This is a genomic window from Blautia sp. 210820-DFI.6.14, from assembly GCF_020558815.1.
Lineage (GTDB): Bacteria > Bacillota > Clostridia > Lachnospirales > Lachnospiraceae > Blautia_A > Blautia_A obeum.
In genome coordinates, this window is record NZ_JAJCKS010000004.1 from 115,344 (window position 1) to 173,014 (window position 57,671).

A 57,671-nucleotide genomic window follows, 5' to 3' on the forward strand; every position below is an offset into this window, starting at 1 on the left:
AGAATTTTCCAGTTAATGAGCTGCTCTTTCTTCACTGAACGTTCTGTCATTCCAGCTTTTTCCCGGAAGTTTTCAATGTTACTACAAAGCTTTTCTGTTGCCTCTTTTGAAACAGGATAGCCTACACAAGTAAGTTCATCCCAAGAAATTCTGGCCCCCTCCATTTCAAGTTCTCTAATCTTTTCTGGAAATGCCTGTCTGGATGTACCTGCCACACGAATATAGGTACCATTCTCTTTTCCTTTTGATTTCAGATAATATGGGCGATTCTTTCCAGCTTCTACGGACACAATAATAACCGTTTTTCCATCTATTGTCTGTGGTTCAATATCCGGAATAATCTGCGGCATACAAGAATCTGAAATAGCATTGGCAATTCCATCCATTAACTGAAATAATATTTCGTTTGTCACACCCACAATCTCGTGTGTTTTATCATCTATACCTACAATCAGCTTTCCGCCCTGAGTATTGGCAAAAGCTATGATTGTTTTCATGTACTTTTCACTTTTATCTGGTAAAGTGATTTTGTATTCAATATTTTTTGATTCTCCAGAAAATATTGTGCCTCTTGCCATTTTTCATACCCCATTTTTCATTATTTCTCGCACCACCGGTGCGATATTTTATTTTGCTAATTATATTGTACCCTATTATGAGTGTTAATCAAACATTTTTATTGACAACATTTATAATATTAAATTTCAGCAAATGAAATAATTAAAATAATAGCAGGCAATCTTATCGACTACCTGCTACGTAAAATGCCTTATACAAATTAGAAATTATTCGAATTCGACAATCACTAATCAATTTTGTTTAGAGATTATTTGTTGCCGTGTTCGCTTTTCTTTTAATTATTTGATTTATCCATATTATCCTGCCTATACAGGCTAATGTTATCATTTTGTTATCGGCATTGATAACACACGCCCTGTAACTGTGGATAATAGCAATATGTTCCGACTCAAATTATAAGCGGTTTTGCTTAGAAAATCAATAATCTTATTGTTAAAAAAACATCTGCCATACTCTCATAGATAACAATGACAAAATATAAAACGGAAGTAGATATAGTAACCTTTGCAGTCGGTTCTTTGCTGTATATATTATAATACTCTGAATCGGTATCCATATCCAAAGGATAATACTAAATAATTCAATTTTATACGCTATCCAATAACAGAGCATTGGGAGTAACAACAAGAACATTCCAATAACTGACTTGCATTGTAATTTTTCTTTTAAAGAATATCTGAGCGGAAATCCTTTTTTAACTAAACGTAATTCATTTTGCACATTATAGCTGACAACATTCTGTCCTAATATCAATATAGAAAACAATAATACATACTCAATATATTTTCCGTCTATCTGCGATAATAACATTGTGATTAAAACAATCGCAAAATACTGATACATAATCTGTTTCTTTCTTCTGACAATACTAACCACCTCATAAACCATCAAAAAACGATAGCGGCTGCCATAATATTTCTTCATCAGTCCTTTCATTTCTTTCTGATTATTTTGGAAGAACACTTCATCCTGCGTTTGCAAAACTGTATCATATTCTCTATTCAAAAAACCATATAACATCTGATTATATTGTTGAAAGAACGGGATAATTGCTTGATAGCTAAAATAAGGATATAAAATAAAATATAATCCGTAAATGATCAATAATATACTGGTAACAAATACACTTCCATAAAAAAAACAAATCATTACTACTGCCAACATACATATATTCATAATATCCCGATATTTATATTGTGTTGATAAAACCGTATGCATATTGACGATTGGGTTACAAAGCATAGCCACAATAAACTGTCTTAAGACCATTCCCTCCATTGGAAAAGCCCAAAATAAAATCAACGCAACACACAACGTCAGTACCATGCTTTTTCCTATCTTCTTCACTCTCCCAATATATGTTTTTTCTATTTTCCAAATATAAGTTTCAGGAGAAATACGCATTCTTGGTATTGTTCCAAACAAATTCATAAACAAGAAACAGAGAATACCATATGGTATAAAAACAGCAATATCCATTCCATAGTTTTTCTGAATCATAGATTGCAATATAAGAATACATGGCACAATAGCAATCAGTATAAGATAAGCACCTATATTTCGTTTGACCATTCTAACTGCAAATTTGAATCTCTGTTTCAAAAGCAACTGATACATACTTACTCCCCTTCAGATAAAATTTTTGCTATTTCCTCTCTGTCAACTTCCTCCATATTGATTTCTCTAATTTGTCCGTTATGTAACAAAAGACACTTGTCACAAACATTTTGTAAACACTCTATATCATGGCTTGAAATAATGTAAATTCCTTTTTCTTTCTTGTGAAACTCCACTATTACATTTTCTAAAAGTTTCATTTGGACAGGATCAAGTCCTGAAAATGGTTCATCAAAAATAGTGATTTTTTCTTCTTGTATCATTGCACAAGCATTATTTAACCGTTGCATTGTACCTTTTGAAAGTTCTAACGGAGAATAGTTCTCATACTTTTTTAATCCCAACCCATCTAAAATCCTCTCGATTTTATCAAATGCCTCTTGTTTTTTTATCTTTCTGCTTGAAGCAATCAAAAGAAGATTTTCATATATCGTCAACTCATTAAAAAAACTTGGTTGATCCATTGCATAGGCAACCGGCATATCAAGATAATCAACCTTATTCATCTTTTTTCTGTCGATAGAGATTACTCCTGTATAATTTTTTTCATAATTCGAAAGTATATTTAAAAGAGTAGTCTTTCCAGCTCCATTTCTTCCAACAAGTCCATAAATACAAGCATTTTCAAATGTATAGTTTAAGTCCGAAAAAACAACCGTTTCACCATATTTTTTACTTAAATTTGAAATCTGAATCATAAAATTTCTTTTCCTCTCAAATCCATTTTCGTCAACCCAACGACTAACAATCCAATAAAAACTACTGTGTCCACAAATAACAGTACAACAATATTTTTTACCACTCCGAAAGTAAAAAGTATGGAGAAAATTTCTACCGACAACACAATAAAACACATATAATTTGTCAAATACTCTGTTATAATATCACCATAATAATTGTTCATCTGTAATTTGGCATAAATAAAAGGTTTTAATAAATAACGGATTATGATACAGCTAACGGGACAAATAAAAATCCAGTTTTTATTCACCAAAGATGTTGCCACACCTTTACTCCATTGTACCGGAATCTCTACCGGCAACTTAGAATAAGACAACGCCCCAATAATCAAGCATAATACGGTAATCGTTATCCAAGTAAGCATACTTCCCCATATATACAAAAAGCTGACTGAATCCAATTTGAAAACAGTTTGATTATCTTTCCAATAATCCTGCAACTCTGTTACATATTGTTCTACCTGTAATTTTTCATAACTAATACTTTCTTCATCCAGCATTTTTTCGCACATGAGTTTTGCCTTATTCAAATCAGTAATCTGACTTTTTAATACTTCATTCTGCTTCTCAAGCGTTTCCTGCAAAGTTACTTTCCCAGATATAATACTTCGTATATCCTCAATAGAAATTCCCAATGTACGCAGATATGCTATCTTCTTTATATTTTCCACATCATTTTCAGAATAATCTCTATAACCATTACTTTCATTTCTTGAAGGCTCAACGAGTTTTTCCTTTTCATAAAAACGGACATTAGAACGGGATAAACCTGTTCGTTCTTCTACATCTTTTATTGTCATGTTATGCACTCCTTTCAAGCAACTCTATTTTATCTTAAGAATAAGCTATAAACAAGGTTTACAGTCAAGCATTTATCCAAAATCTCTTTTCTTTTAGTTATAAATCAATTCGGCGTTCACAACCTCTCTTGCACACGCCTGTATATTGTTCATTCTCGATACCCATTCCATCTGATTTTCTGCCTTTAACTGTTCTGTAATGCCCTGCTCCTGTTTCATCTGCTCTATAATCCTTTCCTTATTTATATTCGCCATCTTACTAACGCCGATATACATTTTTATGAATTTCCAATAACTGCTTTAACACATCCTCTATCATCTCATTATTTTCGGTATAAAAAATGTTCTCTTTCTCGTTCAAAGTATTTTCCATGATCTCGATATTGCTATCTTTATCAAAGCAACCTTTTATACTTCTAAAATGATTAAATTCAATAGCAAAATCCTCTCCATCATAAATAGAAATACTAATCTCTATATCTTCAATCATAAAATCGGCATAACTGTTTTTTACATGAAAGTCCTTCTTTAAGAACGGGAGTTTTTGGTTTGGCAGTCGATACCGAACATTGTCTTTTTCTAATTCGTAAAGTTCTCCTTTTACGAATCCTAATTTCTCTGCATTCATTTCAAATGCTTGATTCATATTTCTTTCTGTAATTTTCCAGTTAATAAATACAATTGCAAATATAAGCAAACCAGCCAACAGACACATGCCCACTAATCGAATTGCCTTTTTATATTTATTGTAAAAATCTATTTTCTCAACAAACTCTTTATCCTCGTTTAATAGCTTATCCAAAGAAACATGATAGGTGTTACAGATATCAATCAACATTTGAAGATCTGGCAGACTTCTTCCATTTTCCCAACTGGAAACTGTCTGTCTTGAAACACCAAATTTTGCTCCATATTCTCCTTGAGTCATGTTTGCTTCAGTCCGAGTTTTTTTTATCATCTCTGCAACTGTCATTTCAGCTCACCTTTCCATTGTATAATAATGCGCTGTCTCAAGTATGCCATAATCGTGTATTTTACACAAGATATTATCGTTTTACATGCATGTAAAGTAACCTTATCCTTCTAAAATCCAACTGTAAAAGGCTATTTGCTTTATTTTTTTCTTCCAACAACCTATACTTTCATTAACAACAGCAATTGCCGTACAGATTTAGAAAGGATGAATTTTATGAATGATATTATTAGAACCCAAAACCTTTGTAAACATTACAAAGAAACAATCGCTTTAGATAATGTTTCCCTTCATATTCCTCGAGGTGCTATCTATGGATTGATTGGAAATAATGGTGCAGGCAAGACAACTTTAATGAGAATACTTTCTAATTTGCAAAGTCCATCCTCAGGAACAGTTGTTAAATCTGAAAATATTAAAATCGGTGCCATTATTGAAACACCTGCATTATATCCTACCTTAAGTGCAAAAGGAAATTTGAAGTATCAGCTTAAAATTTGTGGATGTCCATCAAAGGAAGTAAAGTCGAAGATTGCTGAACTATTAGAACTGGTACATCTGAAAGATACTCGAAAACTGGTAATGAATTATTCATTAGGTATGCGTCAGCGTCTGGCTTTAGCAATGGCACTTGTAGGAAATCCGCAATTCCTCATTTTAGACGAGCCTCTTAACGGACTTGATCCTGAAGGCATAAAAGATGTCAGAGCTATCATCGCAAAGTTAAATGAAGAGTATGGTGTTACCATTATGATTTCAAGTCATATCTTAAGCGAACTTCAAAAAGTGGCAAACCACTATGGTTTCCTCAAAAATGGTGTTTTAATTCAAGAATTCTCTTCATCAGAAATAGCCGATACCGATTTAGAAACTTTTTACTTCAAAAATTTTTTATAGAAAAGCAGAAAGGAGACTTAAACTATGAATAAACTTTTATCTATGGAACTAAAGCGTGCTGCAAAATCTCCAATTCTATGGCTTGGAGTAATCGCAGTAATTGCCATCAATGTTTATGGAATCTTATTAAATGGATATGGTTTCAAAATCTTTACAACAACATTTTTATTGGAAAATTCTGACCTGATATGTATCATTTTGGCAGTGTTGATTCCGTTATACTTAGGGAGTGACTTTGAAAACAGAACAATCAACAACAAGATATCCGCAGGATATACACGAAAAGAGATTTATATTGTCGAACTAATCGTCAGTAGCATATGTGCTACAGTTCTCTTTGTTGCTGATATATTATCTGTTTTCACAAGCTCAAATATTGCTGGATTAGAATTTAGTGATAAAGTCAATGTAACTGAATTTGCATTTCATGCTGCGATTGCTTTTGTGTGCATCATCACAGTATCTGCTTTGTACACTATGATTGTAATGATTTCACATAAGCAACTTATCAGTCTTGGAATTGCAGTTATTCTAACCTTAGCATTGTTGACATTAGGTGGAAAGTCAGTTTCCAGCTTAAATCAATCAAGCACTTGGACTGATCCTATCACTCATGAAATTGTGGAAAACCCTCTACGAATAGATAGTTTTGCCCGTACAGCAAATAACATTCATGTTTTAGTATCACCGTTTGCGCAGGCTGAATTTCACAGTTATCTGCTATTTGAATCAGAATTCGGCACAAAGGAAGAAACTTCTCTTATTTTCAAAGACTTTCCTTACCACATAGAATTTTGCCTGTTCAATATTCTGGAAATTCTTCTGTTTTACAAGATTGGGATTCGTATTTTTAGAAAGCAGGACTTGAAATAGTAACTTTAATAGTCTTTGTCCCCTGCATTATAAATATGCTTAATACAGATTTTATTAAGAAGGTAAAAACAGTCGCAATATACGCCTGCTTTTACCTTCTGATATTAAATTCATGAATTTATGATTTATAATTATATACATCAGCCGCCTACATTGTAAAGCAAAAAGCAAGCCATTTTAGACTTGCTTTCCGCCACTCTTATTCCTTATTGATAAATGATTTCTTTATCTACAATCTCCCTCGCACACGCCTGTATATTATTCATCCTGCCTACCCACTCCCACGCATTGTCTGCCTTTAACCGTTCTGTAATTCCTTGTGCCTGTTTCATCTGCTCTACAATTCTTTCAAAGCGTTCCTGTGCCTGTTCCTCTATATCTGCCAGATAACTGTTCAGTCTGCCGCTCATCATCAGATCCAGATATACATTCCTGCGGTATTCTTTCAAATACTGCAAATGTCTTTGTCCCCATACTCCAACAAATCTCGGTTCTTCTTCCTCCGGCAAAGTAAGGTTGGGGATAAAGTAATCCCCACATCTTACATAAGTGCCGCCCATTTCTTCAAAAATTGTTTTCTTCATTTTCTGTTCCACCTTTCTCATCGTCCTCTGTCCATTGATTTCTTCTTTGCTGTCTGTTTTGGCTGTTGCCTGCTTTCCTGCTGATAGCGGTGCAATTTTTCCCGTATGCTTGCCTTTTTCGACGGTTCTGATAGCTTCTCTTTTTTCGGTTCTGTCTGATTTTTCCATGCTCGCAGCTCCTCATTATATTCCCTGACCAGTTTTTCCGATTTCTGATATGTCTTTGCAAAGGACTGAACATCTGGATATCCTGCCTGTTTTACAGTCTGCTCCATATCCGTGTGGATACGTTTTTCCTGTTTCTCTGACTGTTCAATTTTGCCCTCTAAAGATTTCCGTGCTTTCCCTTTAAAAAATCCAGTTGTCTCGGAAAGCTGTTTCTTCAATGAGGAAATCTCCTGCTGTGTGGATTTCATTGCCTGTGACTGCTTCTGAAGTTTCTCCATCAGCTTCCGCATATCATTCCATTCCTGTAAATCAATCTTCGGTACTGGCTTCGGAGGCAGCTTAAACTTGAAAATCATTTCCTGTAAGAAGTCTTTTGCACCACGGATAATCTGCTGAAACATATCTGGCAACCAACCATGTGTCCGTATAGATTGCAATGTTTTGTCTGTGATTTTCTCACGCTTAATTGTCAAAATATCTTCTTCGGGAACACCCTCAACCAATGCTACATCTACCGTCCGATTCCATTCCTGCCTTGCCACATTGTCCGCCCGTATCTCTGCTTCTTTCGGGTTGTTCTTCCCAATTTTCTTTGTTGCCAGATACACGCCGCCCTGCTGAAATACAGACAGTTTTTCGGATTCTTCTTTCACATGGCTGTTAATGATTTCCGTAAACATCTCCTTAACTTCTCTGGTAAACGCATCGCTCTTAAACCACTCATCTTTCTTTGTAAAAATATGGCTTTCATAAACCTCCCCTTTGGGAATAATGCTGCATCCTGCCCGAAGATTTCCCTGCTCATCTAAAATCTCTTTCTTCGTGCGTCTGTGCTTGCCCTGCTCATCATAAAACATATTTCTGGTAGCAATTTTCACTTCGGGATGTTCTAACATTTTCCGTTCGCTGAATACGAGATGAATATGGTAATTGGTCATTTTTTTGTTATGATGAAGTGCTGCACTGCATTCCACACCATACCCTTTATGAAAGCTGTCTGTAAAAAGCCTTACCACATCATCTGCCTTGTACTCAACAAAACTTTCAGGAAGTGCAATAATAAACTCCCGCCCTTCAATACATTTCCCTGTTGTTCCGCTTGCTTTAAAATCCAACTGATTCTCTCTGGCAAGATTCTTCCAGAACTCTGGTGTTGCTCCCTCTGTCTGATAGGTCGCATAAAGATGTTCCTGTCTTTTCGGATTGGAAATATAATCAATTCTTCCTGCCACATCAGACAGCTTGTTTTGTCTGATAAATGAATGTCTGCCTATAAGCATTCTCCTTTCCGGCTCTCGCCTGCTTTGCTGTGAGTAGGTGCATAGGCACCTGTTTACGAACTAACTGCCGTTTCCGGCACAAATAGCTCCCGGCAGGGCGAAATACCCTGAGTACAAATCTCTGATTTGTGCGATGGGTGTATTTCGCTCTCAAACGCCGAGGGCTTTATAAGGTGCTATCTTCCTCTGTCATGTTCCGGCTTGGACTTTTTATTTTGGGCGTATCCGCCCTTTTTATTTGCCCGTATCCGGGCTTATTTTTTATCTCTGACACCAAACCGATTCTTTACTTTTCTGTCTGATTTATTCCGGTATCCTTGCCCGTACATACTCCAGATCACCGCAATAGGGCGTTCCCACCAGATACCATTCCCTCGCCAGATTCATTTCCATCCTGGTCTTTACCCACTGATCATCTACCAGAACTTCCATACACTCTCCGCAGTGAAATCCCGTATCAATCCATAAGTCCATTGACAGCAATCCATATCTTCCATTTTCACAGTTATAACCTAATCTTCCTTCTCTCATTGCATGATTCTCCTTTCCAGATTTCTCCTTGTCTATGCTTAACAGGGGCGTGCCACGCTCCTGTTCTTATCACCAAGGAAGAATTACCATCGGAAACTCTCCGGCACTCCACGTCTGTCCAGATACTCTTTTCTCGCCCGTTCCCGTTCTTCCTCTGTCGGAGCAGTTTTAAATTTTCCATACAGGTCACGCATGACCATTCTGTCCAGTTTTTTCTCCAATCCCTGCTTGATTTCTTTCTCACAGCTCCCATCTTCAACCAAGTGAAAGCGGAGCAACTGCATAAATAATTCCTGTGATATTTGCACATTTCCCATCTTATCCATCCTTTCCGTGACGGTATGTGACAGTCGTGACGGTTATTTTGATACCGCCCCGCTGTCAAAAATACCGTCACAACCGTCACGTACTGTCACGCATTCTCTGTATTGTCTTTCCAGAGCCTTAGTTTCCGTCCCTCATGGACACGCTCACTCCGAAAGAGAATCCCATGCTCTGCATACAACCTTCCTGCAAGAACATTCAGCTTTCTTGTAATAACATGAGGTTGAATGTCCACATTTATCAGTGCAACAAGTGCCGTTGGAGAACCCTCCCAATAAGGATTGTCTTTCATAACAAGCTCCGCAATCTCATCCAGTAACGGCTCTGGCGGTTCTTTCCATAATTCCGTTTCTGCCTTTTGCAAATCCCACAACAATGTTTCTGTATTGCGGATAAGATACAGCTTCTGGTCTTGCTGATCTCTGCCCGATACTTCCAGTGTTGCGGCATTGCCTGTCCGTTTTTCTTTCTGAAGAAGAAACGCTCCGTCTGCCGCCCCAAGCAGTCCGCTTGTCCCGGAAATCATGTCAAACTTATCATCCGCATTCTGCTTTCTCGTGTGGTGTACGAGCAGTAAGCAAAGTCCGTGAGCATCCGCAAAACTTTTCAGTCTTGCCATAATCTGATAATCATTTGCATAACTGTAATTATCGCCGCCAACCTCACGCACTTTCTGAAGCGTATCAATGATAATCAGCTTCGTGTCCTTATGCTCTGCCACAAATCTTGCAAGCTGTTCATCCAGTCCATTTCCAAGCTGGCTGGCAGAAACAGAGAAGTAAAGATTATCGGTACTTTCTGTCCCGAACATCCGGTACAGACGCTCCTGCAAGCGGCGGTAATCGTCCTCAAGTGCCAGATACAGCACCGTTCCTTTTCGGGTGGTATAATTCCAAAGCGGTGTACCTGTGCTGACATGGTAGGCAAGCTGTGCCATCAGAAAGCTCTTCCCCAGTTTGGGCGAACCTGCAAAGATATAAGTGCCGGGGTAGAGCAGACCGTCAATCAACGGCTGCTTACTCCGATACTGTGTGTCAAACAGTTCATTCATGGAGATTGTCTGGAGATAGGACGGGTCTGATCGCAACTGCATTTCTCTCTGCAATTCCTCAAAACTCTTGATATTTCCACCATTCTCGGATATACTACTTGTAGTGTTTTTACGAATTGGCTGCTCCGTATCTGCGCCAACAGATACATCCGGGGCAGTCTTTTCTTTTTTATTTTCCATCCTCGTCCTCTCCTTTCAGACCGCCCATAATAACAGCGATCAGTTCAATGACATTCAGCAGTTCTTCATCCACACCGTTTCCTGCTTCAATCCGCTTTAATTCTGTGAGCACAGTGGCAAGTTCCGTTTTAAGTGCCTTGAATATTCTGGGATTGCCCTGTACCACTACATCCTGATTCAGACAGCGGCGGTAACAGTATTCCTGCTTTGGCAGTCCCGATAAGGCAACTGCCTTGTTAATGAGTTCATTTTCTTCGGGCGATACCCGAAACCCTACTGTGATGTTTCTCCAACGGTTTTTGTTATCTCTGTTCTTAGCTGACATTTTCAATCTCTCCTTTCCCTAAATCGTCTAATCTATCTGCCATTTCCGTTTGCTTTGACGGGAACAGATGAGCGTACTGGTAAGTGATGTCAATGCTTTCATGCCCTACACGGTCTGCAATCGCCACCGCTGAAAATCCCATATCAATCAACAGGCTGATGTGGCTGTGCCGTAAATCATGGATACGGATTCGTTTTACGCCTGCGGCTTTCGCACCTCTGTCCATCTCGTGATGAAGATAACTTTTTGTGACTGTAAAGATTCGGTCTTTCTTCTTCAATCCGTAAAGCATCTGCAAATATTCCTGCATTTCTTCACATAGGAACTTCGGCATTTTGATGATGCGGTTACTTTTCTTTGTTTTCGGTGTGGTAATCACATCTTCGCCGTGTAATCGCTGATAGGACTTATTGATTCTGACCGTTTCTTTCTCAAAATCGAAATCAGCGGCGGTCAGTGCCAGCAGTTCTCCTTCACGGATGCCGCACCAGTAGAGCATTTCAAAAGCGTAAAAGGAAACAGGCTTGTCCATCATCTCAAATGAGAATTTCTTGTATTCTTCTTTCGTCCAGAACAGCATTTCCTTGTGTTCCTCACTTCCCATATTTCCCGCTTTAGCGGCTGGATTGGAACGCAGCTCATAATACCGCACCGCATGATTGAAGATAGCGGACAACTGATTGTGCAGCGTTTTCAGATAGGTCTGTGAGTATGGCTTTTTCTTTTCGTCCCGATAGGCAAGCATCTCATTCTGCCATGCGATAACCTCTTTTGTAGAAATCTCGCTGATTTTCAACTTGCCGAAATAAGGTAAAATCTTTGTGCGGATGATATGCTCCTTTGTCAGCCATGTATTCTCCTTCAGACGGCTTTTCATATCCCGGATATACAGTTCGGTAAAAGCTTCAAAACTCATATCCATATCAGAGGAGTTCTGCAACTGAAACATTCGCTCCCATTCCTGTGCTTCTTTCTTGGTAGAAAATCCACGCTTGCATTTCTGCTTACGCTCGCCTTTCCAGTTGACATATCTCGCCATCACATACCATGTTCCATTGCTCTCGTTTTTGAATACCGGCATTATTCATCCTCCTTTCCTGCTCCGTAGAGCCTTTCATAGAAATACTGGCGGTTTACCCGTCCTGAAATAGTAATAAAGCCTTTTTCTTTCAGTTCCTCATTCAACTGACGGATTAGCTTGTAAGCATACGGCTTTGATACGCTTAGTTCCTGTGCCACTTCTTCGGCACAAATAAATCTGTTTTTCATATAATCAGTCCTTTCTTTCGTTTTTGATTGCCGTTCTATCCGAATGAAGTTCCAGCAGGTATTCCCTGTTCGGCACTGTGCTGTCCCGATATACCGTAATAGATCAGGCGCTCGCTTGCCGTCTGGCAAGGTCTTGGCGGTTTATACTGTTCGGACGGTCATTTTGTTTTTATTAAACTTATTTGCTTAATTCGAACTTATTATACTAAGCATATTTGCTTGTGTCAAGTGGCTTTTCTGAAAATATTAAACTTTTTTGTTTTGTATTATCTTGACTTCTCCTAAACATATCTGCTATACTCATTGTAAAATACATACAAGGAGTGGACACGTTATGGCGATTGGAGAGAGAATCCATTTTTTCCGCATTCTGCGTGGGATGACACAAAAATATCTTGGTACGATTGTCGGCTTTCCTGAGCGAAGTGCCGATGTACGTTTAGCACAATATGAAACAGGAACAAGAAAACCGAAAGCGGAACTTACTGCTGCACTGGCACAGGCTCTGGATGTTTCCCCTCATGCCCTTGATGTGCCGGACATTGACAGCTATATCGGACTGATGCACACTTTGTTTACCCTTGAAGATTTGTACGGTCTGACTGTCAGTGAATCAGAAGACGGAGAAATCTGTCTGAAAGTCGATACTTCCAAAGGCAAAGACGCTCACGAACTCCGGAAATTGCTGTATGCCTGGAAAGAACAGGCTGACAAGCTATCTTCTGAAGAAATCAGTAAAGACAAATACGATGAGTGGCGTTACCACTACCCGGAGTTTGATACCACTCAAACATGGGCAAAAGTCCCATCACAGGCACTTAGCGACACTCTGGTCGAAATGTTCCAAGACAAACTCAAACCAGATAAATAAATACGACAAAAAAGCCCTTAGCCATGAGTTTTTACCCACAGCTAAGGGCTTTCTAAATAATATGGATTTATTAGTTGCACAACCACCTGTCAATCATTCTCTAACCTTAAAACCACCGGATTATAAGAATAATGGCTCTCATGCAACTGTTATCAATTTGTTATCAAAAGACTTTTAAAAGTGCTGCAAACCCGCATAAACGCCGGTTTTACTAAGCATTTTTGTTTATTCAAACTCGATCGTTCCCGGTGGCTTACTGGTCAGATCATAGAATACGCGATTAACTCCTCTAACCTCATTAATAATACGGTTCATTACCTTATTCAGCACTGCATATGGAATCTCTGCGGACTCTGCTGTCATGAAGTCGATAGTCTTGACTGCACGAAGTGCAACTGCATAATCATAAGTTCTGAAGTCGCCCATAACCCCTACACTTCGCATGTTGGTAAGCGCTGCGAAGTACTGGTTCGGCATCCAGGATGGTTCTTCTCCATGTTCTTTCTTGTAGTCAGCGGCTGCTTTGTCGACTTCTTCACGATAGATGAAATCTGCATCCTGTACGATGCGTACTTTTTCTTCGGTCACTTCTCCGATAATACGGATACCAAGTCCCGGTCCCGGGAATGGCTGACGGAATACCAGTCTTTCCGGAATTCCAAGCTCCAGACCGGCTTTACGGACTTCATCTTTGAAAAGATCACGAAGTGGCTCAATGATTTCTTTGAAATCTACGAAATCCGGAAGACCACCTACGTTGTGATGGGATTTGATCACTGCAGATTCTCCGCCAAGACCACTCTCTACAACGTCAGGATAAATAGTTCCCTGTGCAAGGAAATCCACTGCTCCAATCTTCTTTGCCTCTTCTTCGAAAATTCGGATGAATTCTTCACCGATGATCTTACGTTTTGCTTCCGGCTCTGTTACACCGGCAAGTTTATCATAGTATCTCTGCTGCGCATTGACACGGATGAAATTCAAATCGAACTGTCCATTTGGTCCGAATACGCCTTCCACTTCATCACCTTCGTCTTTGCGGAGAAGGCCATGATCTACAAATACGCAGGTAAGCTGCTTTCCGATTGCTCTGGAAAGGAGACCTGCTGCAACAGAAGAATCAACTCCACCGGACAGGGCAAGAAGTACTTTGCCATCGCCAACTTTTTCGCGAATTTCCTTAATCGTATGCTCAACAAAAGCATCCATCTTCCAGTCACCGGCACATCCACATACACCCAGTACGAAGTTGGACAGCATTGTCTTTCCTTCTACAGAATGAAGTACTTCCGGATGGAACTGAATTGCATACAGTTTCTTTTCTGCGTTTTCTGCTGTTGCTACCGGGCAGTCTGCTGTATGTGCAGAGATTTCAAATCCAGGTGCCGCTTTGGAAATGTAATCTGTATGGCTCATCCAAACGATTGTTTTTTCTGATACGTTTTTGAAAATGCTGGAGTCTTTTTTGTCAACCAGCAGTTCTGTCTTACCATATTCGCTGACATCTGCTTTTTCAACTTTACCGCCAAGGACATGCATCATAAGCTGAGCGCCGTAGCAAAGTCCAAGAACCGGAACACCAAGTTCAAACAGCTCCTTCTGATAAGTCGGTGAATCTGCTTCGTAGCAGCTGTTCGGGCCGCCGGTAAGGATAATTCCCTTAGGATTCATCGCTTTAATCTTCTCAAGATCGGTCTTGTATGAATAGATTTCGCAATATACGTTACATTCTCTGACACGTCTTGCAACCAGCTGATTGTACTGACCGCCAAAATCAATAACAATAACTAACTCTTTTTTCAAGGCTTTCCTCCTGTTTTCCCTATAAATTCGTTACTGTTCACTTCGTGCACAGTAACAGAACTCTCTTTAGAATCTTTTTTCATTATAAATGAGTAGGAGGACTTTTACAACGGCTAATTTCTTTTTATTTTTGTGTCTCTGCATTTTCCAGCTGCTTTTCTGCTTCTTTAATAAAATTTATTTCTTCTTTAGAAATCCCTCACGTTTTCTTCAATTTCTCATCACAGTTTCATCACAGATTCCCTGTATATTAATAAGCAAATAAAGCAAATGCTTTTTTACATATATTTTCTTTTTCATACTCGCCGGGCACAGCTGCCCGGCCCTCCTTCTTTTTACGGATTTTTATGGATTCTTTTTATTTACTTATTACCATAAATAGTTTTTCCCTTCCTGGTACAAAGCTTCCATTGCAAAGCGAACACAAGGAAGTTCCGTCATAGGATCTTCAATCCCAACCGAGAGCCGATATCCCTTTTCCAGAAGACTATTCAGTCTTTCCGTTTCCAGTGCAGTCAATGTAGTCGCTTTTTCTCCCGGAAGCAGCGAAGATATTTTTATTGAGATCCTGCTCTTTTCGACAAGTTTGCCGGACTCATCTTCAATATACACGTACACCGGCCATTCCTTGTACATCGGCGCCACTCCTGAGTTTTCCCATGTCAGCTTCAATCTGCTGCCTTTAGCGGTATTCTTCAGTTCTGCCATTGAAATCCACAGCCGATATCCCATATTTTTCAAAACTTCTTTATATCCATCCACATAGTTTTCATCCGGAATCTTTGGTCCCAGAAAAGTAGTATGTGCTTCCCGGATCATTTCTACAGTCCCGGACAGATTTGTATCCAGCATTTCTTCCATTGAAAGAGAACTCGTGAATTCTCCTCCGGAAGGTGCTGTTTTCCAGAAATCATTCATTGGAACAATTACATTCTTTTCACCTGTCTGATCATATTCACCACCATTATTGATCCAGCCCAACCAGCTCTGTGTGGCCTCCGGCTGTCCGGTCATGTCGTTGTACAGTCCAAATCCATATTTTTCTGCTGATGCAAAAGGTCTGCGCATAAGAATCATTGCATCAGGAAATGCTTCTGTCCATGGAAGAATGTATTTATCTCTTACAGCTTCCCTTGGAATTCTCTGGATTCCCTCACTGTAATTCACGTGCCACTCTCCCCAGTGGCCAAGGCTTCCAAGCTCAACATAGCTGATCAGACCATCCTGTCCAAAATGCTCTCCGATCGCCCTGACTGCCTTTCTATGACAGGAAATGATCGTCGGATTATTATAATCCGGTGCAAAACCTTTGCCATCCTCTCCGTCATACCATCTGCCGGCCTCTCCACTCTTCTCATACAGCCATTCCGGGATATCCATATGTTCTTCATCACTCGGAATATCACAGACAAATCTGAGTACCAGATGCTTTCCCTCTTTTCGCCATCTCGAAATCTGATTTTCTTCGTCAATTGACGCCCAGTTGTAAACACCTTCTTCCGGTTCCAGCTCCGCCCATGTGATATCCATATACAAAAGTGAAATATCTTCCGAAACCTCGTTATACCATGCACTTGGGACATATCCCATAAGCGGATTTCCAAAAGCCGCCTGACTTTCTTTATATTGTTTTATTGTTTTTCTTCTGCTTAGCCAGAACATTTCCACTCCTGCTGCCAATACGATTGTCAGAATTATGATCAGACAACGTATCACTCTTTTTTTAGCCATGATATTCCCCATTATACTGGATCAATGTCACATCATCTACATGCTCGATCGCACGGATTTTTTCCATAAAGTCCATATCCGCCTGTTTACAGAAGATCTCTACTGCCATTTCCGTTTTTTCTTTACGCATAGTTTTAGACTTTATAAAATATTTTCGTTTTCCAAAGCATCGGATAACCTCATCTCCTGCTTCATCTCCACTGTAATGGATAACTGCAATATAAATTTTCCCTCTCTGCTGTCTGCTGTAAAACAGTATTATCATAAGGATCATAATTGCTGCCGCAATAAGCGCCAGCACATACATTCCGGCTCCTGACGTGATTCCCGTGGTGATCGCCCAAAACAGATACAAAAGATCCATAGGATCTTTTACTGCTGTACGAAAACGGACAATGGAAAGTGCACCAACCATACCAAGTGAAATTACAACATTGGTACTGATCGCCAGCGTTACCATACAGGTCAGAACTGTCATTCCTACCAGAGTCACTGCAAAAGTTCTTGAATAAATAACGCCTGTATAAAATCTTCTGTATACCAGAAAAATAAGAATTCCCAACGCCAGTGCTGCAACCAGAGCGACCAGAATACTCGAAATATTATATTGATCAAATACACCTGATTCCAGCACGGACTTTTTTATCATGTCTTTTACACTCATAATATCTCCCTTTCCTGTATTTCATACCAGTATTCAAACCCATTCATATATCTTGTTTTCTCATAACAGAGTACATATTTTGAAACTGCCGTAAATTCAGCTGCATGAGGCGGCAGAATATCTCTGACGATCTGAGGGAGCATCTCTGTAAATTTCACTTCCATAACAAGTTTTCCGGGTTCCAGCACCGGAAGCGTCGGCAAAGTCGGATCAAAAATATCAAAACTTCCAATTGCTGCTCTCACATCTCTGTCAAATGTAACTCTGACAGTCCCCTCATCCATGATCCAGGGTTCTCTGTCATAATCCACGATCGTACGCGGACGCATCATATTGCTCACACACTCTACATAAAACTCTCTGCACAGAGGATACTGGCTTTTCAGAAGAAATTCATAATCCCCAGCCAGAATCTTCTCTACTTCTTCACGAGTCAGAGGTGCGCTTTCTTTAAAGATATAGCTTCCATGCTTTTTCTTTCTCTCCAGTTTTATGGATCTGTCACTGTAATTATAGATTCGGATACGGTATTTTTTTCGCATCAGAATTCCAGCTTCTTTTTCCTCATACGCACTGTTCCAGTAATCATCAAAGTAAAGACTTCGGATCATATATCCCCCTTCATCTGCATGAGGATCCAGATGAAGAAACGGTGACATACGCAGACGAAGAAGTTCTTTTTCTCCCACACTGATCAGATATTTCCACTCATTTCGAAATAACTCTTTCTTACTTTTCATCATAAATATCTTCCTCAATCTGATCGTCTTCTGTGACATAAAAGCATTTCATTCCATAATTCTTGCCGGAATCTGTTACGTAATAATCAAAGGCATCCTGTGTGTATCCGGATTTATTGCCTGCACGCACCCTGACAAAGTACTGTCCGGCTTCTGGTACATCCATCTCCATTTCTGGAAGCAGCTGATTCTCTGAGCTGTAAATAACATCCTGAAACAGATAATCTCTTGCAACTTCAACGGTATATGTAATATCCTCTGCATCCAAATCATAGGAAACATCCCAGATCAGCTTCAGTTTATTATCTTCTATAACCGGTACTCCAATATAAAATGGCATCGGCTTTTCCAGGCTTTCCAGATACAGCTGATAATTTGTCTCCACCTCTCCGGGAATTGCAGCTGCCACCTGCTCATACTGTTCCTCCGTCAGAGGCTCATTCATCTGATCCGGCATGGAATACGCATAGGGTTTTACAACGCTCTTGTAACTCTCAATCATCGTGGTGAGCCTGTCCTCTGTAAGATAATTTTCCTTCAGATCCAGGATCGCATCATTTAATTTATCTCGGAATGTCTGTGATTTCAGGCATCTCTGAAATAAGACATTTCCCCAGTAATTACTGATTCCGGATTCCCAGCCGCCCTGATCTGAAAATTGCCGTATTTTATATTCTGTTCTCATAAAAGAACCATCATTATCCCAACTGATAAAATACCATGTATCGGAATTAAGCGGACTGTAAATATAAGAATTTCTATTTTGTGTATCCACATTTCCGGTCAGGATCTGATATGCCATCCAATAGGTAATATTTTCCGTATCAAAGTACTGGTTCAGAATCTCATCAATCGGTATCGAGTAATCATTGACTGTATCCAGCATCTCTATCAGTTTACTGTGATCAGAATTTCCTTTTATTTCCAGATATTCTTCAAACTTTTTCTGGTCGTAATCCGCATCATCTTCTTTTTTGATCACGTCCTCATAGCGATAGAATTCAAAAGAATTAATTTTGTACAGCTGTCCATTCGAGTCCAGGCCATGAGCCTTCATTCCTGTTTTATTTAGCTGCTCTACCTGCGTATATAATCCATAATCTGCAAAGCTGTCACTCGTTCCATCTGTATTGTCCTTCACATACAAATGTACAAACTGTGTTCGGAGCGAAAGCATCTGCGGAATTTTCTTCATCAGATCATAAGCCAGTTTATTTCGGAAACGCATTCCTTCGCCCATATGTTTATTCAGATTGATCGTTCTCTGTCCACGCCAGGTTCCCTTGTTTTTTTTCAGCTCGATTTTGTAATTCTTCTGTGCATATTCGCTGGATGTCTGTCCCCGGACCTGCACTGTGGCATTTGGCGCAGTTTCTCCATAACCGACCGCTCCCTGCTGTGGACCATCTTCATCCCCGACCTGCAGAAGAGCCGCAGCCTGATAACGTTCCACTCCCATAGTATCATAGTCATATACCGAATAATTGTTGATTTCCTTCCAGGAATGATCTGTATTCTCCGATACATTTCCTCTCGAAACAGTCAGATACATTGTCACCACACTGGTCTCATCATCATTTTCGTATAAAGTATCTTTATCTCTCAGATGTACTTCATTGATGTCCTGTTTCGCAGCTTTTTTTATTTCTGCATCTTCATCTGTCAGATTCGCTGTTTCACCTGCCTGACTTTCGTTGCTTTTTTCTCTGTCCATAACACATCCGCTGCACATCGAAATGACCAGGGACACTGCCAGCAATCCTGCTGCTTTTTTATATTTTCTCAAGCTCCTGTCTCCCTTCTAGTTTTTTATCAAGAAAATATCCAAGTTCTGTGAATATACCTGTTTTTTCCTCCTGAACCACCGGCTGTACACTCAGGATGTAATACGGAAGCCTTTTTGTATAGTAATCCAGTCTCAGAACTGAGAACAGAAAAAACGCCACACATCCAGCCAGAAAACCAAATCCATAATATACCTGTGGGAAAAACAGGGATATTATCGTAAATACAGAAGTTCCTGCCGCAAAAATCCCGGAAGACCACAATGCGCCTTTGTAATCCGTAAAATATAACAGGAGAAGCAGCATTGTATTTGCTACCGCATAAAGGCCATATCCCACACAAAGTGTCCGGAAATATCCTTCCATCAGATCGTTGAAACCAAGCGGCAGATACTCCAGAAGGATACCTCCCACCGAAATCACCAGCGCCGTAGTCAGCAGCTGTTTCAGTGCCGTATATTTTAGTTCCATATTTAAGATTTTTCGCATCTCTTTTCCGGCCTGTTTAATATCTCCTATTGCACCCTTGTCGTTAAACAGACTGTAATAATTTCGATATTTCGGATAGAAATTCACCTCTACTGAAACCACAAAATTTACAGTTGTAACTAATATAGTAAGAAAAGCGATCAACGCCGGAACGTCATGGTACGGCGCCCCGACAAAAAGCCCCTGTACTTTTACCTGCAGTGGTCCCATCCACATGATCACCAGATGCGCAAACAATCCGATATTGATAAAAAGACCCGTAAATGCCAGTGGTAAAAACTGATCCACCCATCTCAGAAAGAAAAAGGCGCTTACATTTCCTGACGGAAAATACTGATACAGAAGCGTCACATCCCACACCATCATTACACCATAACCGACAGAAACAGCAATCAGTAACGCCTCAACATGTGGAATCCCTGTCATAAGGAGAATCCACCCTGTCAGAAATGTCACCAGGATCGCTGCGATAAAAGCCAGAAGAATTCCTCTGTAATCTTTGATCGCAGTAAGATAGCTCATCGCATTCCAGGTAATGATCAGCTCTCCAAAAAATCCAAAGCAGAGAAATCCATCCAGTAGTCCGGCTCCTGAAAATATGAGAAAAACTCCATAAAGAATGCCTCCCACAATCAGCATGAGCCCTGAAGATCCCCAGAACGAAGGCAGTACTGCCTCATAATTTTCTTCATACAGCTGATCTGCAATAAATCTGGTGACCACCATAGAAAGAAAACTTGTGACGGTCAGGGATGCCAGCAGAGTATATGTGATCATACATACCAGCAGTTCTCTGCTGTGTCTTGAACCGCCTGTGATATCACACAAAAACATAACCCCAAGAAGAAGCACAACTCCCAGGAGCATTGGTCCGGTACATACAACTCCAGCATATCCGTAAGCCCGAAATGTCGCAAACAGTCCACGCCTGTTGAAAAGTTTTTTCAGCTCAAATCCTATTCCAGCCATTTTTCTCTTCAATCTCCCTGTATACTTTACGATAATTCTCCATCATATCTTCATGTTTGTAATAGGTTTTCACTCTGTTCTGAGCATTTTCTCCCATTCTTCTTCGTCTTGGCTCCGACACACACAGCTTTTCCATTGCATCCGCCAGACCCTCACGATACATAGGTGCCACATAATATCCGGCCCGCCCAAAAGAGTCCCCCTCGCTTCCTTCAAGAAGTTCTCTGCAGCATCCGACATCCGTTGTCACACACGGACGTCTTGCGGCAAAAGATTCCAGAACCGATAGTGGCTGTCCTTCTGAAATGCTTGTAAGTATTGTAAAATCCAGCTTTTCCATATATTTGACAATATCTACACGCCCTGTAAAAATTATATTTTTTATTTTCAGCTGGTCAACCAGCGCATAGCATTCCTCTGCATATTCTTCATCATCCACGCCTCCCATGATATGCAGGCGCACATTCTGTAACCGCGCTGACAACTCAAAAAATGCATATATCATCGTTTTGATATCTTTGATCGGTGCCAGTCTTACTACCGCGCCAATATCAATCCAGCCATCTGGCTCTTTCAGCGGAATCCCTGACAGTCGGTCATAGTCTATTCCGTTAGATATCACTCTGCATTTATCTTTATCACAACCCATGCTTACCTGCGTATGCATAGCGTTGGTAAAAAGACTGGTCACGCGAAATGCTCTCTGATATATCATATCTGACAGCATATAGAAAAAAGAAATCCACTGTTTCTTAAAAGATGGCACCACCCATTTGGCACGGATGATCTCTTCTTCTCTTTCACGTGTATAAATCCCATGCTCTGTAAGAAGCACGTCTTTTTTGTTCACATAACCTCCCAGACAGGCAAGAAGACCTCCATAACCGGTGCAGATTGCATGGTATACATCTGCCTTCGGCACCTCTGTCCCCATCAGATACAGCACCGGGAGCAGCATTGAACGCATGGTATGAAAAGCATCTGCAAATGCAATATATGGGTAGTGTTCTTCGCAGCATTCTATAAGGATCTGCAGAAATTCCTCACTCTTCAGAAATGACATTGGATTCATATGTTTATCATGATACAGCCGGAATAAAATTTCCCAGTCCGGTCTCCCACAAAGCATCAATTCTCTGAGAGACTGTGTTTCTTCGTCAGAAAATGAATGTCTTAACCTGCCGGTATCCTTCATCCTCAGCGCATCATCCAGAAAAACCTCATGTACTTCCGTAACATTTTCCGGAAACTCATAAACAAACTTTCCTCTGTTTTCTGCCTTTGCACCAATCACCCACAATACAAATTCATGTTCTTTCATTTTATTGATATACTGGTGCATCCAGGTGGAAACCCCACCAAACACATAGGGATAACATCCCTCCAAAATCAGACAGATCTTCACTGTTTTCTCCTCAATTTCGCTCAATCACCACTTCGCTCTCCTGCGCATGCAGAAGATAAAGATTTCCGGTAACATTTGTAAGTTCGCCGCCTGTAACCTGTCCCGGTGTACCATCGTTGATTCTGACCATCAGATAGGCTTCATCATAGAAATTTCCAAGATGAATTCTGATCTCCTGATCTGTGATCTCTTTGTCTACGGTCAGGGCACCATAGCGCTGAACAGCTCCTGCCAGCTCCGAACCTGTAAGATTTCGGAGTGACGGTGCTGATTCATTCATCCAGGTCATATATTCATCCAGTCTTGCTCTTAGTTTTTCCCATCCCAGTGCAGCTCCACGATCTTCATCCAGAAGATCATCCGGGTGCATAAAGTGACTGTTTACAAAATGCATATTCAGTTCTGAAAGTGCTGCCATCTGCATATAATCATCAATGATCGCACCGGATATGATTCTGGGCTGTTCAACAATTCCATCATCCGCCGTCTCAAACTCCTGTACATATGCGTATTCACCAGGGAAATAGTTACTTGCTATTGTTCGGATCTCCGGGAATTTTTCAGCCAGCATTTTTCTTCCTTCTTCTGAGAGTACATTTGAAGGTGGTACATACACCGACAGCTCTGTTCCGGGAAACATCTCTTTTCCAAAACGGATCAGTTCACCAAATGCATCCTGTATTGCTTTCATACTTATCCACGTCTTATATGGAAGAACATCTCCATAATCCACATTTGACAGACTTAATGGCTGGTGGTTATACCCATGGTAGCCCAGTTCTCCACCCTGATGCAGGATCATATTTCCAAAGTACTGAAATCTCTGTGTGTCTGTCTGCTTTTTGATTTTTCCATCTGTCTCATCTTCATAGTTTTCGATCATCACACCCGTATATCTGACGCCATGCTCTGCTGCAAGTGACATCATATCCGGCCACCAGATATTGGAATAAAAATCTGCAATATTAGTATTATAGTCACGTCTGACATAGGTACCATCTCCTCCCGGTACTGGGGAAGGAAAATCATCCAAATAAAACACAGAGCCATTGATCACAGGATAAACTCCCGCATCCGTAAGCAGACTATAAGAAGCAGCATAAAAGCCTCTGACCGCTTTTTCATATAATCCAAAATTATCAACTACAAATCTGCCTTTGCCATAATCCTCTTCCCAGATTACTGGTGTTCCACTCTGATCTCCAACTCTGGCATAAACCCTTGCGGTTTCCGCAAGTTCCACTTCCCATGCGGAGTCATATGGATCCATGATCGTATAAGCCTGTCCGCCACCGATCAAAAAATCCTTATCAAAATAGATGCTATCCACCTCTGTATTCTCATAACCGGATGAGATAATTCCAAGCTTTTGCTCTATCAGAGACACATATGTATTCTTCTGCAGTGTCAGTGCAAACATTGCACTTCCACCATCTTCTACCCATTCACAGATATCCAGAACCTTCTCTTTTAATGGATCAAGATCACTGAGCAGAAGCACAACTATCTCATAGGCGTCCAGATCGGGAATTGTATCCTTTTGTACATCAATCACATCCGTTCCAACACGCATATCCATAAAAATACGCTGAAACTCTATCCAGGCTTGTTCACTCTCTTCCTGGCTGCTGTCACGCAAAACCAGACATGTCTTTTTTAATGAATCTGCCGCCTCTTTTTCTGTTATGATTTTATCCTTATCTATATAAGAAATCTGTCTCTTTTTTTCCTGGTATTGAACCCCAGATCTTTCTGCAAAAAGCACAGCTGCGATCAGTATAAAACAGCCCAGGATCATCAAGATCCCCTTAAACTGAAAATTCCTGATCTTCTTTATGAATCTAACCAAAAAGCCAGAACCTCCTTACTCTTTGAAGACAAATAAATATGCTCCTCTTTCATCTGTTTCAGAGCTGCCTGAATTGCCCTGCCATTTTTCTGCTCTGCAAATAACTGGATTTTTCTCACCCAGTATTCTTCTCTTCTGTGCCATTTTTTATCTATAACATCCAGAATCTGCTGAGCTCCTGAGTAATCTTTAAGCTTCATTAAATTGTCTGCCAGACACAAACAGCTGTGGAAATTCATATCTGTTTTGATCTTCTTCTGAAGAAGCTGTGTGTACTGATTTCTCTGCATATGTTCCACCTGTTTTTCAAGCAATCCCTGCTGCAGATATTCTTCCATAAAATCACAATACTCATCCAGTACAACCGGATCCTCCGGTGCAGCTGCATATGTGCGTTCAAAAGTCTGCAGTTTGCTGTCATAATCCTTAGACAGTTCTACCATGGCAGTGATCGCATAATGAACAACCTCCACATCCTCATTCATCCGGGCCTTCTCCAGAAGTTCGATATATTTTGAAGGATCATCATTCAGAATATCCATGATCAGCTTTCTGCGTTTTTCCGGATCATTGATCAGAAGTGCTTCCTCCAGGGGAACAATATCATGATCATTTTCTTCCCTTAACCTGAAGTTATTTTTGTATATCTCTTCATTGACCTGAAGCTTTTCTATACCTATTTTTCTGCTGTTTTCAGCTTTGCTAAAAACCTGAAGATGGAGGATCAACATGCTTAAAGCTCCCCATACAGGTACAAAAATCACAGGTATTATCAGGTATTTTTTTACTTTAAGCATACCACTTCTGATTCCTGCCCATATAAGAATACAAACCGTCAGATGCAGGATGAGCAGCACGATTCCACTTACTGTCCGGATCATTTGTTTTCTCCTGTTCTGTTATTGCCTGTAAGCTCTTCGTCTATCTGTCTGCACACAAGCCCGGCCTGCTTCAGCCTTGCAAGGATGATCGGAAGAGCTTCTTTATCCGTCTGAACCAGCATCAGATATAATTCCTTGCTTTCCGAGATTCCCCAGACATCATTTTCTCTCACCTTGGAGCGCAGAATCTCATCTGCTTCCTTCAGTGACATTTCCGAATATTCAACTTTCAGCAATACGTAAGATGCCAGCTTCTGTTCCCGCATATCATGCTGTACTTTCAACCGCTCTTCAAAATATTCTGTTTTTAATATATGCGTTCCTTTCACATACTGTCGATATTCCACTGCTTTCTGATATTCCAATGCACGCAGAAGAGACGTTTCCACCAGGCCGGAAAGAATCTTGAAAAGATTCAGGAAATACAATGACATCTGCTCGCGACTGACCTGCTGAATACAGATCAGCATTACGAGCTCTCCGTTTTTCCGGACTCCCGCCATATACATAGGATATTTTTCCAGGAATTCCCGGTTTGCCCACACATTTCCATTTTCCAGTTCTTCCATTGCAGCTGAATACTCACTCAGTTTTATCGAATTCGGATAATTTCCCTGCACCTGTGCGGATGCTGTCTCCAGACGTCCATAACCATTTTCCCGATTCAATGTGTAAAGTCCAAAGGTTTTATTTTCCAAAACATCTTCCAGAACACGGATCGTTTCAATATATAGTTCCTGCGGCTGGATCACATCCAGTTTTCTTGTGATATCAAAAATCTTTCCAAAGCTGTCTTTACTTCCAAGTATTTGTTTTTTATACAGGTTTTTATCCTCTATGGTTTCCTGATACATTTCACGGGTAAAAAGAAATTTCTCCTGAAGCAAATTATTTTCTTCTTTAATAAATTGTACATTATCCTTATTTTTCATCCGGATATAACCGCAGATCGCTCCAACCGCAAAATAAAAGATAAATGGAATCCAGTTTGAAGGTTCATAGAACAGTACATACCAGCTGCTTCCTTCTGCTTCAAACGCACGTATAAGTGATAAGCTTTCTGCCGCTGCCGCTGCAATTCCATAATTGATCCCATACGTACTGCCAAACAACACGACAAAAATCAAACGAAGATCGATCATTTTAAACTGTGCCTGATTTCCGGCTATTCCATTCAGCAATTCAAACAAAATAAAAAATGCCGCAAACTCAGCAACTCTCACAGCTGCTTTGTGTTTTGATATAATATGTTTTAAACTGTCCAGACGGCCTTCCTTTATATTATTTCTTTCCTGATAATGTTCATAAAGTTCCGGAAGCTCTTCCAATATTGAGATTTTAGGAAACCAGCCGTATTTATAGCGGATTATTTTGTCATCCTTTAACATATTTTCCATTATGCTGTATCGTGCATATGAAACCTTAAGATGAGGACACAATTCTGTCAGTTTATCTCCCAGATCCTTAAAGCAATGATCAAACCCATCCGCTATATTGAGAATTTCTTCATCCTCATCCCAGTTATCAAAAATTTTATACATAAGTTCTGCCAGATCCTGCATTGACAGGAAAAACATTCTCTGTGACTCATCTTCCTGAAAGGTTATTTTCTGCTCTGCAGAAATTTCACGGAAAACCGTATTCAGGAAATCTTTCTCGTACTGTTCTGAATATAAATAAGGAGACCTGATTATTTTTACAGTGGTCTTATAGAGTTTTGCGTATTCTCTGCTCAAATTTTCCATTTCGGAAACCAACAGTGTTTTTCCGGTCGTAACATCATACAAGCGTTCAGGACCTGTCAGATATACAATACGCATATTCCTTTTTCCTCTGCACAACTGCAGTATTTTACGAAGCATCTCAGCTTCTCCACGTGTTTCTCCATGGAATGTCAGATAATTGGAGAAATAAATGATCTGTTCAAAATCATATGTGCTGAAAATATCTTCCAGTTCTTTTTCATTTTTCACAAACGGACGCACAAACAGATTTTTCTTACGATTTTTCCTGATATTAGTATCTCCCATTACCATTACCAGGCTTTCCGGAAATGCTTCCTCAACAAATTTATTTGTAATATACCCCGTATTTCCAACCAGTAGAGTCCTCATATATTGCCTGCCTTTACAAATACTTTGTTTTATTATTTTCATGAACAAAAAAACACCGTCCCCGTAGCTCCTGTGTCTACAAAAACAGTGTTCTTAGTGCGCCTTCAGGGGTTCGAACCCTGGACACCCTGATTAAGAGTCAGGTGCTCTACCAACTGAGCTAAAAGCGCATACTTTATAAAATTTTGCATTGGCTATTTTCTCAACGCAAAAACTATTATATGAAACCCTAGACTAAAAGTCAAGAAAAAATTTATAATTTTTTTAATTATTTTTTATTCTCCTTTTCCTTTTCTTTTTTCGGTGGCATGGAATCCAGTATTTTACATAGTTCTTCCGCATTTTTACGAATTTTTCGCATGCAGCATTCAAGTTTCTGATGCTCATAACAGAACTGTGCGAGCAATGCCTGTCGGTGGCATTTTCCTTTCTTGCAGCCCATGCAGTTACCACTCCTGTAACTTCCATCCGGACAGTACATTCATTTCCTGTCCGGATCATTCTTTCTATATTAATATGCAATTATTCTTCACATCGTGCAATCAGCTTGCAGATGGGATTTCCCATAGAAGAAAACTTTTCTTCATATTCTGTCATGACATTTCCCACCATCATATCCTCCTGGTGATGCAGATCAAAGGTATGTGCCAGAAGAGTCCATCCTTCCGCTTCTGTCACTTCCTCGAGGGAAAATTCAAACAGATCTTTATTGTCCGTTTTAAATTCTACCGTTTCACCAGTTGTCAGAATCTGACTGTAACGAGCCAGAAATTCTCTGGAAGTCAGTCTTCTTTTTGCATGACGTGCCTTTGGCCACGGATCAGAAAAATTCAGATAAATACGTTGTACCTCTCCTTTTTCAAAAATATCCGGAAGAATCCTTGCATCAATACACATAAACTTCAGATTATCCAGTTTTTCTCCGTCTGCTTCCATTCTTTCTCTCTTCTGCAGTGCACGAAGCAGAACACTGTCATACATCTCAACACCTACATAATTGATCTCCGGGTGAAGGCTCGCCATGTCCATCAAAAAACGGCCTTTTCCCATTCCAACCTCTATATGAAGCGGTTGTTCTTTTGTAAAACACTGCTTCCATTTACCTTTCCACTCTTCAGGATTCTGTACAACATAACTACTTCCTGTAATGGCAGCTTTTGCGCCAGGTATATTTCTTAATCTCATAAAATAATTCTCCTGTTTTCTATCTGTATTGCATTTTCAGCAACTCTGCCTTCTATCATACATGATTCATCCGTCAACATCAAGCCAGAACGCCTGTATTCTGTCTTTGCCCGTACCGTAAATAATATCGTCTTTTTCTTTTATTTGAAAACTTCCCGCAGATACAGAGATCTGTAAAATTGAACTGCGATATGTTCCACATACTTTTTATATTGGTCTGGCCGTCTCTGGTTCGGCACTGTTATTTTTCCTTTTCTGGTATATGATTTTCCGAAAAAAACAGATTCAAAATTAAAATGACTGTTTTTGTTAAATTATTTGTTTTTTTCAAAAGATTTTAACCTTTCATTGTGCAATTTCGTATAGCAATTATTTAACGGAAGGTGTATTATATGATAAAGTTCCAAAAAAATCATAGAAAAGGAGGGTGAATATGGAACAGATACTTAATAAGTTATCTGAGATTGAAATCACAGCGCAGCGCATCATGGAAGATGCAGGCAGATCCAAAGCCGCCCTTTCGGCAGAAATGGAACAGCAGTGCAGGAACTTTGACGCAGAACTGGAACAGGAAACCAACCGTAAAATACAGGAGCTGAAGGATAATCTGGAAGCTCAGAAGGATCAGGAACTAACGTCTCTCCGTCACAGGACCGAACAGCAGCTTGAAGATCTGGATACGTATTACAGGCAGAATCACCAGCAGCTGGCGGAAGACTTATTCCAACAGCTTCTCAGATACTGAAAGGGGTGATCCGATATGGGAAGACTCCTTTCCTACAGCGGAATATCAACAAAGATCCGTGCCATGCAGAGTAAACTGATATCCGAATCAGAAATTCAGGAAATGCTTCAGTTCACCAGCGTCTCACATGCAGCGGCCTGGTTGAAACGTACTCCGGAATATGCCAAAGCATGGGCGGATCTTGATGAAAATTCTCTTCACCGCGGTCAAATAGAAAAACTGCTCAAGGCTTCGATCTTTAAAGATTTTTCCAAAATATATCAGTTCGCAAATCCGGAACAGCGCAAATTTTTGGATCTTTATTCCAGGCGCTATGAGATTCGTGTACTGAAGGAGATCATGACCAATCTGTTCGATCACAAAAGCACAGATGCCGTGGATGTTTCACCTTACTGTGATTTTTTCCGCAGACATTCCAAGCTCGATCTGGACAGACTGACAGCATGCACGACTATGGATGAGTTTATCAATACTCTGAAAGGAAATGAGTTTTACGTACCTTTGTCCAGAATCCAGAATCATGACACTGCTCTTCTCTTTGACTATGGAATGGCTCTGGATCTTTATTATTTTTCTATGATCTGGAACGTACGTAAGAAGCTTTTCTCCGGCAAGGATCTTGAACAGATCACCACTGCCTACGGTGAAAAATTTGATATGCTGAACCTGCAGTTTATATCTCGATCAAAACGTTATTTCAGTATGGCACCTGCAGATATTTATGCGCTGCTGATTCCAATGAATTACAAGCTGAAAAAAGAAGAAATCACTGCACTCGTAGAGGCTTCCACTCGCGAAGAAGCCCAGCAGATCTTTCGCAAGACGTACTACGGCAAAAAGTATGATCATCTTTCTGCCCACAATCTCGAAGAATTCTATAATTATATGCTCCGTACCACTCTGGAAAAGGCATCCCGCAAGGATCCCTATTCCGTGGCAATGCTTTATTCCTACATGTACCACAAAGAGCACGAAGTAAATCGTCTGACCATCGCTATTGAATGTATCCGTTATGGCGTGGCCCCAGACGAGGCAATGCAGTATATTCGTAACAATTAACTATCCCGGGAGGTATGGTAATGATTGAAAAAATGAAATTTTTAAGCATCACCGGGCCCAAGGCAGACATTGACAGAATGACCGAAACTTATCTTTCCAAATATGAGATACATTTGGAAAATGCTCTCTCCGAGCTTACGGAAGTTGCCAATCTGTCACCGTTTCTGGAGATCAACCCTTACAAAGAGGCTCTTTCGACGATCGACAGCTTCTATGAACAGCTGGAAGATCCTTCTCAGATAAGCCCGGAACTGATGGATATCGAAAAGGCCATCAAAACTGTCCGGGCGGTTCAGGACGGATTCCGACGCCTGGAAGAAGAAAAGTCCAGACTTCAGTCCGAGCATGCAGAAATACTGGACCCGCTGAAGATCATCCGTCCGTTCAAAAATCTCAACTTTGATGTCTCAGAGATTTTGAATTTCAAGTATATTCACTATCGTTTCGGACGTATCGAAAAACAGTATCTTCAGAAATTCGAAAAATATATCTACGATAACCTGGACACTCTGTTTATCAAGTGCGGAGAAGATGAAATGTATGTCTACGGTGTTTATTTTGTACCGGAGCATCAGGCACACAAAGTTCATGCCGTATACTCTTCCATGCACTTTGAACGTATTTTTATTCCAAATGAATACCATGGAACCGCCGCAGAGGCTTTTGAAAAGCTTGACACCCGCCATCGTGAGATTCACAAAGCTCTGGATGCCAACAAAGAGGCATCCCGCAAATTCCTTCAGGACAACAGCACAAAGATTGTTTCAGCCAAAGCTGCACTGGATGCATGCTCTTCCAGCTTTGATATCCGCAAACTGGCCGCATGCACTCCTGGTGACACGAATACTTTCTATATTTTATGTGGCTGGATGACTGAAAAGGACGCTCTTGCTTTCCGGAAAGATATCCAGAATGATGAAAAGATCTTCTGTCTTATGGAAGACCAGAAAGCACCTGCCACACAGAAACCGCCTACAAAGCTGCGAAACCCTAAGCTTTTCAAGCCTTTTGAAATGTATGTCAAGATGTATGGTCTGCCGGCATACAACGAAATGGACCCGACCTGGTTTGTGGCTATCACATATTCCTTCATCTTCGGTGCAATGTTCGGAGACGTAGGACAGGGACTTGTACTTTTCCTCGGTGGACTTTTCCTTTATAAGACCAAGAAGATGGATCTTGCAGGAATCATCAGCTGTGCCGGTGTATTTTCCGTCTTTTTCGGATTTATGTACGGCAGTTTCTTTGGTTTTGAAGATGTACTCAAGGCCATATGGCTGAAGCCTATGAACCAGATGATGGATGTCCCGCTGGTCGGAAGACTGAATGCAGTATTTGTGATCGCAATTGGATTTGGTATGTTTATCATCCTCATCTGTATGGTATTCAACATCATAAATTCCATCCGAAGAGGCGATACCGAAAAAACCTGGTTTGACAGCAACGCTGTAGCCGGTCTCGTATTTTACGGATCCATCGTACTGACCATCGGACTGTTTATCTCCGGCAAAAAACTTCCGGCAGCAGCTATTCTGGTCATTATGTTTGGCGTACCGCTGCTTCTGATGTTCCTTAAGGAGCCACTCACCAACCTGGTTGAAAAGAAATCCAAGATTTTACCAGAACAGAAAGGCATGTTCTTTGTTCAGAGCTTCTTCGAACTGTTTGAGGTTCTGCTCAGCTACCTTTCCAACACACTTTCTTTCCTGCGTATCGGCGCATTTGCAGTCAGCCACGCAGCTATGATGGAAGTTGTACTGATGCTTGCCGGCGCTACCAATGGCGGCAGCCCGAACTGGATCGTAGTCGTTCTTGGAAACATCTTCGTATGTGCCATGGAAGGTCTGATCGTAGGTATCCAGGTTCTTCGTCTGGAATACTACGAGATCTTCAGCCGTTTCTATGCAGGTAACGGACGCGAATTCAAACCATTTATGAAGGCAGCGCATAAAAATTAAATACCGCAGGGACATTTGTCCCATTCAATAAAATCACATATATCAGGAGGATATCATCATGAACATGATCATTCAGATTACAACAGCTATTGCACTGATTCTCAGTATTATCGTACCTTTTGGATGCTTTTTCCTTGGAGAAAAAAATAAAAAACGTTATAAAAAATCTCTCATCGCCAACTGCTTTATGTTCTTCGGTGTACTTCTTGTAGCCACTGTAGTCAGCTTTGCAGGAACTGCAAGCGTACAGGCTGCCGGCTCTTCAGCTGATGGTCTTGCTACTGGTCTCGGATATCTTGGTGCAGCTCTTGTTACAGGTATTTCCGGTCTTGGTTCCGGTATCGCCGTTGCAAGCTCCGCAAGTGCAGCTCTCGGTGCTCTGAGCGAAGACGGATCTCTCTTTGGTAAATCCATCATCTTCGTAGCTATGGCCGAAGGTATCGCACTCTACGGACTGATCATTTCCTTTATGATCCTTGGTAAGCTTTAAGGAGCGTCTCTATGAAAATGTATTTGATCAGTGATAACATTGATACCTACACAGGCATGCGTCTGGCAGGTGTGGAAGGTGTTGTCGTCCATGAACGCGCTGAGCTTAAAGAAGCTCTGGAACATACAATTGCAGATAAAGAAGTAGGGATCATTCTTCTCACCGAAAAATTCGGAAGAGAATTTCCTGAGATCATCGACGATGTCCGTCTGCATCACAAAACACCTCTGATCATTGAAATTCCTGACAGACACGGCACCGGCCGTAAACCGGATTTTATCACTTCATATGTCAATGAAGCGATCGGACTGAAATTGTAGGCAGGAGGTAACAATATCATGACAATAGACGAAAAACTGCAGCATTTTTACGAGGTTTCTCTCGATGAAGCCCGCGAAGATGCCGCGCAGGCTATCCAGGAACACAAAGAACATCTTGCCCGTACACTGGAAGATCACAAACAGACAAGCCGCCAGAATGCTGAAGCTGAGATAAAAGCAGAGACCGGCCATGTCCGTCGTGAAGTCAACAAGGCTCTTTCTGCCGAACAGATCACTCTCAGAAGAGACTTGTCCAGAAAACAGGAAGAACTGAAAGAAACTCTTTTTGCAGAAGTTAAGACCAAGGTTCAGCAGTTTATCACTACTGCAGAATACGATGAATATCTCTGCCGCAGGATCAACGAAGCTGTAAAATTTGCCGGAGACGATGAGATCCAGATCTATCTCTCTTCTTCCGACAAATCCAAAGCAAATGATCTTGCGCAGAAAACAGGTACCCCGCTCCAGGTCTCAAAAGAAGATTTTATCGGCGGTATCCGCGCAGAGATTCCACATAAAAACATACTTATCGATAATTCTTTCTCTGCAAATCTTGCTTCAATGTGCAGAGAATTCAAATTTGACGGAGGGCTGAAGAATGAGTAAAACTGGTATCATCTATGGCATCAATGGCCCTGTCGTTTACTTAAAAGGCGATTCCGGATTCAAAATCTCCGAGATGGTCTATGTAGGTAAGGAAAACCTGGTTGGCGAGGTCATCGGCCTTAAAAAGGGTATGACAACTGTTCAGGTATTTGAGGAGACCACAGGACTTCGCCCGGGCGAAACCGTTACCGGTACCGGCGATGCCATCTCTGTACTTTTAGGACCTGGTATCATCCACAATATTTTTGACGGTATTCAGCGTCCTCTGGAGGAGATTGCCAAATCCTCCGGAAAATATATTTCCCGTGGTGTCAGCGTAGATTCACTGGACACCCAGAAAAAATGGCACTCACATATCACAGTTAAAGAAGGAGACGTAGTAGGTCCTGGCACGATCATCGCCGAGACACAGGAAACTGCTTCTATCCTCCATAAATCCATGGTTCCTCCGAGTATCACAGAGGGAACTGTTATCAAGGCAGCTCCGGACGGTGATTACACCATTCTGGAACCAATTGTCACAATACAGCTGAATGACGGAACCACTAAAGAGCTTGCACTGGCTCAGAAATGGCCGATCCGTATTCCTCGTCCGACGCATTTGCGCTACCCTGCAAGCGTTCCGCTTGTCACAGGACAGCGTATCCTTGACACTCTGTTCCCGATTGCCAAAGGCGGTACGGCTGCCGTTCCGGGTGGTTTTGGAACCGGAAAGACCATGACACAGCACCAGATTGCCAAATGGTCCGATGCAGATATCATCATCTATATCGGCTGCGGCGAGCGTGGAAATGAGATGACACAGGTTCTGGAGGACTTCAGCAAGCTGATCGACCCGAAATCCGGAAACCTGATGATGGACCGTACTACTCTGATCGCCAACACATCCAACATGCCGGTTGCTGCCCGTGAAGCATCTATCTACACAGGTGTTACTCTGGCTGAATATTATCGTGACATGGGTTACGATGTAGCGATCATGGCAGACTCCACCTCCCGTTGGGCTGAGGCTCTTCGAGAGCTTTCCGGACGACTTGAGGAAATGCCGGCAGAGGAAGGTTTCCCTGCTTACCTGGCTTCCAAGCTTTCCGCTTTTTATGAGCGTGCCGGAATGATGCAAAATCTCAATGGTACAGAAGGTTCTGTCTCCATCATCGGTGCAGTTTCCCCACAGGGCGGTGACTTCTCTGAACCAGTCACTCAGAATACCAAACGATTTGTACGATGCTTCTGGGGACTTGATAAGGCTCTTGCTTATGCAAGACACTTCCCGGCGATCCACTGGCTCACAAGCTACAGTGAATACCTCGAAGATCTGACCCCATGGTACCGCGATCATGTATCTCCAAAATTCGTGGCTGACCGAAATCAGCTGATGGCGATCCTGAATCAGGAAAGCTCTCTGATGGAGATCGTTAAACTGATCGGCAGTGATGTACTCCCGGATGATCAGAAGCTAACTCTTGAGATTGCCAGAGTCATCCGACTTGGCTTCCTTCAGCAGAATGCCTTCCATCAGGAAGATACCTGCGTTCCAATGGAAAAACAGTTTGAGATGATGGAGATCATCCTTTATCTGTACGAAAAATCCAAAGCACTCATCAACCGAGGCATGCCGGTTTCTGTACTGAAAGAGGACAACATCTTTGAACGCATCATTTCTATTAAATATGATGTTCCAAACAATCAGCTAGACAAATTTGAACAGTACCGAAAAGACATCGACGCATTTTATGACAAAGTATTAGAGAAGAACGGCTGACAGGAGGAACGTTTTTATGGCAATTGAATATTTAGGTTTAAGTGAAATAAACGGCCCTCTGGTAGTTCTGGAAGGTGTAAAGAATGCCTCTTTTGAGGAGATCGTCGAATTCCATATGGATGACGGAACACAGAAGATCGGCCGTATCATTGAGATTTATGAGGACAAAGCAGTTATCCAGGTATTTGAAGGAACTGACAATATGTCCCTTGGCAACACACATACCCGACTCACCGGACATCCGATGGAGATCGGTCTTTCACCGGAAATCCTCGGCCGTACCTTCAACGGTATTGGTCAGCCGATCGACGGACTCGGTGCGATAACTCCGGAGGTTAACCTTAATATCAACGGTCTTCCGCTGAATCCGGTCACGCGAGAATATCCACGAAACTATATCAATACCGGTATTTCTGCAATTGATGGTCTGACTACTCTAATCCGTGGTCAGAAACTTCCAATCTTTTCCGGAAATGGTCTTCCACATGACAAGCTGGCTGCACAGATCGTACAGCAGGCTTCTCTGGGCGGTGATTCCGATGAAAACTTTGCAATCGTTTTTGCAGCTATGGGTGTTAAATACGATGTTGCAGAATTTTTCCGCCGTACTTTCGAAGAAAGCGGTGCTTCTGATCACGTTGTCATGTTCCTGAACCTGGCAAACGACCCGGTCGTTGAACGACTGCTGACACCAAAGATCGCACTTACCGCTGCAGAGTATCTGGCATTTGAAAAAGGCATGCATATCCTGGTCATTCTGACAGATATCACCTCCTTCTGCGAGGCTATGCGAGAGGTTTCCTCCTCCAAGGGCGAGATTCCTTCCCGTAAAGGTTATCCTGGATATCTGTACAGTGAACTGGCTACTCTTTATGAGCGTGCCGGTATCGTACAGGGCGGCACCGGTTCTGTCACACAGATTCCGATCCTGACCATGCCGAACGATGATATTACGCATCCGATTCCTGACCTTACCGGATATATCACCGAAGGTCAGATCGTTCTGGACCGCCAGCTGCATGGCCAGGCAATCTATCCGCCGATCAACGTACTTCCATCTCTGTCCCGTCTGATGAAGGATGGTATTGGAGAAGGCTTCACCAGAGAAGATCATCAGGACGTTGCAAACCAGCTCTTCTCCTGCTATGCAAAAGTAGGCGATGCAAGAGCTCTGGCTTCCGTTATCGGTGAAGATGAACTTTCCCCGATTGACAAACGTTACCTTGTCTTCGGTAAAGCATTTGAAGCAGAATTTGTCGGACAGAGCGAAACAGAAAACAGAAGTATCACCGAAACACTTGATAAGGGCTGGGAGCTTCTGGGACTTCTTCCAAAAGAAGAACTCGACCGAATCGATACAAAAATCCTGAACAAGTACTATAAAGAGACTGTTCGCTAAGGGGAGGTGACTGTTTATGGATCCGAATACCTTCCCCACCAAGGGTAATCTGATACTTGCCAAAAATTCTCTGGCTCTTTCCCGTCAGGGATTTGAGCTGATGGACAAGAAACGAAACATCCTGATCCGTGAAATGATGGAACTGATTGACCAAGCCAAGGATATACAGGCTCAGATTGATGAAACCTTCCGTACTGCCTATGCAGCGCTCCAGAAAGCCAATATGGAGCTTGGAATCGCATTTGTACAGCAGGTTTCTTATACTGTCCCTGTGGAAGATTCTGTGAGGATCAAGACACGCAGCGTTATGGGAACTGAAATTCCTCTGGTTGAATATGACAAACAACTGACAAACACGCCTACCTATGCTTACTACAGCACCAGAGTTTCTCTTGATCAGGCAAAAGCTGCCTTCGAAAAGGTAAAAGAGCTCTCTATCCAGCTCGCCGGTATCGAAAATGCCGCGATCCGTCTGGCTGCAAACATCAAAAAAACACAGAAAAGAGCAAATGCTCTCAAGAATATTACGATTCCTCGTTATGAAGCACTTACCAAGGACATCCAGAATGCACTTGAGGAAAAAGAGCGTGAGGAATTTACTCGCCTGAAAGTTATTAAACGAATGAAGCAGAAGGGGTGATCCCCTCCTGCTTTTTTTGTCCCGGGCAGCAAATCATACCTATATACGGCCCGCATTATTGTCAGATAATTGTTCTTTGAAAGTTTAAAATTTTTCTTTTGAATGCAAAATTCTTTAATATTTTCACTATGAAAAAGTCAATAGATTTTTTTATTTTTTTGTCGAATTTCTTAATTTCATCATTATTAACCAAAACATTTGTTTTTTATTTATTTATGTAAATCTCTTATTCCACATTAATTTTTTGTGGATAATGTGGATAACTTTGTGTATAACTCAAATATCTCGATTTTTCAACCTTTCCAAGATGTGGATAACTTTTACACCATTTTTCGCGTTATCCACATTTTCCCCCATTATTCGACAACCTTTGTGCAATTTGCTAAATACCCCTCTTTCTTCGACAATTTTTGCCAAAAGAAAAGAGTCACAGTTCTACAAATTGCGTAGAACTATAACTCTTTGATTTTATTCCATATAACTTCCAACACCAACCGGTGTATCGTAATTATAATCTGTGATTACAATCCCTTTATTGGAGTTCAGCGCATGTACGACTTTGCCATCTCCAATATACAGGGCTACATGAGAAATTCCACTGCCATAAAAGACAAGATCTCCGACTTCCATCTGGCTCAGATCTCTCTTCTGGGATGCACTGTACTGAGCTGCTGCCACTCGCGGTAGCTCATAGCCAAAGTTTGCAAATACAGACATCACGAATCCAGAGCAGTCTGCACCGTTCGTGAGGCTTGTTCCGCCCCATACATATGGATTGCCAACAAACTGTACTGCAAAATCCGCGACTGCCTGGCGATTCGCCACACGCTTTTCTTCTTTTCTTCGTGCAGCCTCCTTTAATGCCTGCTTACGAATACGGGCAGTTTCTTCTTTGATCTCCTGCGCACGTCTTGCCACTTCCTGTGCATCTGCATATTTCTTTGCTTCTTTTTTCAGCTGCTGATATTCCTGTGCCTGTATCTCTGCCCGCGCTACGATCTGATTAGCCATTGCACTGATATCCCCACCGGAAGTACTGCTTTCTGTCCCGTCAGAAAACATTTCATCATTTGCATCTGCGTCTTCTGTGATCTCAACATCGTCCACATCCGCATCCTCATCTTCTGTGATCTCAATCTCAACCTCCGATGAACCACTGGAAAAATCATCTGCATAAACGGTCCATGTACTGCTGATACAACATATTGCCAATAACATTGCTGTTATTTTTTTCTTCATCTATTACTCCTTTGCGTTTGTTAAATACATAATTTACGCGCAACAGTTATGTATCTTAACACAATTGTAATAGATTTGTCAAATTTTTCTTTATTTACGCTTTAATACTCCATCAAATAGCGCTGAACAGATGCCACTGCATTGGCTCCATCTGCCACTGCAGTTACTACCTGACGCAGATTCTTGGTTCGGATATCGCCGGCGGCAAAGATGCCCGGTGTACTTGTCACGCCATCTTCTCCAGCAATGATATAGCCGCTTTCATCCATCTTCACAAGATCTTTGAACTTTCCACTTCCCGGCACGATTCCTACTGCAATAAACACTCCATCCACCGAAATTTCCTTTTCCTCATCCGTTTTTACATTTCGTACTTTCAGTGCCGTCACTTTGTCCTCACCTTCCACAGATACCGGTACACTGTCCCACACCAGTTCAACATTATGACAGCCAAACAGACTGTCCTGAAGAATTTTTTCCGCACGAAGTTCATCACGTCTGTGTACCAGATAAACTTTCTTGCAAGTCCGGGAAAGAAGAATTGCATCTTCCACAGCCACATTTCCGCCTCCTACTACTGCAACTGTCCCTTCCTGGAAAAAGGCCGCATCACAGGTTGCACAATAGGAAACTCCCATACCACCCAGTTCTTCCTCTCCGGGAATTCCAAGATGACGGTGTGTCGCTCCACAGGCTATGATTACCGCCCTTGCATGATATTCATTCTTTTTGGTCCGGATCACCTTGATCTCTCCCTCGTCTGTAACAGAAAGAACTGGCTCTCTCTTTGGTTTCAGTCCAAGTTTTTCTGCATGGCCTGCCATCGCCTCACCCAGATCCAGTCCGGTGATTCCAGGAAGTCCCGGATAATTGTCTACTTCATATGTGTCCACGATCTGTCCGCCCTGCACAAATTTTCTGTCCAGCCAGATTGTATTTAACTTTGCTCTTGTGGCATAGATTGCAGCACAGATTCCTGCCGGCCCTGCACCAAGAATTGCCAGATCATATATATTATTTTCCATCAGCTTCCGCCTCACTTTCTACGTTGCTGTTCACTCACAGCTGCTGCCTATCAGTTTAGCATACAATCGTTTTTTTTCCAATAAGATAGTAAAAAGCACTCCTTCGAGGTCTTTATGAAGTTATCTTTCCACAGACCAACATCCCGTATTCTGATTGCAGGCACGTTGTGTCTCGTTTTTCTGCTTGGAACTGTCCTTGGCTGGGCAAACACACACCTGCTCTCAGCAGACAGTCGTTTTGAGCAATTTACAGAAGAACTTTTTCAAAAAGAAGTTTCCGGCAATATGCTGAACCTTCATTATTCACTGGCTTATCCGGAAAAGAAAGGGATACAACGCCCCAAAGCTACACTTGGTACAATTTCTCTGCCTTCTTCACAATTAACAAACACATCTTCTGCCTTCCTTTCCAATACCTCCTCTGAAGCAGAAGATTTTACATCCCAAACGCTCAAAAAGCTTCAGACATTCAAAACCTCCGGTCTTTCTGAATCCAACCGGCCCACACTCGACATGCTTCTTCTGTATTACAAAACACAGGCTGACTATCAGGACTATTCCATCCTTTATGAACCTTTAAGTCCCAGTCTTGGAATTCAGGCACAACTTCCCGTCCTGCTCGCCGAATATGCCTTCTATCAGAAGCAGGATATCGCAGACTATCTGAACCTTCTTGTCTCTGTAGAACCATATTTTGAAAGCATTCTTGCTTTTGAACAGGAAAAATCACAGCAGGGATATTTTATGAGTGATACAACACTGGACCGTGTTCTGGATCAATGCCGTAGCTTTATCAAGGAGCCCGATTCCAATTATATGCTGGATATTTTCGCCGAAAAATTGAAATCTTTCGGAAAACTTCCTCAAAAAGAACAGGATATTCTCATCCAAAAACATAAACAGATTCTTCTGAACAAGGTAATTCCTGCCTATCAGAATCTGATTCTTGGTCTGCAGTCCCTCCGTGGCACCGGCCGCCCAAGTCAGGGACTTGCACACTTAAATGGAGGAAAAAAATATTATGAATATTTGCTGCAGAGCCAGACCGGCTCCTATACACCAGTCAGAGAAATGCAGAAACGACTTGCCGGGCAGATTGCAGCTGATATGAACAATGCACAGAAAATTCTGAAGCAAAATCCTTCTCTGCTTCGCAAATTGAACAGCCATTTCGACCTTCCCGAAATGGAACCACAGGACATTCTCACTGCTCTCTGCCAAAAAACTGGTAAAGATTTTCCGGCTCTGCCAGAGACAGACTACACCGTACGCTATGTACATAGATCCATGCAGGAATACCTGAGTCCGGCTTTCTATCTGACTCCTCCGCTTGACACCCGAACCCCCAATATCATCTATATTAATCCTTCAGACCAGCGCAGTAACCTGGAACTTTTTACAACTTTGTCTCATGAGGGATTTCCAGGACATCTGTATCAGACTATCTTCTTTGGAAACACAGAACCTTCTGATATCCGCTATCTGATCACCTCCAGCGGCTACATCGAAGGCTGGGCAACTTATATAGAATCTTATGGATATCAGTATGCTTCCAATTATCTGGATGATAATGATGGCTCTGACTATGTCTGTCTTACCTGGCTGAACCGCAGTATTAATCTGTGCATCTATTCCCTTCTGGACATCGGCATCCATTATTATGGCTGGAGTCAGGACGAAGCCGCCAGATTGCTGAAACTTTTTGGAATCACAAATACAAATGCAATATCTGAGATCTACCAGTATATCGTGGAAACGCCCGCCAATTATCTGAAATACTGCTGGGGATACCTCTGTTTTCTTGATCTGAAGACAGAATGGCAAACTGTACTCGGCAACAACTTTAATCCAAAAGCTTTTCACCAATATCTTCTTGAAATCGGTCCTGTCCAGTTTCCAGTACTACAAAAATACATGCAGAAACATCTCCAAAAACTGACAGTCAAAGAAAACGGCCATTCTGCCGCTGTAAATTCAGATACAAAAAGGAGGTGCAGCTATTTGCACCTCCTACTCTTTTCCGTAATCATCAAAAAATCTCTGCAGTTTCAGCAATGCTTTCGTTAAATCCTTGGTTTCCTGCGGATTCAGGCTGTCAAGCACTGCCATGACCATCTTCTCATGAAAGATTTTATGATGAAGATAAGCTTTTTCTCCTTTTTCTGAAAGAGAAACCAGGACAACTCTCCTGTCCTCTTCACTTCTGGTTCGTTCTACATAGCCTTTTTTCACAAGATGGTTGATTGCAATCGTCAGTGTTCCCACCGTAACAGACATTGTTTTGGCCACTGTAGACATATTCTTGGATTCCTGTATACCGATTGCTTCCATAATATGCATATCATTTACTGATATATCTTTATATTCTGATGTGATCAGTGCTCGTTCTTCAATATCAAGAATATCTTTAAACAATCTCACCAGAATATTATTCACTGTTTCATATGAATTCATGCGTCTCTCCTCCGCTTCCTGACCCCTGGGCGCAGTCTCTCTGTATTCGTTATTTTTTATTATAGCGTATCTTTATTTGAAGCACAAAGTATTTTTACACTTATTTTTTTAACTTAATTCTTTCTTTAAAGTAATCTATTTGCTATAATGGTGAATTGAACATAAACAGACTTTTTTAGGTCTCACAAAATACACAAAGGAATTTATTATGAAAAAAAACAAAAACATCCCCTTAAACCTGAAAGAACAGATCAATTCCCGCATTGGCCTGATCTGTTCCATTGTAGTCATACTCCTTCTGGTTCTTGTTTTTCACCAGCTTGATTATCAACTGATCCAGAAACCTGCAGACCAGGCTGCAAAAGAAGCAGCCAAGCAAAAGGAAAAAGCCGAGGCAGCTGCCAAAGCTCCGGAAATTTCCACTGCAACTGTTGTCGCAGTCGGTGACAATCTCTTTCATGATTCACTGATTGAATCCGGCAAATCCGACTCTGGTACATGGAACTATGACAAAATTTACGAAAATGTCAAAGATGAGATCCAGGCTGCCGATATTGCCATGGTAGACCAGGAAACCGTCTTTACAACAGACCATGATGCTGTCAGTGGTTATCCATCCTTTGCAACTCCGACGGAAGTTGGTGATGCACTGATCAATGCAGGATTCGATGTAATCGAGTCTGCAACCAATCATATCGATGACTACGGATATGACTATATGGCACAGACACTGAATTACTGGAAAACCAGCCATCCGGATGTACCGGTTCTCGGAATCCATGAGACAGAAGAAGATGCAAATTCCGTCAAAGTGCTGGAGGTAAACGGTATTAAGATTTCTTTCCTTGATTATACATATGGTACCAACAATTCCGGTGCCGGCGAAGGCAAAGAATACATGATCGACATCTTTGAAAAAGACAAAGTAGCTTCCATGATCCAGAAAGCCAAAGAAAACAGCGATGTATTGATCTTTGTCGCTCACTGGGGCAAAGAAATGGAACCAATGCCTACTGAATACGAAAAAGAATGGGCAACCTTCCTTATGCAGCAGGGTGTTGACGTTGTGATCGGCGGTCATCCGCATACCCTTCAGCCATACGGAACTATGTCTGATAAAGAAGGCCACAGTATGCTGATCTTCTATTCACTCGGAAACTTCGTATCCACTCAGGAGTCCTTTGATGCACTTCTCGAAGGAATGGGCTGCTTCACTATCCAGAAAACCGTCCAGAACGGAAAAACAACCGTAGAAATCCTGGATCCTGAAGTAAAGCCAATGGTAATGCATTACAACAAAGATGCCGGCGTATTCAGTCCGTACATGCTGTCCGATTACACCGAAGAACTTGCTTCACAGCATGAAGTACGAACAGTCCTTGGAGATGATTCCTTTACACTTGCCAATCTCCAGGCCCGCTTTAAAGAAATCATGTCCCTGAGCGTAAAACCTTCCACCAACACCGATCTCCTTGATGTTACCTTCAACTCCGACGGCGATATGGTAAACTCCAATGGAGAATACGTAGACGATACCTGGTCTGTAAGTGCAGCCAACGCCCAGGATGATACCGCTGCCGATAACTCCGACAGCTCTGATGACTCCTCAGACAGTTCTGATGATAGTTCCGACTCGTCTGACGACTACGATTACAGCGACTCATCGGACAACTCTGATGAATCCGACTACTCCGACGAGTCTGATTACAGTGATGACTCCGACTATTCAGACGACTCTGAATACTAACACCTACCTTCTTCCGGTCCAGGCTCACCACCTGTTCCGGAAGCTGAGAGGAAAAGAAATAACGAATTTACGGAAATGTAGAATAAAACTCCATTTATGTATTCGAGCATACAGACGTCTGAGAAAATTTGTAGAAGTACTTAAAGAAGGAAATAATATATTACCCCGGAAAATGATGCTGTCTGAGCGCAGCGAGTTCATCTCTTTTCCGGGGTGTTTTTTATATTATTTTTCTTCTTTCTAGTACTTCTGAATTTTCGAATTGTCTGTTGCTGAATACATAAACGGAGTTTTAATAATACTATATTTTATATTTTCTCACTTCCGGAACAAAAGCCGCTTTGCATTCTCCTCTGTCACAGCGATCACTTCTTCGCCGCTGATTCCTTTCAGCTCCGCGATCATCGCTGCCACATACGGAAGATTCAGCGAACTGTTTCTTTTACCACGATTCGGCTCCGGACTTAAGTACGGACTGTCCGTCTCCAACACAAGCTGCTCAAGCGGTGCATACTCCACCACTTCCTTCAGCTTCTTCGCATTCTTAAACGTTACAACTCCGCCAATTCCAAGATAAAGTCCCATATTCAGGTATTCCCTTGCCATTTCCTTTCCATAAGAAAAACAATGGATAATCCCTCCATGCATTCCCTCTTTCATGCATTCCTTCACCAGCTCCAGCGTATCCCTGGCTGCATCCCTGCTGTGGATCATAAACGGCATTTTTTCCTCCCTGGCAATCTCCATCTGTGCGCGAAACATCTTCTTCTGAATCTCATGTTCCCGTTCTTCTTTATGCCAGTAATAATCCAATCCAATCTCTCCGATCGCAACTGCCTTTGGCAGATGGCACAGACGACGGATCTCATTCAATGTATCCTCTGTCATCTTTTCTGCATCATCCGGGTGAATTCCAAAGGCGCCATAGACAAAGGGATATTTTTCCATCAGTTCCTCTGTCGCTTTCAGACTCTCGATCGATGCACATGCATTTACAATATGTCCAATTCCATGTGCTTCCATAGAATTCAATAATGCCTCTCTGTCCTGTTCAAAAGCCTCATCATCATAATGTGCATGTGTCTCAAAAATCATATGTGTTTCCATCCGTCTTTCCGCTCCTCAATCATAAACTCTCATCTCTGTTTACTCCGTCAATCTGTTCAAACTCCATTCCCGCACGGATGCTTCCTCCATGCAGAACTCTTGTAAAAACACCCTCTCGCGGCATAATACAATCCCCCATCTTCTGAAAGATTGCACATCCATGATGGCATTCCTTACCAATCTGCGTCATTTCCAGAACAACTTCTCCACAACGAAATCTGGTTCCAACCGGAAGTGATGAAAAATCAAACCCCTGCACTACAAGATTTTCTCCAAACGCTCCATCCTCTACTTCGGCACCTCTCGCACGAAAAGCTTCTATTTTGTCATAAGACAGAAGGCTGACCTGTCGATGCCATTTGCCTGCATGTGCATCATTTTTAATTCCCCAGTCCTCTACAAATTCTGCTTCCTCTACCGGATGTTTCTGCGTACCCTTTTTTTCACTGATACAGACTGCGATCACTTTACCCATAATCAAATTCTCCTATATTACAATTGACCAGTCCTGGACTGGTCATCTGTATTTTTCTATATTATTATTTTCGTGCACAATTACCGGCTTCGCCCGTAAGGATCTCTATTCCATGTCCCAGTGCATCAATGATATATTCCAGACTTTCCCGCACTGCCTTTGGACTTCCCGGCAGATTGATGATCAGTGTCTTTCCTCGAATTCCTGCTGTTGCACGGCTCAACATTGCACGCTTTGTGATCGTCATACTATAAGCACGAATCGCTTCCGGAATTCCCGGAACCTTACGTTCAATGACTTCCTCTGTTGCTTCCGGCGTTACATCTCTCTCAGAAAAACCAGTTCCACCTGTCGTCAAAATCAATTCTGCTTTTTCTGAATCTGCTATTTCCTGCAATTTACCTGCAAGCATTACCTGATCATCCGGAAGGATATCCATGGAAATCACTTCATATCCTTCTCTTTCCAGAATCTCCCTGATCGCGGGCCCGCTTAAATCTTCCCGTTCTCCCCTGTATCCGGAATCACTTGCTGTTATAATTGCTGCGCGTTTCATATTATCCTCCTATCTGTGACATGCACAAACTCTCTGTATCGTCTTCTTTTGCTTTTTCTCTGAAATGATGGCCATCCGGTTTTTCTGCCAGTGCGGCTCTGATCCTGTCCTTCAGCTCCTCATCTGTTCCTCCGTTTCTGAGAACGGCACGCAGATCACGTCCCGCCGTATATTGCAGACAGGTTTTCAGATATCCCTGTGACGTAAGCCGTATACGATTACACTGGCTACAGAATTTATGGCTGATTGCGCTGATAAACCCAATTTTTCCCTCAAATCCATCAACAGTATAATACGTACATGGCCCATTTCCAAGAGGTTTTCCATTATATGGAATCATTTTTCCAAATTTCTGTTCCACCAAATTCATAATCTTTTCCTGTGGCATTCCTGCAAAAGAACTTCCATATCCAATCGGCATCATTTCAATAAAACGTACATGAACCGGATTTTTACGTGCAAACTCTGCTATCCCACAAAGATCCTGTTCTTCCAATCCCAGTGGAACACAATTGATCTTTAACTGTACTTCCGGATATTTCATTGCCTCTTTGATTCCATCGAGTGTTCCATCCAAAAGATCCCTTCGGGTAATTTTGCAGAAACATTCTCTGTCCAGAGTATCAAGGCTGATGTTCAGACTGTCCAGGCCTGCTTCTGCAAGTTCCTGCATCTGGTCTTTCAGTAAAATACCATTGGTTGTAAGTGTCACTTTCTGAATGCCTGGTATTTCTTTAATCTGGCGAATCAATCCTGGAATCCGGGGACGTACCAGCGGCTCTCCGCCGGTGATTTTAATCTTCGTGATTCCAAGTTCTGACATTACTCTGCATATGCGAAGGATTTCCGGCTCCTGCAATATTTTTTCACGTTCAGTTAATCGGATACCATCTTCAGGCATGCAGTAGATACAGCGAAGATTACAGCGGTCTGTCACAGAAATTCTCAGATAATCTATCTTTCTTCCACAACGATCAATCATTTTTTTCTTCAAAACGAAAATCTCCGCTTTTGCCTCCTGTTTTTTCTATCAGATGGATTTCTGACATCACCATATGCTTGTCAATTGCTTTGCACATATCATAAATTGTCAGAAGCGTCACCTGCACACCAGTCAGTGCTTCCATCTCCACACCTGTTTTACCTTCTGTCTTTACTGTACAGAAAACATGGATCCGGTTCTTTTCCTGATCCAGTTCATAATCGATCGCACATTTCTGAATCGGAAGCGGATGACACATGGGAATCAGTTCAGATGTTTTTTTCACGCCCATGATTCCAGCCACCCTCGCCACGCCAAGGACATCGCCTTTTTTGACATTTCCCTTCGTAACGCATGCCATGATTTCCGGACCTACCGCAATATATCCGGTTGCCAGTGCAGTCCGATAAGTAACATTCTTTCCGGAAACATCCACCATCACTGCATTTCCTTCTTTATCAAAATGTGTAAGTCCATTTTCCATGGCTTTTTCCTCCCTGAAATCTTACGCAGATTATTTTGGTCGCATGTCTGATCTTACGTCTGACTGTTATCTGCAATATTAATTATCTACAGTATACCCATAAACCATATTGCTTCGCAAGTATAATACAAAAACAAATCCCCCGTGTTCGCTTTCACGATACACAGGGGATCAGACTTTCAGTTACTATAATTTTATTTACACTAACTATTCAAATGCTATCTTATATTTAGCAGATTTCTGCGCCTGCCGGCATTTCTTTTTCCGGTACCATCAGAGACAGCTTTCCATCTGCATCTTCTGCACAGAGAATCATTCCCTCACTGAGAATTCCTGCAAGTTTGGCCGGTTTCAGGTTTGTAACGACCATAACTTTCTTTCCTACCATTTCTTCCGCGCTGTAATGAGCTTTGATTCCGGATACGATCTGGCGTACCTGGCTTCCGATCTTCACCTGAGAACAGAGAAGTTTGCGGGATTTTTTGACTTCCTCACAGGCAATGATCTCGCCAACCTGGAACTGAAGTTTACCAAAATCATCAAATGTGATCTCCGGTTTTGCTTCAATGTCGATCACGTTTTCTTCTTTTTTCTCCTCAACCGGTTCCTCTTTCTTCGGATGAAGTTCTTCTACTTTTGCAAGTACTTCTTTAAGGTCAAGACGTGCAAACAGAATCTCCGGTTTTTCGGTTACTTTGTTTCCTGACGGATACAGGCCAAAAGTCTTGAGGTCTTCAAGTGTACGTTTCTGCGCATTTAACTGAGCAAGGATGCGTTCTGTTGTCTCTGGCATGAATGATTCCAGAAGAGTTGCTCCCATTGTGATTCCCTCAACCAGATTATAAAGAACAGTTGCAAGACGATCTTTCTTTGCTTCGTCTTTTGCAAGTGCCCACGGCATTGTCTCGTCGATATATTTGTTCAGACGTTTAAACAGCGTAAATACTTCTGTCATTGCATCTGCAACACGCAGTTTGTCCATCTTCTCAGCAACTTTGCCCGGAACAGCCAGTGCAAATGCTTTGAGGTCTTCATCAACCGGTTCAACGACACCTTTGTTTTCTACAAGACCTCCAAAGTATTTGTTGGACATGGAAATAGTACGGTTTACAAGGTTTCCGAGAGTATTTGCAAGCTCGGAATTCAGTCTCTCTACCATCAGTTCCCATGTGATGACACCATCATTTTCGAACGGCATTTCATGAAGTACGAAATAACGGACAGCATCTACACCAAAGAAATCTACAAGTTCATCTGCATAAATAACATTTCCTTTGGATTTACTCATCTTGCCATCGCCCTGAAGCAGCCACGGATGTCCGAATACCTGTTTTGGAAGCGGCAGATCCAGTGACATCAGGAAAATCGGCCAGTAAATAGTATGGAAACGGATGATATCTTTACCGATCAGATGAAGATCTGCCGGCCACAGTTTGTTGAACTGTTCGGAGCTTTCGCCGTCGCAGTCATATCCGATTCCTGTGATATAGTTTGTCAGAGCATCCAGCCATACATAAACAACGTGTTTCGGATCGAAATCTACCGGAATACCCCATTTGAAGGAAGTTCTGGATACGCAGAGATCCTGAAGTCCCGGAAGAAGGAAGTTGTTCATCATCTCGTTTTTACGTGATTCCGGCTGGATGAAATCCGGATGTGTATTAATGTAATCGATCAGGCGGTCTGCATATTTGCTCATTTTGAAGAAGTATGCTTCTTCTTTTGCCGGAACACATGGACGTCCGCAGTCCGGACATTTGCCGTCTACAAGCTGTGACTCTGTAAAGAAAGATTCACAAGGTGTACAGTACATTCCTTCGTAATGTCCCTTATAGATATCTCCTTTTGCGTACATTTTCTTAAAGATCTTCTGAACCTGTTTCTCGTGGTCAGCGTCTGTGGTACGGATGAATTTGTCATAAGATGTATTCATCAGATCCCAGATTCTCTTGATCTCACCGGATACGTTATCTACGAATTCCTTTGGTGTGATTCCTGCTTCTTCTGCTTTGAGCTCGATCTTCTGACCATGCTCGTCAGTTCCTGTCTGGAAAAATACATCGTATCCTTCCTGTCTCTTGTAACGTGCGATCGCATCTGCCAATACGACCTCATAGGTATTGCCGATATGCGGTTTACCGGATGTATAGGCAATCGCGGTTGTAATATAATACTTCTGCTTGTCCATTTTATCTCCTCCTGAATATGAAATTTAATAATACTCAACGGATTGCTACGCAGCACGCTGCTTCCGCAGTCCTTGGGTATAAAAAAACGCCCTCTCTATTCTATATAGAGAAGACGAGTCCTGCCCGTGTTACCACTTCTGTTCGTTCCTGCCTCGCGGTCAGAAACCTCATCGGGTGCGATTCCAGTCTGACATTCCAATCATTTCTATGATGATCTGTCGCTGTCATGATACCCTTCCGCTATAACAGGCGGTCCTGTTGCAGTCTGAATAATTGCCGAACTATCATTTCCAACATATCACATGATTGCCTCATTGACATCAATGCTCATCTCGACTGCACCTCTCCCAAGCCATCTTCCATCTGCACCTGCACTTCCCTCTCAGCCACAGGAATCGAATGATTCTTTTTCATTCTGCACTACTCTTCTACTCATAGAATAGCAATTCTTCCATCGGGGAATTCTCTGTAATGTGGCCAACAAATGTACTCTCTTGTTCGTTGAGTTTGCTTATATTCTGCGGAAATTCATGTTTCCGCTTCTTTAGAAATAGTAGCATATTTGCCTATATTTGTAAACTGTGAATTTCGATGCCATAAATATGCATAATCCTACATATTTAGCACACACTACCTCCTGTCAGCATCCTCTATCTAACATGAGAATTGACTACCTGATGTTCCAATTGACGAACATATATTCTGAGTTGTATTATAAATTCAAGAAACAGTCCCTAAATTATCTGACACTAACTATTTCTATTTTTCCCAAAAGGAGGGATTTTTATGCAAGCTTTATCACAGACAAACACAGGCGATACCTGTACCATTAAATGGATGTTCGGTGTTCCGGAAATCCTTGAAACTATGAGAAACATGGACATCAAAGAAGGCAGCACCATCCAGGTTATTCAGAAATGCCGCGACTGGCTGATCATCGGAAGCAATAACCGCCGGCTGGCAGTTGGAAATGAAGTAGCAGACCGGATACAGGTGTAATAAGAAAAATACAGCTCTACTGATAAATATTCTATCAGTAAAGCTGTATTTATATTACGCCAACTATTTCATTCTAAACTCAATCGTCACTTTAAACAGATCTCCATCAAGATACAGTTTAAATTCTCCACCCTGAAGCTGTACAAGATCTTTCGCGATTGACAGGCCCAGGCCGCTGCCCTCGGTGTTTCGGGAAACATCGCCACGGATGAATCGCTCTGTTAATTCCTCTGCAGAAATGTTCAGTGGCTGTGCGGAGATATTTTTGAGAGAAAGCTGCACATTCGGTCGGTCAACTTTTACGTCTACATAGACTCTCGTATTTTCCATCGCATATTTGGATACATTTCCAAAAACATTCTCAAGTACTCGCCAGAGTCTGCGTCCATCGGCACAGATGATTGCTTCTTCCTCATCGAAATGAACCACCATCGTCAGATTTCTTTCTTCAAATTTCTCTTCGAATTCACCGATCACCTGATGTACCAGTTCAATAAAATTCAGATCTGTCATTTCCAGTGCAATATTGCCGGTGCTGGCTTTAGATGCTTCTACAACATCCTCAGTCAGTACTTTAAGTCTCTGTGCCTTGTTTTCCAGCACTTCCAGATATCCCCTGATCTTCGGATCTTCCGGATTTTCACGCTTCAAAAGATCTACATAATTGATGATTGAAGTAAGCGGAGTCTTGATATCATGAGAAACATTGGTGATCAGTTCCGTTTTCATTCGTTCGTTTTTCAGACTGTTTTCCACTGCTGCATCCAGTCCCTCTCCGATATGGTTGATATAATCCGCTATCTTCTTCTGTTCACCGAAAAGTTTCTCTGTCGGAATCTTATATTGAAGATCTCCGTCGGTGATTTTTTTCAGACCATCAAGAATCTGTTCTCTTCCCCAGGCTTTTTTGAGCAGATAATAAAGAGCTACCCAGCAGGTCACTACAAACACCAGAAGGAAAAATGGAATATCTGCGCCAACAAATAATCCTGTCGCCATAAATAGCAAAAATACAAATACACCAAATGCCACGATCGTCTTTATTCTGCTGACCGTATTATTACTCAGAAAAACAATCATATCCGCAAATTTCGAAAAAATCTTTCTGATAAAAAGCAGGACATGTCTGAGTACGCTGTCCCGCCAGATTGATCTCGCCTTAATACGACGTACCAGACTGAGCCATCCCATGAGGAACCATGCGCCGCTCCAGATGCCCAAGATTCCCATTCCGACCAGATAACCTGCCATTCGCATATCTCCCGAATCCATCATCTGCATCATGATCGCAACTCCATAGATCCAGATTCCAAATACTAGCAATGCCGCGATTTCTGTATACCACCGGTCAAAGAAATTCAGATGCACTTCCTGATCTTTATTTGTCTTTCCTGCTGCGATCGTCAGGATTACCAGACCGATAAGTGCCAGAATAAATCCCACACCAGTCAAAATGAGCAGTGGCATGATCCATGGTTCAAATTTATCGTAATATGTTTTCTCCTGTGCAACATAGTCCAGTACAGGAAACGCAGAATCCGCTGAAATACAGTAAATATAATTTTCTCCTGCCGGGCCAGAATTTTCGATCATTTGCTGCCAGTATGCCAGCGTTTGATCTAAAGTGTTTTCCATTCCCACCATACAGTCCTGCTGTTTCGGTTCAATAACCATGAACGCCTCATTGCTGTCCACAATATCGGTCATTATCTTCTTATAGTTGGAGAAAGTCACTGACTTTATATTGCTATATACTTTTTTTGTTTTTGTATCTACGTAAAGATACTTATAATTTGTATTTCCCTGCGCATACGCATCCAATACATCTTTAGAATCCACAGCATTATTGTATTTTACCAGTGCTGCATACAAATACTGATATGCTTTTTGAAGATTTCCGTTCCATTCTTTATTGTTATTCACAATATCAAGGATACTGTCTGCCCCGTCTGGTTTGTATTCCTCTTTCAGTGCCGCATCATTGTTTCCACTTGGTTCATAATTCCAGATATTTGTATAAACAACATTTCCATCTGCATCTTCTACATACTCTACATCATCCATGCGAATTCCGGAATAGTTATATCCATCATCATAGTAAGCATATTCTTCTCCGGAAAGCATCGATAATATATCCTTTGTATATTCCTGGCTTAGCTTTTCTTCATCACTTCCCCAGACAAACTTCAGCTCTCCACTGATGATCTTATCCACAAAATCATTATAGTACATATAATAATCACTGCTGTCCGGTCTTCTGCAGATCAGGACATTCACACTTCTGTCCCAGGAACCCTTTGACCACTCTGTCAGATCACCGGCTTTATATGCAAGCCCGGATGTATTTTTATTTGAGAGACTTTTACCTTCTTTCAGCTCTGTAAGATCGACCAGATCTTCCTTACTGCTTTCATTTAAAATCTCCGTTTCGCCAAGTGCTTCCAGGATCGTATGCGATGTTTCGTACATGTTTTCCGTAAATCTCTCAGAGTCTACATATTTACGGCTGTCCATCGGACGAATGCCCTTGCTCATAAGCCATATCGATGCGCCACCGCAGACACAGCCTACGACCAGAGCAACTATCGTCAGACAAACCATCAGGCCTTTCAGTCCACTTTTTTTATACCATCTTTTTTTCATATTACTCCATTTCCTTTCTGTATAAATGCCCTTCCGGAAGTGCCGGGATTATCCACTTTCCATGGCAGAATTTCAGATCTTTTCCACTTTATACCCAAGTCCCCATACTACTTTGAGGTAGCGTGGCTCTTTGGGATTGATCTCAATCTTTTCTCTGATATGGCGAATATGAACAGCTACCGTGTTATCTGCTGCGATTGCTTCTTCATTCCAAATGTTCTCATAAATCTGATTAATAGAAAAAACTCTGCCCTGATTTTGCACAAGAAAAAGGAGAATACGATATTCAATCGGAGTCAGCTTCACACTTTCTCCATCAACAGTAACTTCTTTACGATCATCATCGATCATAAGTCCGCCCGTTTCGTAAATATTCTCTTTTTTCTCGGTCATTGCCCCCAGCTGTGTATATCTGCGAAGCTGAGATTTCACCCTGGCCACCAGTTCCAACGGATTAAAAGGCTTTGTCACATAATCATCTGCCCCGACATTCAACCCAAGAATTTTGTCCGCATCTTCTGATTTTGCAGATAAAATTATAATAGGAAGAGCATTTTCTTCTCGGATCTTAAGTGTTGCCCGTATTCCATCCAGCTTCGGCATCATCACATCAATGATCAGAAGATCCACCGGATGATTCTGCAAAACTCTTATTGCCTGTTCACCGTCATATGCTTTCAGGATATGATGTCCCTCCTGCGTCAGATAAATCTCTATTGCCTCTACGATTTCCTTGTCGTCATCGCATACCAGTATCTCTGCCATTTCCCCTGCCTCCTGTTTTTCATGCTTTTACTATACCTGTTAAGAATTAATATCCATGAGGTAAAATATTAAGATTTTCTTATGATATTAAACGAAGTTATCCATTGGTATCTTATTATAGCAAATAATATATAAAAACTCTTCAAAAAAGTATAATTTCTCTGTTGACAAGACTGGACCATTATGGTACAGTATAGTCACGGCAAGAAACAATAACGATTACTATTATTAAATAAAACAATTTTCAATTATGTAAAGGAGATTAAGATTATGGCAAAATGGGTATGTAATGTATGTGGTTATGTTCATGAAGGTGACGAGGCTCCGGAAGTCTGTCCAGTATGTAAAGCACCTGCTTCCAAATTCACAAAACAGGATGAGAACCTGACATGGGCTGCTGAACATGTTGTTGGTGTAGCTCAGGGTGTCAGCGAAGACATTCTTGAAGATCTGAGAGCAAACTTCCAGGGTGAATGCTCCGAAGTTGGTATGTACCTTGCAATGGCAAGAGTTGCCCACAGAGAAGGTTATCCGGAAATCGGTCTTTACTGGGAAAAAGCTGCTTACGAAGAAGCAGAACATGCTGCTAAATTCGCTGAACTTCTTGGCGAAGTTGTTACTGACAGCACAAAGAAAAACCTTGAAATGCGTGTAGAAGCTGAAAATGGTGCTACCGCTGGTAAATTTGACCTTGCAAAACGTGCCAAAGCTGCCAATCTTGACGCAATCCATGATACTGTTCATGAGATGGCAAGAGACGAGGCAAGACACGGCAAAGCATTTGCAGGTCTGCTTAAGAGATATTTCGGTTAATAAATTGTAGAAAGGAAACGATATATGGCAACCTTAAAATACAGCCGTCAGCGAGAAGCCATCAAGGACTTCCTTATGACCCGCAAAGACCATCCTACCGCAGATGTTGTTTATGAAAATATAAAGAAAATATATCCCAACATCAGTCTGGGAACTGTATATCGCAACCTTTCTCTCTTATCTGAGATCGGAGAGATTCAGAAGCTGTCTAATTTTGGAGGTGCTGACCATTTTGATGGATGCGTTACTCCACACTGCCACTTCATGTGTAAGGAATGCGGACAGGTTCTTGATCTGGAAACCGAGGATTTAAACAGCCTTGCAGAAAAAGCTGTCAAAAACTTTCCTGGTAAGATTTCAGATTGTGATATACGCTTTTTCGGAATATGTCCGAAATGTGTGAACAAATGATGTATTTTTTGATATTTGCTTGACTTTAACTATTTGATATGATAGATTGAAGCTACAGTTATTGAGAATAATTACTATTATTAAACAAAACTAACTTAATTAAGAAAAGGAGATTACGATTATGGCTAAATGGGTATGTAGTGTATGTGGATACGTTCATGAAGGTGACGAGGCTCCGGAAGTCTGTCCAGTATGTAAAGCACCTGCTTCCAAATTCACAAAACAGGATGAGAACCTGACATGGGCTGCTGAACATGTTGTTGGTGTAGCTCAGGGTGTCAGCGAAGACATTCTTGAAGATCTGAGAGCAAACTTCCAGGGTGAATGCTCCGAAGTTGGTATGTACCTTGCAATGGCAAGAGTTGCCCACAGAGAAGGTTATCCGGAAATCGGTCTTTACTGGGAAAAAGCTGCTTACGAAGAAGCAGAACATGCTGCTAAATTCGCAGAACTTCTCGGCGAAGTTGTTACTGACAGCACAAAGAAAAACCTCGAAATGCGTGTAGAAGCTGAGAACGGCGCTACAGCTGGTAAATTCGATCTTGCTAAACGTGCAAAAGCTGCTAACCTCGATGCAATCCATGACACAGTTCATGAAATGGCAAGAGACGAAGCAAGACACGGAAAAGCATTCGCTGGACTGCTTAAGAGATATTTCGGAGAATAAAATTTTAAATTTTATATGAAACAGCTGATCCCCAGGGCATATGCCCCGGGGATCTTTTTTAATCAGATTTTTTTATACTCTCCGCAATCTTTTTCTTACTGTCATTCCGCACTTCATCACGGAGACGTGTCAGATACTCCGAAAACTGCACTTTATCATTTCCGTAAGTCATCTGCAGATCATATTCCAGCGGAATCCATGTACTGATATCCGACTCATTATGCTGGATCAGAGCTTCCAGATTATCCAGTGCCTTATAGATTCTGGCTTCCAGCGTCTTCCGCTCTTCCATTTCTCTGTAAAGCTCCTGCATTTCACTGACAAAAGGTTCCGGCAGCTGCATCATCCATTCGTTTAAAAGTGATGCTTCTTTTTCTTCATCTTTTTCTGACTTTTCAAAGGTTGGTATGTCCCCGGTAAATGCCTCTCCAAGGTCATGGATCAAGCACATTTTCATTAATTTTTCCAGATTTGCTTCCGGAAACTCATCACTGACAAGATATGCCATCAACGTAATTCTCCAGGAATGCTCCGCCACACTTTCCCTGCGGCCTCTGGATGTATAACAGTGCCTGGTGGCATCTTTCAGACGCTCCGCCACAGCTAATGTTTCTATCAGTTTCTCAGGTTCCATCTATCTGCTCAGTCCCCTTTTTGTATTTTAAGTTGTTTTATTATAACACTTTTTAAGCAGTATCATCTATAAATAATCTTTTTCATACTCAGGCAAAAGCCTCTGGTACCTGGCAGAAATCTCGCATGTGGATCTCACATGACTAAAGTCACATGCTCCTCAGTCGCTTTAAGCGACAAGGCTAAATATCGGCGGATACGCCTGTAGCTTAGGATATGCGCAGTCATGCACTTTTTTCCATGCCAGATATGGCAGGTTCCCACACTGCAGGTAATCCGCTGTATATCTGCCTGTGTTTATGCTGCTCTTAAGAGTTCCATTTCTGAAAATAGTTCTCTTAAGTCCGCATATACACATGAGATCCTACGCTTTACTGAAGGGACTTTTGCCTCCAGCAAAGACCTTTCCGTTACCGGAAGGGGTTTTAAGAGTTCCCGTATAAAATATCTTGCTCCAATATTATAGGACGCCGAAAGATCACAGTTATATCTTTTTCCATTCTGGAATGTACATAAACTGTGATTGCCTGGATCACGGACAACTGTTCCCGACCCATCACAGGCAAGCCTGCTGGTATTCCACGCACAGATCCTGGATATCCGCATCCCTCTTCTATGCGCCTGATGTTCACATCTTTTCTGGATATCCCTTTTCCTCCACAGATGCAGCTTCTGTTTCTTTCTCCCAGATATCTTTCCTTTTGTTTCCAGATACTCAAACACGATCACATCCGCGTGGTTTTCTTCCGCATATCCTGTAACTGCCCCTGCGACCTTCCTTCCGAGTTCTGTGTTAAGACGCTTCGCGTAAGCCCATCTGCTTTTCA

General features: G+C 41.6%; 56 protein-coding genes, 1 tRNA gene and 1 pseudogene (2 of these 58 cut by a window edge). 18 read left to right on the top strand and 40 right to left on the bottom strand.

Annotated features, from left to right (window positions below; all coding sequences use genetic code 11):
- From LI112_RS05435 to LI112_RS05460, 6 genes and pseudogenes are all read right to left on the bottom strand, one after another.
- Positions 1-578, bottom strand: partial view of an ATP-binding protein gene (locus LI112_RS05435; RefSeq protein ID WP_118393209.1) — the 5' portion only. 892 nt of this gene lie to the left of the window's left edge; the window shows 578 of its 1,470 coding nt (coding positions 1-578); its start codon is at positions 576-578; its stop codon lies off the left edge, out of view.
- Positions 579-1,011: 433 nt separating this feature from the next.
- Entirely contained in the window at positions 1,012-2,196 is a 1,185-nt protein-coding gene (locus LI112_RS05440) for a hypothetical protein (RefSeq protein ID WP_227190337.1), read from the bottom strand.
- A gap of 2 nt (positions 2,197-2,198) precedes the next feature.
- Positions 2,199-2,894, bottom strand: a complete 696-nt coding sequence (locus tag LI112_RS05445) for an ABC transporter ATP-binding protein (RefSeq protein WP_040466134.1) — start codon at positions 2,892-2,894, stop codon at positions 2,199-2,201.
- Positions 2,891-3,736, bottom strand: coding sequence for a MerR family transcriptional regulator (locus tag LI112_RS05450; RefSeq protein WP_118136259.1), 846 nt, complete (start codon positions 3,734-3,736; stop codon positions 2,891-2,893). The genes LI112_RS05445 and LI112_RS05450 overlap by 4 nt, the downstream gene beginning before the upstream one ends.
- A 93-nt stretch (positions 3,737-3,829) precedes the next feature.
- Positions 3,830-3,973: pseudogene (locus tag LI112_RS05455) on the bottom strand (TnpV protein); the annotation flags it as partial.
- Positions 3,974-3,995: 22 nt separating this feature from the next.
- The gene (locus tag LI112_RS05460; RefSeq protein ID WP_003864626.1) at positions 3,996-4,709 is read right to left on the bottom strand and encodes a helix-turn-helix domain-containing protein; all 714 of its coding nucleotides are present in this window, start codon (positions 4,707-4,709) and stop codon (positions 3,996-3,998) included.
- Between the two features lie 216 nt (positions 4,710-4,925).
- On the opposite strand from LI112_RS05460, the gene LI112_RS05465 reads away from it, so the two are divergent.
- Complete coding sequence (locus tag LI112_RS05465; protein WP_040466133.1) at positions 4,926-5,606, top strand: ABC transporter ATP-binding protein; 681 nt, start codon at positions 4,926-4,928, stop codon at positions 5,604-5,606.
- A 24-nt stretch (positions 5,607-5,630) separates the two neighbouring features.
- Positions 5,631-6,479 carry an ABC transporter permease gene (locus LI112_RS05470; protein WP_003864628.1) on the top strand — a complete coding sequence of 283 codons (849 nt, stop codon included), beginning with the start codon at positions 5,631-5,633 and terminating at the stop codon, positions 6,477-6,479.
- A gap of 206 nt (positions 6,480-6,685) precedes the next feature.
- Here the strand turns inward: LI112_RS05470 and LI112_RS05475 are convergent, their stop codons facing one another.
- The 8 genes from LI112_RS05475 to LI112_RS05510 form a co-directional block, all read right to left on the bottom strand.
- Positions 6,686-7,063, bottom strand: a complete 378-nt coding sequence (locus tag LI112_RS05475) for a TnpV protein (RefSeq protein ID WP_129794817.1) — start codon at positions 7,061-7,063, stop codon at positions 6,686-6,688.
- Between the two features lie 17 nt (positions 7,064-7,080).
- A complete protein-coding gene (locus LI112_RS05480; protein ID WP_118587866.1) occupies positions 7,081-8,511 on the bottom strand; it encodes a MobA/MobL family protein in 1,431 nt (476 codons plus the stop codon).
- A gap of 303 nt (positions 8,512-8,814) precedes the next feature.
- Complete coding sequence (locus LI112_RS05485; RefSeq protein WP_015540718.1) at positions 8,815-9,042, bottom strand: DUF5348 domain-containing protein; 228 nt, start codon at positions 9,040-9,042, stop codon at positions 8,815-8,817.
- Positions 9,043-9,125: 83 nt separating this feature from the next.
- Positions 9,126-9,359 (bottom strand): hypothetical protein, encoded by a 234-nt coding sequence (locus LI112_RS05490; protein WP_015540717.1) that lies wholly within the window; start codon positions 9,357-9,359, stop codon positions 9,126-9,128.
- Between the two features lie 95 nt (positions 9,360-9,454).
- Positions 9,455-10,597, bottom strand: coding sequence for a helicase RepA family protein (locus LI112_RS05495; RefSeq protein WP_117845757.1), 1,143 nt, complete (start codon positions 10,595-10,597; stop codon positions 9,455-9,457).
- On the bottom strand, positions 10,587-10,922 hold the full coding sequence (locus tag LI112_RS05500) for a hypothetical protein (protein WP_015540715.1): 336 nt from the start codon (positions 10,920-10,922) through the stop codon (positions 10,587-10,589). Before LI112_RS05500 ends, LI112_RS05495 begins: the two co-directional genes overlap by 11 nt.
- Positions 10,912-12,003, bottom strand: coding sequence for a site-specific integrase (locus tag LI112_RS05505; RefSeq protein ID WP_117739262.1), 1,092 nt, complete (start codon positions 12,001-12,003; stop codon positions 10,912-10,914). The genes LI112_RS05500 and LI112_RS05505 overlap by 11 nt, the downstream gene beginning before the upstream one ends.
- Positions 12,003-12,191 (bottom strand): hypothetical protein, encoded by a 189-nt coding sequence (locus LI112_RS05510; RefSeq protein WP_015540713.1) that lies wholly within the window; start codon positions 12,189-12,191, stop codon positions 12,003-12,005. Before LI112_RS05510 ends, LI112_RS05505 begins: the two co-directional genes overlap by 1 nt.
- A gap of 334 nt (positions 12,192-12,525) precedes the next feature.
- Between LI112_RS05510 and LI112_RS05515 the strand changes: the two genes are divergently transcribed.
- The gene (locus tag LI112_RS05515; protein WP_015540712.1) at positions 12,526-13,062 is read left to right on the top strand and encodes a helix-turn-helix domain-containing protein; all 537 of its coding nucleotides are present in this window, start codon (positions 12,526-12,528) and stop codon (positions 13,060-13,062) included.
- A 225-nt stretch (positions 13,063-13,287) separates the two neighbouring features.
- Here LI112_RS05515 and guaA read toward each other — a convergent pair whose 3' ends face one another.
- From guaA to trmB, 13 genes are all read right to left on the bottom strand, one after another.
- Positions 13,288-14,865, bottom strand: a complete 1,578-nt coding sequence (gene guaA / locus LI112_RS05520) for a glutamine-hydrolyzing GMP synthase (RefSeq protein WP_055055829.1) — start codon at positions 14,863-14,865, stop codon at positions 13,288-13,290.
- Positions 14,866-15,234: 369 nt separating this feature from the next.
- Positions 15,235-16,596 (bottom strand): DUF4832 domain-containing protein, encoded by a 1,362-nt coding sequence (locus tag LI112_RS05525; protein ID WP_227190338.1) that lies wholly within the window; start codon positions 16,594-16,596, stop codon positions 15,235-15,237.
- Positions 16,589-17,260 carry a DUF4956 domain-containing protein gene (locus LI112_RS05530; RefSeq protein WP_118393207.1) on the bottom strand — a complete coding sequence of 224 codons (672 nt, stop codon included), beginning with the start codon at positions 17,258-17,260 and terminating at the stop codon, positions 16,589-16,591. Before LI112_RS05530 ends, LI112_RS05525 begins: the two co-directional genes overlap by 8 nt.
- Positions 17,257-18,003 carry a polyphosphate polymerase domain-containing protein gene (locus tag LI112_RS05535; protein WP_005425750.1) on the bottom strand — a complete coding sequence of 249 codons (747 nt, stop codon included), beginning with the start codon at positions 18,001-18,003 and terminating at the stop codon, positions 17,257-17,259. The genes LI112_RS05530 and LI112_RS05535 overlap by 4 nt, the downstream gene beginning before the upstream one ends.
- On the bottom strand, positions 17,990-19,786 hold the full coding sequence (locus LI112_RS05540; protein WP_044925799.1) for a CotH kinase family protein: 1,797 nt from the start codon (positions 19,784-19,786) through the stop codon (positions 17,990-17,992). The genes LI112_RS05535 and LI112_RS05540 overlap by 14 nt, the downstream gene beginning before the upstream one ends.
- Positions 19,773-21,242 (bottom strand): exopolysaccharide Pel transporter PelG, encoded by a 1,470-nt coding sequence (pelG, locus tag LI112_RS05545; RefSeq protein ID WP_117739263.1) that lies wholly within the window; start codon positions 21,240-21,242, stop codon positions 19,773-19,775. The genes LI112_RS05540 and pelG overlap by 14 nt, the downstream gene beginning before the upstream one ends.
- Entirely contained in the window at positions 21,223-22,671 is a 1,449-nt protein-coding gene (gene pelF / locus LI112_RS05550) for a GT4 family glycosyltransferase PelF (RefSeq protein ID WP_330415479.1), read from the bottom strand. The genes pelG and pelF overlap by 20 nt, the downstream gene beginning before the upstream one ends.
- Positions 22,658-24,496, bottom strand: a complete 1,839-nt coding sequence (locus LI112_RS05555) for a DUF2194 domain-containing protein (RefSeq protein WP_227190339.1) — start codon at positions 24,494-24,496, stop codon at positions 22,658-22,660. The genes pelF and LI112_RS05555 overlap by 14 nt, the downstream gene beginning before the upstream one ends.
- Positions 24,481-25,377 carry a hypothetical protein gene (locus LI112_RS05560; protein WP_005425739.1) on the bottom strand — a complete coding sequence of 299 codons (897 nt, stop codon included), beginning with the start codon at positions 25,375-25,377 and terminating at the stop codon, positions 24,481-24,483. Before LI112_RS05560 ends, LI112_RS05555 begins: the two co-directional genes overlap by 16 nt.
- Positions 25,374-27,491, bottom strand: coding sequence for an NAD(P)-dependent oxidoreductase (locus LI112_RS05565; protein ID WP_227190340.1), 2,118 nt, complete (start codon positions 27,489-27,491; stop codon positions 25,374-25,376). The genes LI112_RS05560 and LI112_RS05565 overlap by 4 nt, the downstream gene beginning before the upstream one ends.
- 97 nt (positions 27,492-27,588) lie before the next feature.
- Positions 27,589-27,661 (bottom strand) — tRNA-Lys (locus tag LI112_RS05570).
- Positions 27,662-27,759: 98 nt separating this feature from the next.
- Positions 27,760-27,933 (bottom strand): hypothetical protein, encoded by a 174-nt coding sequence (locus LI112_RS05575; RefSeq protein WP_022388205.1) that lies wholly within the window; start codon positions 27,931-27,933, stop codon positions 27,760-27,762.
- Positions 27,934-28,013: 80 nt separating this feature from the next.
- Positions 28,014-28,676 carry a tRNA (guanosine(46)-N7)-methyltransferase TrmB gene (trmB, locus tag LI112_RS05580; protein WP_005425733.1) on the bottom strand — a complete coding sequence of 221 codons (663 nt, stop codon included), beginning with the start codon at positions 28,674-28,676 and terminating at the stop codon, positions 28,014-28,016.
- A 433-nt stretch (positions 28,677-29,109) separates the two neighbouring features.
- Between trmB and LI112_RS05585 the strand changes: the two genes are divergently transcribed.
- From LI112_RS05585 to LI112_RS05625, 9 genes are read left to right on the top strand one after another with little or no spacing between them, the layout of a single operon-like run.
- Complete coding sequence (locus LI112_RS05585; RefSeq protein WP_005425725.1) at positions 29,110-29,421, top strand: hypothetical protein; 312 nt, start codon at positions 29,110-29,112, stop codon at positions 29,419-29,421.
- A 15-nt stretch (positions 29,422-29,436) separates the two neighbouring features.
- Positions 29,437-30,480 (top strand): V-type ATPase subunit, encoded by a 1,044-nt coding sequence (locus LI112_RS05590; protein WP_022388204.1) that lies wholly within the window; start codon positions 29,437-29,439, stop codon positions 30,478-30,480.
- 20 nt (positions 30,481-30,500) lie between these two features.
- Positions 30,501-32,438 (top strand): V-type ATP synthase subunit I, encoded by a 1,938-nt coding sequence (locus LI112_RS05595; protein ID WP_022388203.1) that lies wholly within the window; start codon positions 30,501-30,503, stop codon positions 32,436-32,438.
- Between the two features lie 58 nt (positions 32,439-32,496).
- Positions 32,497-32,928, top strand: coding sequence for an ATP synthase subunit C (locus LI112_RS05600; protein ID WP_022388202.1), 432 nt, complete (start codon positions 32,497-32,499; stop codon positions 32,926-32,928).
- Positions 32,929-32,939: 11 nt separating this feature from the next.
- Positions 32,940-33,248, top strand: a complete 309-nt coding sequence (locus LI112_RS05605) for a V-type ATP synthase subunit F (RefSeq protein ID WP_005425717.1) — start codon at positions 32,940-32,942, stop codon at positions 33,246-33,248.
- 18 nt (positions 33,249-33,266) lie between these two features.
- Positions 33,267-33,854: a V-type ATP synthase subunit E gene (locus LI112_RS05610; RefSeq protein WP_005425715.1), complete on the top strand. Its 588-nt coding sequence runs from the start codon at positions 33,267-33,269 to the stop codon at positions 33,852-33,854.
- The gene (locus LI112_RS05615) at positions 33,847-35,616 is read left to right on the top strand and encodes a V-type ATP synthase subunit A (protein ID WP_022388201.1); all 1,770 of its coding nucleotides are present in this window, start codon (positions 33,847-33,849) and stop codon (positions 35,614-35,616) included. The genes LI112_RS05610 and LI112_RS05615 overlap by 8 nt, the downstream gene beginning before the upstream one ends.
- 16 nt (positions 35,617-35,632) lie before the next feature.
- On the top strand, positions 35,633-37,015 hold the full coding sequence (locus tag LI112_RS05620) for a V-type ATP synthase subunit B (RefSeq protein ID WP_118367818.1): 1,383 nt from the start codon (positions 35,633-35,635) through the stop codon (positions 37,013-37,015).
- A gap of 16 nt (positions 37,016-37,031) precedes the next feature.
- Positions 37,032-37,655: a V-type ATP synthase subunit D gene (locus LI112_RS05625; protein ID WP_022388200.1), complete on the top strand. Its 624-nt coding sequence runs from the start codon at positions 37,032-37,034 to the stop codon at positions 37,653-37,655.
- Positions 37,656-38,123: 468 nt separating this feature from the next.
- Here the strand turns inward: LI112_RS05625 and LI112_RS05630 are convergent, their stop codons facing one another.
- Both LI112_RS05630 and trxB read right to left on the bottom strand, forming a co-directional pair.
- Entirely contained in the window at positions 38,124-38,894 is a 771-nt protein-coding gene (locus LI112_RS05630; RefSeq protein ID WP_227190341.1) for a C40 family peptidase, read from the bottom strand.
- A 101-nt stretch (positions 38,895-38,995) separates the two neighbouring features.
- Positions 38,996-39,919, bottom strand: a complete 924-nt coding sequence (gene trxB / locus LI112_RS05635) for a thioredoxin-disulfide reductase (RefSeq protein ID WP_227190342.1) — start codon at positions 39,917-39,919, stop codon at positions 38,996-38,998.
- Positions 39,920-40,033: 114 nt separating this feature from the next.
- Between trxB and LI112_RS05640 the strand changes: the two genes are divergently transcribed.
- A complete protein-coding gene (locus tag LI112_RS05640) occupies positions 40,034-41,986 on the top strand; it encodes a DUF885 domain-containing protein (protein ID WP_022388198.1) in 1,953 nt (650 codons plus the stop codon).
- Here the strand turns inward: LI112_RS05640 and LI112_RS05645 are convergent.
- On the bottom strand, positions 41,930-42,373 hold the full coding sequence (locus tag LI112_RS05645; protein WP_022388197.1) for a MarR family winged helix-turn-helix transcriptional regulator: 444 nt from the start codon (positions 42,371-42,373) through the stop codon (positions 41,930-41,932). The two genes, LI112_RS05640 and LI112_RS05645, sit on opposite strands and share 57 nt — an antisense overlap.
- Positions 42,374-42,581: 208 nt before the next feature.
- Between LI112_RS05645 and LI112_RS05650 the strand changes: the two genes are divergently transcribed.
- Positions 42,582-44,120, top strand: coding sequence for a CapA family protein (locus tag LI112_RS05650; protein ID WP_173909227.1), 1,539 nt, complete (start codon positions 42,582-42,584; stop codon positions 44,118-44,120).
- 318 nt (positions 44,121-44,438) lie between these two features.
- Here LI112_RS05650 and LI112_RS05655 read toward each other — a convergent pair whose 3' ends face one another.
- From LI112_RS05655 to metG, 6 genes are all read right to left on the bottom strand, one after another.
- Positions 44,439-45,215: a TatD family hydrolase gene (locus LI112_RS05655; RefSeq protein WP_055055863.1), complete on the bottom strand. Its 777-nt coding sequence runs from the start codon at positions 45,213-45,215 to the stop codon at positions 44,439-44,441.
- Positions 45,216-45,246: 31 nt separating this feature from the next.
- Positions 45,247-45,702 (bottom strand): MOSC domain-containing protein, encoded by a 456-nt coding sequence (locus LI112_RS05660; RefSeq protein WP_022388194.1) that lies wholly within the window; start codon positions 45,700-45,702, stop codon positions 45,247-45,249.
- 64 nt (positions 45,703-45,766) lie between these two features.
- Entirely contained in the window at positions 45,767-46,258 is a 492-nt protein-coding gene (locus LI112_RS05665) for a molybdenum cofactor biosynthesis protein B (protein WP_005425653.1), read from the bottom strand.
- Position 46,259: 1 nt separating this feature from the next.
- On the bottom strand, positions 46,260-47,240 hold the full coding sequence (gene moaA, locus LI112_RS05670; RefSeq protein WP_118367823.1) for a GTP 3',8-cyclase MoaA: 981 nt from the start codon (positions 47,238-47,240) through the stop codon (positions 46,260-46,262).
- A complete protein-coding gene (gene moaC / locus LI112_RS05675; RefSeq protein ID WP_022388192.1) occupies positions 47,233-47,724 on the bottom strand; it encodes a cyclic pyranopterin monophosphate synthase MoaC in 492 nt (163 codons plus the stop codon). Before moaC ends, moaA begins: the two co-directional genes overlap by 8 nt.
- A 229-nt stretch (positions 47,725-47,953) precedes the next feature.
- Complete coding sequence (metG, locus tag LI112_RS05680; protein ID WP_117739268.1) at positions 47,954-49,912, bottom strand: methionine--tRNA ligase; 1,959 nt, start codon at positions 49,910-49,912, stop codon at positions 47,954-47,956.
- A gap of 787 nt (positions 49,913-50,699) precedes the next feature.
- On the opposite strand from metG, the gene LI112_RS05685 reads away from it, so the two are divergent.
- Positions 50,700-50,912, top strand: a complete 213-nt coding sequence (locus tag LI112_RS05685; RefSeq protein ID WP_022388190.1) for a FeoA family protein — start codon at positions 50,700-50,702, stop codon at positions 50,910-50,912.
- A 63-nt stretch (positions 50,913-50,975) separates the two neighbouring features.
- Here LI112_RS05685 and LI112_RS05690 read toward each other — a convergent pair whose 3' ends face one another.
- Both LI112_RS05690 and LI112_RS05695 read right to left on the bottom strand, forming a co-directional pair.
- The gene (locus LI112_RS05690) at positions 50,976-53,555 is read right to left on the bottom strand and encodes a HAMP domain-containing sensor histidine kinase (protein WP_227190343.1); all 2,580 of its coding nucleotides are present in this window, start codon (positions 53,553-53,555) and stop codon (positions 50,976-50,978) included.
- 72 nt (positions 53,556-53,627) lie between these two features.
- On the bottom strand, positions 53,628-54,320 hold the full coding sequence (locus tag LI112_RS05695; RefSeq protein WP_173909226.1) for a response regulator transcription factor: 693 nt from the start codon (positions 54,318-54,320) through the stop codon (positions 53,628-53,630).
- 270 nt (positions 54,321-54,590) lie between these two features.
- On the opposite strand from LI112_RS05695, the gene LI112_RS05700 reads away from it, so the two are divergent.
- The 3 genes from LI112_RS05700 to LI112_RS05710 all read left to right on the top strand — a co-directional run bounded on the left by LI112_RS05700 (position 54,591) and on the right by LI112_RS05710 (position 56,211).
- Positions 54,591-55,133, top strand: a complete 543-nt coding sequence (locus tag LI112_RS05700; RefSeq protein ID WP_055055811.1) for an NADH peroxidase — start codon at positions 54,591-54,593, stop codon at positions 55,131-55,133.
- A 24-nt stretch (positions 55,134-55,157) separates the two neighbouring features.
- Positions 55,158-55,544 (top strand): transcriptional repressor, encoded by a 387-nt coding sequence (locus LI112_RS05705; RefSeq protein WP_117739270.1) that lies wholly within the window; start codon positions 55,158-55,160, stop codon positions 55,542-55,544.
- Between the two features lie 121 nt (positions 55,545-55,665).
- Positions 55,666-56,211 (top strand): NADH peroxidase, encoded by a 546-nt coding sequence (locus LI112_RS05710; protein WP_055055809.1) that lies wholly within the window; start codon positions 55,666-55,668, stop codon positions 56,209-56,211.
- Between the two features lie 58 nt (positions 56,212-56,269).
- Here LI112_RS05710 and LI112_RS05715 read toward each other — a convergent pair whose 3' ends face one another.
- Positions 56,270-56,845, bottom strand: a complete 576-nt coding sequence (locus LI112_RS05715; protein ID WP_005425278.1) for an HD family hydrolase — start codon at positions 56,843-56,845, stop codon at positions 56,270-56,272.
- A gap of 296 nt (positions 56,846-57,141) precedes the next feature.
- Positions 57,142-57,671 carry the end of a transposase gene (locus LI112_RS05720; protein ID WP_227190344.1) on the bottom strand. The gene runs 799 nt beyond the window's last position, so only the last 530 of its 1,329 coding nucleotides appear in the window; its start codon lies beyond the right edge, outside the window; the stop codon is at positions 57,142-57,144.

What these genes read in the sequence shown, in the direction of transcription:
- LI112_RS05440 (WP_227190337.1), bottom strand. Translation starts at nt 2,196, where the DNA reads ATGTATCAGTTGCTTTTGAAACAGAGATTCAAATTTGCAGTTAGAATG.
- LI112_RS05445 (WP_040466134.1), bottom strand. Translation starts at nt 2,894, where the DNA reads ATGATTCAGATTTCAAATTTAAGTAAAAAATATGGTGAAACGGTTGTT.
- LI112_RS05450 (WP_118136259.1), bottom strand. Translation starts at nt 3,736, where the DNA reads ATGACAATAAAAGATGTAGAAGAACGAACAGGTTTATCCCGTTCTAAT.
- LI112_RS05460 (WP_003864626.1), bottom strand. Translation starts at nt 4,709, where the DNA reads ATGACAGTTGCAGAGATGATAAAAAAAACTCGGACTGAAGCAAACATG.
- LI112_RS05465 (WP_040466133.1), top strand. Translation starts at nt 4,926, where the DNA reads ATGAATGATATTATTAGAACCCAAAACCTTTGTAAACATTACAAAGAA.
- LI112_RS05470 (WP_003864628.1), top strand. Translation starts at nt 5,631, where the DNA reads ATGAATAAACTTTTATCTATGGAACTAAAGCGTGCTGCAAAATCTCCA.
- LI112_RS05475 (WP_129794817.1), bottom strand. Translation starts at nt 7,063, where the DNA reads ATGAAGAAAACAATTTTTGAAGAAATGGGCGGCACTTATGTAAGATGT.
- LI112_RS05480 (WP_118587866.1), bottom strand. Translation starts at nt 8,511, where the DNA reads ATGCTTATAGGCAGACATTCATTTATCAGACAAAACAAGCTGTCTGAT.
- LI112_RS05485 (WP_015540718.1), bottom strand. Translation starts at nt 9,042, where the DNA reads ATGAGAGAAGGAAGATTAGGTTATAACTGTGAAAATGGAAGATATGGA.
- LI112_RS05490 (WP_015540717.1), bottom strand. Translation starts at nt 9,359, where the DNA reads ATGGGAAATGTGCAAATATCACAGGAATTATTTATGCAGTTGCTCCGC.
- LI112_RS05495 (WP_117845757.1), bottom strand. Translation starts at nt 10,597, where the DNA reads ATGGAAAATAAAAAAGAAAAGACTGCCCCGGATGTATCTGTTGGCGCA.
- LI112_RS05500 (WP_015540715.1), bottom strand. Translation starts at nt 10,922, where the DNA reads ATGTCAGCTAAGAACAGAGATAACAAAAACCGTTGGAGAAACATCACA.
- LI112_RS05505 (WP_117739262.1), bottom strand. Translation starts at nt 12,003, where the DNA reads ATGCCGGTATTCAAAAACGAGAGCAATGGAACATGGTATGTGATGGCG.
- LI112_RS05510 (WP_015540713.1), bottom strand. Translation starts at nt 12,191, where the DNA reads ATGAAAAACAGATTTATTTGTGCCGAAGAAGTGGCACAGGAACTAAGC.
- LI112_RS05515 (WP_015540712.1), top strand. Translation starts at nt 12,526, where the DNA reads ATGGCGATTGGAGAGAGAATCCATTTTTTCCGCATTCTGCGTGGGATG.
- LI112_RS05525 (WP_227190338.1), bottom strand. Translation starts at nt 16,596, where the DNA reads ATGGCTAAAAAAAGAGTGATACGTTGTCTGATCATAATTCTGACAATC.
- LI112_RS05530 (WP_118393207.1), bottom strand. Translation starts at nt 17,260, where the DNA reads ATGAGTGTAAAAGACATGATAAAAAAGTCCGTGCTGGAATCAGGTGTA.
- LI112_RS05535 (WP_005425750.1), bottom strand. Translation starts at nt 18,003, where the DNA reads ATGATGAAAAGTAAGAAAGAGTTATTTCGAAATGAGTGGAAATATCTG.
- pelG (WP_117739263.1), bottom strand. Translation starts at nt 21,242, where the DNA reads ATGGCTGGAATAGGATTTGAGCTGAAAAAACTTTTCAACAGGCGTGGA.
- LI112_RS05560 (WP_005425739.1), bottom strand. Translation starts at nt 25,377, where the DNA reads ATGATCCGGACAGTAAGTGGAATCGTGCTGCTCATCCTGCATCTGACG.
- LI112_RS05565 (WP_227190340.1), bottom strand. Translation starts at nt 27,491, where the DNA reads ATGAGGACTCTACTGGTTGGAAATACGGGGTATATTACAAATAAATTT.
- LI112_RS05575 (WP_022388205.1), bottom strand. Translation starts at nt 27,933, where the DNA reads ATGGGCTGCAAGAAAGGAAAATGCCACCGACAGGCATTGCTCGCACAG.
- trmB (WP_005425733.1), bottom strand. Translation starts at nt 28,676, where the DNA reads ATGAGATTAAGAAATATACCTGGCGCAAAAGCTGCCATTACAGGAAGT.
- LI112_RS05585 (WP_005425725.1), top strand. Translation starts at nt 29,110, where the DNA reads ATGGAACAGATACTTAATAAGTTATCTGAGATTGAAATCACAGCGCAG.
- LI112_RS05590 (WP_022388204.1), top strand. Translation starts at nt 29,437, where the DNA reads ATGGGAAGACTCCTTTCCTACAGCGGAATATCAACAAAGATCCGTGCC.
- LI112_RS05595 (WP_022388203.1), top strand. Translation starts at nt 30,501, where the DNA reads ATGATTGAAAAAATGAAATTTTTAAGCATCACCGGGCCCAAGGCAGAC.
- LI112_RS05600 (WP_022388202.1), top strand. Translation starts at nt 32,497, where the DNA reads ATGAACATGATCATTCAGATTACAACAGCTATTGCACTGATTCTCAGT.
- LI112_RS05605 (WP_005425717.1), top strand. Translation starts at nt 32,940, where the DNA reads ATGAAAATGTATTTGATCAGTGATAACATTGATACCTACACAGGCATG.
- LI112_RS05610 (WP_005425715.1), top strand. Translation starts at nt 33,267, where the DNA reads ATGACAATAGACGAAAAACTGCAGCATTTTTACGAGGTTTCTCTCGAT.
- LI112_RS05615 (WP_022388201.1), top strand. Translation starts at nt 33,847, where the DNA reads ATGAGTAAAACTGGTATCATCTATGGCATCAATGGCCCTGTCGTTTAC.
- LI112_RS05620 (WP_118367818.1), top strand. Translation starts at nt 35,633, where the DNA reads ATGGCAATTGAATATTTAGGTTTAAGTGAAATAAACGGCCCTCTGGTA.
- LI112_RS05625 (WP_022388200.1), top strand. Translation starts at nt 37,032, where the DNA reads ATGGATCCGAATACCTTCCCCACCAAGGGTAATCTGATACTTGCCAAA.
- LI112_RS05630 (WP_227190341.1), bottom strand. Translation starts at nt 38,894, where the DNA reads ATGAAGAAAAAAATAACAGCAATGTTATTGGCAATATGTTGTATCAGC.
- trxB (WP_227190342.1), bottom strand. Translation starts at nt 39,919, where the DNA reads ATGGAAAATAATATATATGATCTGGCAATTCTTGGTGCAGGGCCGGCA.
- LI112_RS05640 (WP_022388198.1), top strand. Translation starts at nt 40,034, where the DNA reads ATGAAGTTATCTTTCCACAGACCAACATCCCGTATTCTGATTGCAGGC.
- LI112_RS05645 (WP_022388197.1), bottom strand. Translation starts at nt 42,373, where the DNA reads ATGAATTCATATGAAACAGTGAATAATATTCTGGTGAGATTGTTTAAA.
- LI112_RS05650 (WP_173909227.1), top strand. Translation starts at nt 42,582, where the DNA reads ATGAAAAAAAACAAAAACATCCCCTTAAACCTGAAAGAACAGATCAAT.
- LI112_RS05655 (WP_055055863.1), bottom strand. Translation starts at nt 45,215, where the DNA reads ATGATTTTTGAGACACATGCACATTATGATGATGAGGCTTTTGAACAG.
- LI112_RS05660 (WP_022388194.1), bottom strand. Translation starts at nt 45,702, where the DNA reads ATGGGTAAAGTGATCGCAGTCTGTATCAGTGAAAAAAAGGGTACGCAG.
- LI112_RS05665 (WP_005425653.1), bottom strand. Translation starts at nt 46,258, where the DNA reads ATGAAACGCGCAGCAATTATAACAGCAAGTGATTCCGGATACAGGGGA.
- moaA (WP_118367823.1), bottom strand. Translation starts at nt 47,240, where the DNA reads ATGATTGATCGTTGTGGAAGAAAGATAGATTATCTGAGAATTTCTGTG.
- moaC (WP_022388192.1), bottom strand. Translation starts at nt 47,724, where the DNA reads ATGGAAAATGGACTTACACATTTTGATAAAGAAGGAAATGCAGTGATG.
- metG (WP_117739268.1), bottom strand. Translation starts at nt 49,912, where the DNA reads ATGGACAAGCAGAAGTATTATATTACAACCGCGATTGCCTATACATCC.
- LI112_RS05685 (WP_022388190.1), top strand. Translation starts at nt 50,700, where the DNA reads ATGCAAGCTTTATCACAGACAAACACAGGCGATACCTGTACCATTAAA.
- LI112_RS05690 (WP_227190343.1), bottom strand. Translation starts at nt 53,555, where the DNA reads ATGAAAAAAAGATGGTATAAAAAAAGTGGACTGAAAGGCCTGATGGTT.
- LI112_RS05695 (WP_173909226.1), bottom strand. Translation starts at nt 54,320, where the DNA reads ATGGCAGAGATACTGGTATGCGATGACGACAAGGAAATCGTAGAGGCA.
- LI112_RS05700 (WP_055055811.1), top strand. Translation starts at nt 54,591, where the DNA reads ATGGCAAAATGGGTATGTAATGTATGTGGTTATGTTCATGAAGGTGAC.
- LI112_RS05705 (WP_117739270.1), top strand. Translation starts at nt 55,158, where the DNA reads ATGGCAACCTTAAAATACAGCCGTCAGCGAGAAGCCATCAAGGACTTC.
- LI112_RS05710 (WP_055055809.1), top strand. Translation starts at nt 55,666, where the DNA reads ATGGCTAAATGGGTATGTAGTGTATGTGGATACGTTCATGAAGGTGAC.
- LI112_RS05715 (WP_005425278.1), bottom strand. Translation starts at nt 56,845, where the DNA reads ATGGAACCTGAGAAACTGATAGAAACATTAGCTGTGGCGGAGCGTCTG.